At 61.6% G+C, this 56,693-nt stretch carries 55 protein-coding genes (1 of these 55 running past the window's edge); 29 read left to right on the top strand and 26 right to left on the bottom strand.

The genetic code is table 11. The features are described from left to right. The 5 genes from A3722_RS17925 to A3722_RS17905 form a co-directional block, all read left to right on the top strand. Positions 1-189, top strand: the end of a protein-coding gene (locus A3722_RS17925; protein WP_067628761.1) for a sulfite exporter TauE/SafE family protein. The gene continues 654 nt to the left of window position 1, outside the view; the window shows 189 of its 843 coding nt (coding positions 655-843); the start codon falls outside the window, past its left edge; the stop codon is at positions 187-189. Then, complete coding sequence (locus A3722_RS17920; protein ID WP_067628760.1) at positions 186-899, top strand: FadR/GntR family transcriptional regulator; 714 nt, start codon at positions 186-188, stop codon at positions 897-899. Before A3722_RS17925 ends, A3722_RS17920 begins: the two co-directional genes overlap by 4 nt. A gap of 191 nt (positions 900-1,090) precedes the next feature. After that, entirely contained in the window at positions 1,091-2,074 is a 984-nt protein-coding gene (locus A3722_RS17915; RefSeq protein ID WP_067628759.1) for a TRAP transporter substrate-binding protein, read from the top strand. A gap of 67 nt (positions 2,075-2,141) precedes the next feature. Next, positions 2,142-2,660, top strand: coding sequence for a TRAP transporter small permease (locus A3722_RS17910; RefSeq protein WP_067628757.1), 519 nt, complete (start codon positions 2,142-2,144; stop codon positions 2,658-2,660). Then, entirely contained in the window at positions 2,653-3,936 is a 1,284-nt protein-coding gene (locus tag A3722_RS17905) for a TRAP transporter large permease (protein WP_067628756.1), read from the top strand. Before A3722_RS17910 ends, A3722_RS17905 begins: the two co-directional genes overlap by 8 nt. A gap of 49 nt (positions 3,937-3,985) precedes the next feature. On the opposite strand, the gene A3722_RS17900 is transcribed toward A3722_RS17905, so the two are convergent. Next, the gene (locus A3722_RS17900; RefSeq protein WP_067628754.1) at positions 3,986-5,482 is read right to left on the bottom strand and encodes an aldehyde dehydrogenase family protein; all 1,497 of its coding nucleotides are present in this window, start codon (positions 5,480-5,482) and stop codon (positions 3,986-3,988) included. Positions 5,483-5,662: 180 nt separating this feature from the next. Here A3722_RS17900 and A3722_RS17895 point away from each other — a divergent pair, with 180 nt between their 5' ends. Further along, positions 5,663-6,535, top strand: coding sequence for an NAD(P)-dependent oxidoreductase (locus A3722_RS17895; RefSeq protein WP_067628750.1), 873 nt, complete (start codon positions 5,663-5,665; stop codon positions 6,533-6,535). Positions 6,536-6,544: 9 nt separating this feature from the next. On the opposite strand, the gene A3722_RS17890 is transcribed toward A3722_RS17895, so the two are convergent. The 8 genes from A3722_RS17890 to A3722_RS17855 are packed head-to-tail and all read right to left on the bottom strand — an operon-like array spanning position 6,545 to position 14,850. Next, positions 6,545-7,270 (bottom strand): SDR family NAD(P)-dependent oxidoreductase, encoded by a 726-nt coding sequence (locus A3722_RS17890; protein WP_067628747.1) that lies wholly within the window; start codon positions 7,268-7,270, stop codon positions 6,545-6,547. Then, the gene (locus A3722_RS17885) at positions 7,267-8,049 is read right to left on the bottom strand and encodes a cyclase family protein (protein ID WP_067628744.1); all 783 of its coding nucleotides are present in this window, start codon (positions 8,047-8,049) and stop codon (positions 7,267-7,269) included. Before A3722_RS17885 ends, A3722_RS17890 begins: the two co-directional genes overlap by 4 nt. Continuing rightward, positions 8,046-9,293 (bottom strand): SDR family NAD(P)-dependent oxidoreductase, encoded by a 1,248-nt coding sequence (locus A3722_RS17880; protein ID WP_067628741.1) that lies wholly within the window; start codon positions 9,291-9,293, stop codon positions 8,046-8,048. The genes A3722_RS17885 and A3722_RS17880 overlap by 4 nt, the downstream gene beginning before the upstream one ends. Beyond that, positions 9,290-10,459, bottom strand: a complete 1,170-nt coding sequence (locus tag A3722_RS17875; protein WP_067628739.1) for a thiolase family protein — start codon at positions 10,457-10,459, stop codon at positions 9,290-9,292. The genes A3722_RS17880 and A3722_RS17875 overlap by 4 nt, the downstream gene beginning before the upstream one ends. After that, positions 10,456-12,081: an AMP-binding protein gene (locus A3722_RS17870; RefSeq protein WP_067628737.1), complete on the bottom strand. Its 1,626-nt coding sequence runs from the start codon at positions 12,079-12,081 to the stop codon at positions 10,456-10,458. Before A3722_RS17870 ends, A3722_RS17875 begins: the two co-directional genes overlap by 4 nt. Beyond that, positions 12,078-12,557: an aromatic-ring-hydroxylating dioxygenase subunit beta gene (locus tag A3722_RS17865; protein ID WP_067628734.1), complete on the bottom strand. Its 480-nt coding sequence runs from the start codon at positions 12,555-12,557 to the stop codon at positions 12,078-12,080. The genes A3722_RS17870 and A3722_RS17865 overlap by 4 nt, the downstream gene beginning before the upstream one ends. Continuing rightward, positions 12,554-13,888 (bottom strand): aromatic ring-hydroxylating dioxygenase subunit alpha, encoded by a 1,335-nt coding sequence (locus A3722_RS17860; protein ID WP_067628732.1) that lies wholly within the window; start codon positions 13,886-13,888, stop codon positions 12,554-12,556. The genes A3722_RS17865 and A3722_RS17860 overlap by 4 nt, the downstream gene beginning before the upstream one ends. A gap of 11 nt (positions 13,889-13,899) precedes the next feature. After that, positions 13,900-14,850, bottom strand: a complete 951-nt coding sequence (locus A3722_RS17855) for a PDR/VanB family oxidoreductase (protein WP_067628731.1) — start codon at positions 14,848-14,850, stop codon at positions 13,900-13,902. A gap of 137 nt (positions 14,851-14,987) precedes the next feature. Between A3722_RS17855 and A3722_RS17850 the strand changes: the two genes are divergently transcribed. The 5 genes from A3722_RS17850 to A3722_RS17830 all read left to right on the top strand — a co-directional run bounded on the left by A3722_RS17850 (position 14,988) and on the right by A3722_RS17830 (position 19,642). Next, positions 14,988-15,482: a MarR family winged helix-turn-helix transcriptional regulator gene (locus A3722_RS17850; protein WP_067628730.1), complete on the top strand. Its 495-nt coding sequence runs from the start codon at positions 14,988-14,990 to the stop codon at positions 15,480-15,482. 138 nt (positions 15,483-15,620) lie between these two features. Next, positions 15,621-16,640, top strand: coding sequence for a TRAP transporter substrate-binding protein (locus A3722_RS17845; protein WP_067628729.1), 1,020 nt, complete (start codon positions 15,621-15,623; stop codon positions 16,638-16,640). 58 nt (positions 16,641-16,698) lie between these two features. Further along, positions 16,699-17,202 (top strand): TRAP transporter small permease, encoded by a 504-nt coding sequence (locus tag A3722_RS17840; protein ID WP_067628726.1) that lies wholly within the window; start codon positions 16,699-16,701, stop codon positions 17,200-17,202. Then, positions 17,199-18,494 (top strand): TRAP transporter large permease, encoded by a 1,296-nt coding sequence (locus A3722_RS17835; protein WP_067628723.1) that lies wholly within the window; start codon positions 17,199-17,201, stop codon positions 18,492-18,494. Before A3722_RS17840 ends, A3722_RS17835 begins: the two co-directional genes overlap by 4 nt. Before the next feature lie 95 nt (positions 18,495-18,589). Beyond that, the gene (locus tag A3722_RS17830) at positions 18,590-19,642 is read left to right on the top strand and encodes a M42 family metallopeptidase (protein ID WP_067628721.1); all 1,053 of its coding nucleotides are present in this window, start codon (positions 18,590-18,592) and stop codon (positions 19,640-19,642) included. Between the two features lie 36 nt (positions 19,643-19,678). Here A3722_RS17830 and A3722_RS17825 read toward each other — a convergent pair whose 3' ends face one another. From A3722_RS17825 to repA, 4 genes are all read right to left on the bottom strand, one after another. Next, complete coding sequence (locus A3722_RS17825) at positions 19,679-21,646, bottom strand: sensor histidine kinase (protein ID WP_067628719.1); 1,968 nt, start codon at positions 21,644-21,646, stop codon at positions 19,679-19,681. A gap of 153 nt (positions 21,647-21,799) precedes the next feature. After that, positions 21,800-22,954: a plasmid replication protein RepC gene (gene repC / locus A3722_RS17820; RefSeq protein WP_067628717.1), complete on the bottom strand. Its 1,155-nt coding sequence runs from the start codon at positions 22,952-22,954 to the stop codon at positions 21,800-21,802. A 178-nt stretch (positions 22,955-23,132) separates the two neighbouring features. Then, entirely contained in the window at positions 23,133-24,128 is a 996-nt protein-coding gene (gene repB, locus A3722_RS17815) for a plasmid partitioning protein RepB (protein ID WP_067628828.1), read from the bottom strand. Continuing rightward, on the bottom strand, positions 24,128-25,303 hold the full coding sequence (gene repA, locus A3722_RS17810) for a plasmid partitioning protein RepA (RefSeq protein WP_067628715.1): 1,176 nt from the start codon (positions 25,301-25,303) through the stop codon (positions 24,128-24,130). Before repA ends, repB begins: the two co-directional genes overlap by 1 nt. Before the next feature lie 452 nt (positions 25,304-25,755). Between repA and A3722_RS17805 the strand changes: the two genes are divergently transcribed. Genes A3722_RS17805 through A3722_RS17795 form a run of 3 tightly spaced genes read left to right on the top strand, consistent with a single transcriptional unit; the run spans position 25,756 to position 27,979 of the window. Beyond that, a complete protein-coding gene (locus A3722_RS17805) occupies positions 25,756-26,460 on the top strand; it encodes an ABC transporter permease (RefSeq protein WP_067628713.1) in 705 nt (234 codons plus the stop codon). Beyond that, positions 26,460-27,170: an ATP-binding cassette domain-containing protein gene (locus A3722_RS17800; RefSeq protein ID WP_067628712.1), complete on the top strand. Its 711-nt coding sequence runs from the start codon at positions 26,460-26,462 to the stop codon at positions 27,168-27,170. The genes A3722_RS17805 and A3722_RS17800 overlap by 1 nt, the downstream gene beginning before the upstream one ends. Then, the gene (locus A3722_RS17795) at positions 27,167-27,979 is read left to right on the top strand and encodes a substrate-binding domain-containing protein (RefSeq protein WP_067628710.1); all 813 of its coding nucleotides are present in this window, start codon (positions 27,167-27,169) and stop codon (positions 27,977-27,979) included. The genes A3722_RS17800 and A3722_RS17795 overlap by 4 nt, the downstream gene beginning before the upstream one ends. 42 nt (positions 27,980-28,021) lie before the next feature. On the opposite strand, the gene A3722_RS17790 is transcribed toward A3722_RS17795, so the two are convergent. The 5 genes from A3722_RS17790 to A3722_RS17770 are packed head-to-tail and all read right to left on the bottom strand — an operon-like array spanning position 28,022 to position 32,486. Continuing rightward, on the bottom strand, positions 28,022-28,507 hold the full coding sequence (locus A3722_RS17790) for a DUF6505 family protein (protein WP_067628709.1): 486 nt from the start codon (positions 28,505-28,507) through the stop codon (positions 28,022-28,024). Further along, positions 28,504-29,220: a biotin/lipoate--protein ligase family protein gene (locus A3722_RS17785; RefSeq protein ID WP_067628707.1), complete on the bottom strand. Its 717-nt coding sequence runs from the start codon at positions 29,218-29,220 to the stop codon at positions 28,504-28,506. The genes A3722_RS17790 and A3722_RS17785 overlap by 4 nt, the downstream gene beginning before the upstream one ends. After that, positions 29,217-30,287 (bottom strand): Mrp/NBP35 family ATP-binding protein, encoded by a 1,071-nt coding sequence (locus tag A3722_RS17780; protein ID WP_067628705.1) that lies wholly within the window; start codon positions 30,285-30,287, stop codon positions 29,217-29,219. The genes A3722_RS17785 and A3722_RS17780 overlap by 4 nt, the downstream gene beginning before the upstream one ends. Positions 30,288-30,292: 5 nt before the next feature. Beyond that, on the bottom strand, positions 30,293-30,496 hold the full coding sequence (locus A3722_RS17775; RefSeq protein WP_067628701.1) for a DUF6494 family protein: 204 nt from the start codon (positions 30,494-30,496) through the stop codon (positions 30,293-30,295). 25 nt (positions 30,497-30,521) lie between these two features. Continuing rightward, a complete protein-coding gene (locus tag A3722_RS17770) occupies positions 30,522-32,486 on the bottom strand; it encodes a 4Fe-4S binding protein (protein ID WP_067628698.1) in 1,965 nt (654 codons plus the stop codon). Positions 32,487-32,867: 381 nt separating this feature from the next. On the opposite strand from A3722_RS17770, the gene A3722_RS17765 reads away from it, so the two are divergent. From A3722_RS17765 to parA, 13 genes are all read left to right on the top strand, one after another. Further along, a complete protein-coding gene (locus A3722_RS17765; RefSeq protein WP_067628826.1) occupies positions 32,868-33,407 on the top strand; it encodes a DUF3305 domain-containing protein in 540 nt (179 codons plus the stop codon). Then, positions 33,404-34,045, top strand: a complete 642-nt coding sequence (locus tag A3722_RS17760) for a DUF3306 domain-containing protein (protein WP_067628695.1) — start codon at positions 33,404-33,406, stop codon at positions 34,043-34,045. The genes A3722_RS17765 and A3722_RS17760 overlap by 4 nt, the downstream gene beginning before the upstream one ends. After that, a complete protein-coding gene (locus tag A3722_RS17755; protein ID WP_067628693.1) occupies positions 34,042-34,650 on the top strand; it encodes a TorD/DmsD family molecular chaperone in 609 nt (202 codons plus the stop codon). The genes A3722_RS17760 and A3722_RS17755 overlap by 4 nt, the downstream gene beginning before the upstream one ends. A gap of 65 nt (positions 34,651-34,715) precedes the next feature. After that, positions 34,716-34,928 (top strand): twin-arginine translocation signal domain-containing protein, encoded by a 213-nt coding sequence (locus tag A3722_RS17750; RefSeq protein ID WP_067628692.1) that lies wholly within the window; start codon positions 34,716-34,718, stop codon positions 34,926-34,928. 103 nt (positions 34,929-35,031) lie between these two features. After that, on the top strand, positions 35,032-38,019 hold the full coding sequence (locus A3722_RS17745; RefSeq protein ID WP_067628690.1) for a formate dehydrogenase subunit alpha: 2,988 nt from the start codon (positions 35,032-35,034) through the stop codon (positions 38,017-38,019). Between the two features lie 12 nt (positions 38,020-38,031). Continuing rightward, positions 38,032-38,625, top strand: coding sequence for a formate dehydrogenase FDH3 subunit beta (gene fdh3B, locus A3722_RS17740; RefSeq protein WP_067266580.1), 594 nt, complete (start codon positions 38,032-38,034; stop codon positions 38,623-38,625). A gap of 66 nt (positions 38,626-38,691) precedes the next feature. Then, complete coding sequence (locus A3722_RS17735; RefSeq protein ID WP_067916337.1) at positions 38,692-39,891, top strand: formate dehydrogenase subunit gamma; 1,200 nt, start codon at positions 38,692-38,694, stop codon at positions 39,889-39,891. A gap of 31 nt (positions 39,892-39,922) precedes the next feature. Beyond that, on the top strand, positions 39,923-40,048 hold the full coding sequence (locus tag A3722_RS25130; protein WP_259950196.1) for a hypothetical protein: 126 nt from the start codon (positions 39,923-39,925) through the stop codon (positions 40,046-40,048). Between the two features lie 17 nt (positions 40,049-40,065). Next, positions 40,066-41,421 (top strand): sigma-54-dependent transcriptional regulator, encoded by a 1,356-nt coding sequence (locus tag A3722_RS17730; protein ID WP_067627430.1) that lies wholly within the window; start codon positions 40,066-40,068, stop codon positions 41,419-41,421. 244 nt (positions 41,422-41,665) lie between these two features. Continuing rightward, entirely contained in the window at positions 41,666-42,424 is a 759-nt protein-coding gene (locus A3722_RS17725; protein ID WP_067627431.1) for an amino acid ABC transporter substrate-binding protein, read from the top strand. A 3-nt stretch (positions 42,425-42,427) separates the two neighbouring features. After that, on the top strand, positions 42,428-43,102 hold the full coding sequence (locus A3722_RS17720; RefSeq protein ID WP_067627432.1) for an amino acid ABC transporter permease: 675 nt from the start codon (positions 42,428-42,430) through the stop codon (positions 43,100-43,102). Further along, positions 43,099-43,833 (top strand): amino acid ABC transporter ATP-binding protein, encoded by a 735-nt coding sequence (locus A3722_RS17715; protein WP_067916335.1) that lies wholly within the window; start codon positions 43,099-43,101, stop codon positions 43,831-43,833. The genes A3722_RS17720 and A3722_RS17715 overlap by 4 nt, the downstream gene beginning before the upstream one ends. A gap of 93 nt (positions 43,834-43,926) precedes the next feature. After that, a complete protein-coding gene (parA, locus tag A3722_RS17710) occupies positions 43,927-44,565 on the top strand; it encodes a ParA family partition ATPase (protein ID WP_067625413.1) in 639 nt (212 codons plus the stop codon). A 106-nt stretch (positions 44,566-44,671) separates the two neighbouring features. Here parA and dctP read toward each other — a convergent pair whose 3' ends face one another. Genes dctP through A3722_RS17695 form a run of 3 tightly spaced genes read right to left on the bottom strand, consistent with a single transcriptional unit; the run spans position 44,672 to position 47,594 of the window. Next, positions 44,672-45,760 carry a TRAP transporter substrate-binding protein DctP gene (gene dctP / locus A3722_RS17705; protein WP_067916333.1) on the bottom strand — a complete coding sequence of 363 codons (1,089 nt, stop codon included), beginning with the start codon at positions 45,758-45,760 and terminating at the stop codon, positions 44,672-44,674. A gap of 21 nt (positions 45,761-45,781) precedes the next feature. Continuing rightward, the gene (locus A3722_RS17700) at positions 45,782-47,077 is read right to left on the bottom strand and encodes a TRAP transporter large permease (protein ID WP_067622593.1); all 1,296 of its coding nucleotides are present in this window, start codon (positions 47,075-47,077) and stop codon (positions 45,782-45,784) included. A gap of 16 nt (positions 47,078-47,093) precedes the next feature. Further along, positions 47,094-47,594 (bottom strand): TRAP transporter small permease subunit, encoded by a 501-nt coding sequence (locus A3722_RS17695; protein ID WP_067622595.1) that lies wholly within the window; start codon positions 47,592-47,594, stop codon positions 47,094-47,096. A 242-nt stretch (positions 47,595-47,836) separates the two neighbouring features. Between A3722_RS17695 and A3722_RS17690 the strand changes: the two genes are divergently transcribed. Then, positions 47,837-48,931 (top strand): TRAP transporter substrate-binding protein, encoded by a 1,095-nt coding sequence (locus tag A3722_RS17690; protein WP_067622572.1) that lies wholly within the window; start codon positions 47,837-47,839, stop codon positions 48,929-48,931. Between the two features lie 259 nt (positions 48,932-49,190). Here A3722_RS17690 and A3722_RS17685 read toward each other — a convergent pair whose 3' ends face one another. The 5 genes from A3722_RS17685 to A3722_RS17665 all read right to left on the bottom strand — a co-directional run bounded on the left by A3722_RS17685 (position 49,191) and on the right by A3722_RS17665 (position 55,917). Further along, positions 49,191-50,582, bottom strand: coding sequence for a TRAP transporter large permease (locus tag A3722_RS17685; protein WP_067622574.1), 1,392 nt, complete (start codon positions 50,580-50,582; stop codon positions 49,191-49,193). Continuing rightward, entirely contained in the window at positions 50,582-51,160 is a 579-nt protein-coding gene (locus A3722_RS17680; RefSeq protein WP_067622577.1) for a TRAP transporter small permease subunit, read from the bottom strand. The genes A3722_RS17685 and A3722_RS17680 overlap by 1 nt, the downstream gene beginning before the upstream one ends. A gap of 143 nt (positions 51,161-51,303) precedes the next feature. Continuing rightward, on the bottom strand, positions 51,304-52,224 hold the full coding sequence (locus A3722_RS17675) for an isoaspartyl peptidase/L-asparaginase family protein (protein ID WP_067622580.1): 921 nt from the start codon (positions 52,222-52,224) through the stop codon (positions 51,304-51,306). A 27-nt stretch (positions 52,225-52,251) separates the two neighbouring features. Continuing rightward, positions 52,252-54,636, bottom strand: coding sequence for a transketolase-like TK C-terminal-containing protein (locus A3722_RS17670; RefSeq protein ID WP_067622583.1), 2,385 nt, complete (start codon positions 54,634-54,636; stop codon positions 52,252-52,254). Between the two features lie 78 nt (positions 54,637-54,714). Further along, positions 54,715-55,917 carry a methionine gamma-lyase gene (locus A3722_RS17665; RefSeq protein WP_067622587.1) on the bottom strand — a complete coding sequence of 401 codons (1,203 nt, stop codon included), beginning with the start codon at positions 55,915-55,917 and terminating at the stop codon, positions 54,715-54,717. A gap of 97 nt (positions 55,918-56,014) precedes the next feature. Here A3722_RS17665 and A3722_RS17660 point away from each other — a divergent pair, with 97 nt between their 5' ends. Further along, on the top strand, positions 56,015-56,494 hold the full coding sequence (locus A3722_RS17660; protein WP_067622590.1) for an Lrp/AsnC family transcriptional regulator: 480 nt from the start codon (positions 56,015-56,017) through the stop codon (positions 56,492-56,494). The last annotated feature ends 199 nt before the right edge of the window (positions 56,495-56,693 follow it).

Genomic DNA, 56,693 nt, shown 5'->3' with positions numbered 1-56,693 from the left:
TCGCTTGGCTATGTGAACCTTGCCGCTGCGGCCATCATCATTCCGCTGACCAGCAGCTTTGCCCATGTGGGCGTGAAATTGGCCCATAGCATCCCCCGAAGGGCGCTTCGGTTTGCCTTTGGAATTTTCCTGATGGTAACGTCATTGCGTATGTTCATTGATTTATTTGAAGCGTTTTCTAACACATGACACAGCCCCCCCAGACCGCCCCAAGTGAAGATGAATTGGCCGAGCGGCTGCGCGGAGCGATCCGGCAGGGGGATATCCTGAACGATGGGCGGATGCCGCCCGAACGGGCATTGGCCGAGCATTTCGGCGTGAGCCGCGCGCGGCTGCGGCTGGCGCTTGGCCTGCTGCAAGAGGATGGCACGATCTACCGCCGCCACGGCCAAGGCACCTTTGCCACGCCGCCGCCCGCCACCAATGCCGACAGCCTGCGCCACCTCGCCCGGCAAGTGACACCAAGCGATGTCATGGAAGTCCGGCTTGAGGTCGAGCCCGCGCTGGCCGCCCTCGCCGCCGACCGCGCCCGCCCACAAGAGATCGAGCGGCTGGACCAGTTGATGCGCGCCACGCTGAACCTCAGTGATCCCGACGCCTATGAGGCAGCGGATGACATGTTCCACTACAAGATCGCCGAGATGGCCCGGAACCCGCTGTTCCTCACGGTCTACGAATCCATCCGCGCGGTGCGCCGCGAAGTGGCTTGGACCTCGCGCCGCCGCAGCTCTCACGCGCCAGAGACGTTACAAATACTTGGCGAACAACACATGACCCTGAACGACGCCATCGCCCGGCGCGATACGCTCGGTGCGGCCGCGGCGATGGAACAGCATTTGCTGACCGTATCCAAAACCCTGCTCCGTGACCGGGTGCGCAAGATCGAGCTCGATCTCTAGCCGGGTCAGTCCTGAGCACTGCTGAAGTGGTCAAGGGTTGTAGCATCGAGTCCGCTCATATCACGAAGGAAACCACCCTCAAAACGCTGTGGATTCATTGTCCACAAAGCGCCCTCACCCCATTGCCATTTTGAGCGTCCAGCGCTAGCAGATTTCATGACCTTATTAATAAGATCGCTGGAGGATACAAAATGTTCAAAATCACCAAGCCCACGGCAATTATCGCCACTTTGGCCGCGCTCACCGGAGGAGCACTGAGCGCCCAGACCGAAGTCAAGATCGGCTACGCCCTCGCCCCTGACAGCCACTACGGCGTCGCGGCGCAGAAGTGGCAGGAAGTCGTCGAAGCCGAGACCGACGGCAAGTTCAGCTTCCGCCATTTCCCCTCTTCCGGCTTGGGCGGTGAGCGTGAAGTGGTCGAAGGTCTGCAGCTTGGCACCGTCGAGGCGACCATCGTCTCCACCGGCACGCTGAGCAACTTCGTCCCCGCCACCGGTGTGACCGACATCCCCTTCCTGTTCCGCAGCCTTGACCACGCCCGCCGCGTGCTTGATGGTCCCATCGGCCAAGACATTCTGGCCGAGTTCGACGGCGCCGGCATGGTGGCGCTGGCATGGGGTGAGCAGGGTTTCCGCCACATCACCAACAACCGCAACGCGATCGAGACCCCAGAAGACATCGCGGGCATGAAACTGCGCACCATGGAAAACCCGGTGCACCTTGATGCCTTCAACGCTGCCGGTGCTGCCCCCACCCCGATGGCATGGCCCGAGGTCATCAGCTCGCTGCAGCAAGGCACCATCGACGGGCAGGAAAACCCGCTCTCGGTGATCGTGTCGGTGAAACTCGACGAAGTGCAAAAGTATCTCACGCTGTCGGGCCATGTGTATTCGCCCGCGATGTTGCTGGTCTCCAAACCCTTCTGGGAAGGTCTGTCTGACGAAGACAAAGCCGTCTTTGAGAAGGGCGCGACCGAGGCTGTCGCCGCCATGCGTGGTTTCGTTGATGATGTCGAACAGAGCGGCGTAGAGACGCTGAAAGAGCGCGGCATGGAAGTCAACGAGCTGACCGAAGAGCAAAAAGCCACTTTCCGCGCCTCGATCGAGAGCGCCTATGAAGGCTACTACGAGACCTATGGTAAAGAGCTGATCGATCAGATCGCCGCGACCGAGTAAGCGCGTCGACGCAAAGACAGACGGCCGGGAGCAGCGCTTCCGGCCGTTTTGCACGGGAGGGGAAACCATGCGCAGATTGGAACAGCTATTCGTCAAGGTGAACGCCGCGGTGGTGATCGCCTGCCTGACGGGGATGGTCTTGGTCGTGGGGGCCAATGTCGCTTTGCGGTTCAGCACCAATCACTCGCTGTCATGGTCCGATGAATCCGCCCGTTACCTGATGATTTGGATGGCCTTTCTGGGGGCTGGCCTTGCCCTGCGGCAGGGTGGCCATGTGGCCATCACCAATCTGCACGACGTGATGAACACCCGGATGCAGCGCATCCTGCGCGGGGTCATCGTATTGATCCTGTTGTTCTTTTTCGCTTTTATGGTCAAGGTCGGCTGGGACTATATGCAGCGCGCGCAGTACCAGATGACTCCGGCGATGCGGCTGTCGTTTCGCTATGTCTATGCCGCCATGCCCGTTGGGTTCTCGCTGTTGATCGTGCATTTGCTGCTGATCGCGCGGCCTTTCATCATGGCGGGCCACTACCATCAGTCCGATGGCCAAACCGAAAACATGCCGGGAGCCGCCAATGGCTGAGATCCTCTTTATCTCGCTTTTCGTGCTGATGGTGCTGGGCCTGCCCGTGGCCTTTGCCATGGCCATTTCGGTTTTTGCGGCAATTGGCTTGGGCAGCTCCTATCCGCAGATCGTCGTCGTCAAAGAGATGTTTTCCGGCCTCGACAGTTTCCCGCTTTTGGCTGTGCCCTTCTTCATCCTCGCCGCCGAGATCATGACCGGCGGCGCGATCACGCATACGTTGCTTCGCTTTGCCGCTCAGTTCGTCGGGCATCTGCGCGGGGGGCTGGGCTATGCTAATGTGATCTCCTCCACCATGTTCGCAGGCATTTCCGGCTCGGCCTTGGCCGATGCGGCGGGGCCGGGGGCGATGATGATCCGCATGATGGAGAAAGGCGGCTATGACCGCTCCTACGCGGGGGCGCTGACGATTTCCTCGGCGGTGGTGGGGCCGATCATTCCGCCGTCTATCGTGATGATCATCTATGCGCTGCAGGATCAGGAAGTCTCGGTCGGGTCGCTGTTTATGGCCGGTGTCATTCCGGGGCTTTTGCTGGCCTGTGGCAGTCTTGCCGCCAACGGGTGGGTCAGTTGGAAACGCGACTATCGCAGCGCGGATGCACGCCCCGAGCGGGCGCAGATGTGGCGCAATACATTCATGGCGCTGCCAGCACTTGGGCTGATTGTGCTGATCGTCGGCGGCATCCGGGGCGGTATTTTCACGCCCACCGAAGCGTCGGTCATCGCGGTGTTCTATGCCCTCTTCTGCGGTTTTTTCGTCTACCGCGCGCTGCGGCTGCGTGACCTGCCGGGGCTGATCCTGCGCGCCGCGCTGATTTCGTCCGCCGTTTTGTTGATCCTTGGCGCGGCGCGGGCCTTTGCATGGGTTCTGGTGATCGAAGGCGTGCCGCAGTTTCTGGCCGAGACGATCATCGCATGGGAGTTGTCGCCGATCCTGTTTCTCTTGGCGGTCAACGTGTTGCTGCTGCTCTTTGGCCTGTTCATGGACCCGCTGCCGGGCGTGATGATCTTGGTGCCGATCTTGGCGCCGATCAGCCATGCGCTTGGCATCGCGCCGGACCATTTTGCGATTGTGGTGATCGTGAACCTGACGCTCGGCCTGACGACGCCGCCGGTGGGGAGCCTGATTTTTGTGGTGTCATCGGCGGTGAACCTGCGCCCTGCGGCGCTGATCCGTGAGATGCCGCCGTTCTTTCTGGCGAATTTTGTCGTGTTGATGCTGCTGACCTTTGTGCCCGCAATTTCGACATGGCTGCCGAAGGTCAGCGGATTTTAACAGGTTACCGCCCGGCATCAGGCCGGGCGGTGCTGCCGGTCGCGTTTCCCTACTCGGTCTGAATCCAAACCGCCTTGGTATCCAAATACGCCTGCAGGTGCTCCACGCCGCCTTCCTTGCCATAGCCCGACATCTTGAGCCCGCCGAACGGCACCGCCGGGTCGATCGCGTGGTACATGTTCACCCAGACCGAGCCCGCTTTCAGCCGTTTCACCGTGCGGTGCGCCGTGCTTAGATCGCGGGTAAAGATGCCCGCCGCCAGCCCGTAGGGCGTGGCATTGGCGCGCGCGATCACCTCTTCCATCGTGTCGAAGGGCAGGACCGAGATCACAGGCCCGAAAATCTCCTCCCGCGCGATGGTCATGTCGTCGGTCACATCGGCAAAGATCACCGGCTCAAGGAAGTTACCGCCGTCATAGCTCTCCCCCTCGGGCCGTGCCCCGCCCGTGACCAGCCGGGCGCCTTCGGCCTTGCCCGCAGCGATATAACTCTCGACCTTTTCAGCCTGCACACGGTTGATCAGCGGGCCGAGGTCCGTGCCCTCATCCAAGCCATGCCCGATCTTCAGCCCCCGCGCGAAAGCGGCCAGTTTCTCGATGAACTCATCCTGAATTTCTCGCGCCACGAACAGCCGCGAGCCTGCGATGCAGATTTGCCCCGAATGCGCGTAGACCGCCATCGCCGCGACAGGCACCGCCTTGTCGATGTCAGCATCCTTGCAGATGATCAGCGGAGATTTCCCGCCTAACTCCAACGTGATCCGCTTGAGGTTCTCAACGCCAGCGCGGGCGATGGTCTTGCCTGTGGCAGTCGAACCGGTGAAGACCACTTTGTTGACGTCAGGATGCTCTGCCAGACGCGCGCCTGCTTCGCGGCCCGTGCCGGTCACCACGTTGACCACCCCATCGGGCACGCCTGCCTCTTGCATCAACTTCGCGATCATCAAGGGCGTCAGCGGCGCGTCTTCGGAGGGCTTCAACACCACGGTGCAGCCTGTCGCCAGTGCTGGCGCGATCTTCCAGATCGAGGCGGCGGTCGGGGCGTTCCAAGGGATAATTGCCCCCACCACGCCCACCGGCTCGCGCGTTGTAAAAGAGAACATCGACTGCGAGACTGAGTTCTCGATCACATCGCCATGCAACGCAACCGCCTGCCCCGCATAGAACCGCAGCATCCCGATCACCCGACGTTTGTTGCCCATGGTCCGCGCCAGCGGCAGGCCCATGTCGGCGGTGTCAGAGACGCAGAGTTTTTCCCAATCGCGCTCCATCACATCGGCAATGCGCAAAAGCACCTCTTGCCGGTCATAGGGCGTGAATTTCGACCACGCCCCCTCAAAGGCCCGGCGCGCGGCGGCGACGGCGGCATCGACATCTTCGGCCCCGGCACGCGGCACCGTCGCCAGCGCCCGGTTTGAGGCGGGATCGACCACATTCAGCACCTCACCGGACAGCGCGGGTACATCTTTGCCGTCGATGAACATCGGGCAGAACTGCCCGTGATAGAGGTCTTGGGCAATCTGGTGGGGGTCGATGGTCAAAGTCATATCAGCCTCATGCAATCAATGCGCCATACCTATCAAGCGCTGTGTCGGTTTCAAATATACAAAGCCCTGTTTGGCCGAGAAAATCCGCCCCGCCCGCGTTGCGCCGTGGCGGGCGGCGGGGTAGACCTTTACCCAAGGGAACCGCGCGCAGGAGCGGCGGTGGCAAGCGAGGGAAAGCCCATGAAAATCGGTATGATCGGTGTCGGCCTGATGGGCCACGGTATTGCGCGCAACGTGATGCGGCGCGGGGGTTTTTCGCTTGGCTATTTCGACCACCCCGGCAACCAGCCGACCGATGAGCTGGACGGGCTGGGGGCCACGGCCTATGACAGTCTCAGCGATCTGGCAGGCGCGTCGGATGTGATCATCCTCTGCGTCACCGGCTCTCCGCAGGTCGAAGGGATTCTGACCGGTGCGGGCGGCGTGATTGCCGGGTTAAAGCCCGGTGCGGTTGTGATCGATTGCTCTACCTCCCTGCCCGCCTCGACGGTAAAGATGGCCGAGGCGGTCAAAGCGGCGGGGGGCGAATTCGTTGACGCGCCAATGACCCGCACCGCGCAATTCGCCCATGAGGGGAAGTTGAACCTGCTGGTCGGGGGGGACGCGGCGGTTGTTGAAAAGGTCTCTTCCGTCCTCGCCTCCTTCACCGACGAGGTCAAACATGTGGGCGAGGTCAGCGCAGGCCACCGTTTGAAACTGCTGCACAACTATGTCTCGGTTGGATTCATGTCGCTGCTCGCCGAGGCCGCCGCGCAGTCGGCAGATGCAGGCATTGATCCGCAGAGCTTTGTCGATGTGCTTGCAAATGGCGGTGGTGCCAGCGTCGCGCTTGATCGGCTGTCGCCCTTCATCGTCAGCGGCGACCGCGAGGCGCTGCCCTTTGCGATCAGCAACGCGCTGAAGGATTTCGACTATTACCGCCAGATGTCCGCGCAAGCGGGCGCGCAGGTTGAGATTGCCGATGGGGTCTATGGTGCCTTGTCCAAGGTTGTCGAAAAGGGCGCGGGCGATGCCTATGTCCCTGAATTGGTGCAGCATTTCCGCAAGGGGTAAGCCCTAGGGTCAGAGCGTCAGCGTCCCGATGCTCGACCCGCCACAGACGAAAAGCGTCTGGCCGGTGACGAAACTATTGGCCGGGTCGCAAAAGAAGAGAAATGCGTTGGTCACGTCCTCGACTTGCCCCAAACGGCCCACCGGGATGCGTTTGGCAAGCTCTGCTTCGCGTTCGCTTTCTTTGGGGATGATGCCCCAGAAGTTGTCAGTCTGCACCGGGCCGGGGGCCACGACGTTGACGGTGATCCCATGCGGCGCAAGCTCTAGCGCCCAAGTGCGCGCCATGCCGATCATCCCGGCCTTGGACGCCGAATAAGCCGTGCGCGTCGGGGCGCCCAAGGCCGCGCGCGAGGCGTTGAACATCACCCGGCCAAAGCCGCGTTTTTTCATGTTGGGCAGGAAGGCTTGTAGAAGCGTCAGGGCCGAGCCGAGGTGCAGTTGCGCCAGACCGGAGATGTCTTCGGGCTTGGCCTCTTCGATCAGATTGGGCCAGATCAAACCGGCGTTATGCACCAGATGGGTCACGTCATAGCGCGCAGCGATATCGGCCGCCACGGCAGCGACGGAGGCGGAACCGAGCAGGTCGGCTTCGATATGCTCAACGCCTTCCCCGTCCCATTCCGGCTTGCCCCGCGCGATTGAGACGACGCGATAGCCGCGCTCCAGCAGCCGCTGCGCCAGATCGGCGCCGATGCCCTTGCTGCCCCCGGTGATGACGGCGGTGTAATTGCTCATGGTCTCGCTCCCGGTATCAGCGCCAGCACCCGCAAGGGGCTGCCGGTCCCGCCTTTGATCTTGAGCGGCGGTGCGATCAGCATGGCCCCGGTGGGCGGCAGTTGGTCGAGGTTGCACAGGCATTGCAGCCCGTATTTGCCGGCCCCATGCAGCAGGTAATGCGCCGGAAAGGGCGGGTCGTAATGCATCCCCTGCCCCGCATCGGTGCCGACGGTTTCGGTGCCAAAGCCACGAATGCCGCGCTCCAACAGAAGGGCAATCGCGGCGGGTGTGGGACCGGGCGAATGGGCGCCGTCCTCGCGCATGTTGAGGTAATCCGCGCCGCTGCGTTTCGACCAATCGGTGCGCATCAACACCCAAACGTCTGCCGGGATCGCGCCGTGTTTGGCTTCCCAATCGTGGATGATTTCGGGGGTCAGTTCAAAGTCATCGTCCTGCCCTGCCCCCTCGGAGCAGTCGATCACAACGACCGGGCCGATGAAGGCCTCTGCCGGGATTTCATCCACCGCGCCATTTGCCACGTCTCTGCCCGAGACCCAGTGAATCGGCGCGTCGAAATGGGTGCCAGTGTGCTCATTGAGGGTGAGGTTATGCCACTTCCACGCCGGGCCGCGATGATCATAGGCCGAGACCTCCTCCATCCGGAACCGCGCGCATTGGCCGAACTCGGGTGGCAGCACGATGACCGGGAAATCGGGATCAAGCCGGTGTGTCAGATCGACGACCCGCGCCGCGCCGCTTGCCAGCGCATCGGCCAGTGCTGTGATTGCATCGCTCATGCACCGCTCCCCCGCATCTCACGTTCCATCAGTGCCGGATCATCCAGCCAACGGGCCAGAGCATCCTTGGCCACATCCCCGCAGGCGAGCTCTTCGAGGCCATCAATCAGGCCAGTCACCACCGTCCGCGCCAGCGCGCGGGGGGTGACTTTGGGCGGTGGCAGGGGTTGGTGCCATTCATCGTCTACCGGGCCGGAGTAGACATTCATCACCCGCAGACCGGACCCGGAAAATTCCGCGCGAAGAGTCTGGCTGAGCGACCGCGCCGCTGCCTGCGAGACATCGAAGCCGCCAAACCCTGCCTCGGGCGCCAAGGCCCCCGCCGACAGGATGTTCACCCACGCCACTGCCGAATTCACACCATCCGCCGTGCGCGACGCCATCGCCGGGCCAAAGCCCTGCGCCAGTCGCATCAGGCCCAGCACATTGGTCTCCATCCCCTCGCGGGCAAAGATCGTATCATTGCCCAACACCCCGCCGGGGCGGATGAACTGTGCCGTGTTGATGAGGATATCGACCTTGCCGCCGATCTCTGCCGCAAGGCGCGAGACCGAGGCGGTATCGGTCACGTCGAGCGGCATGAGGCTGACGTTCTCCATCCCCTCGAACCCCGCGCGCCCTTCCCACCGCCGCCAATGTTCCGGCTCGCCCAGAAAGACCTGCGCCGCACCAGCTTTCAAAACCGCTTGGGCCAGCGGCAGAGCCAAGGGGGAGCGGACATCGGTGATCAGCACCCGCCGGTGTTTCGGGTCGCTCGACATTGCGCGCAGCATTGGATCGTCTTGCATAAATTCGCTTTCCTCTCGCGGCAGGGCCACCATGACCCCCTGCCCTGCCCGGTCCAATTTGAGCGCCAGACGGACGTGATCGCCGCGCCCGACATCGCCGTGCAGATGGCACACCGCAACCGGTCCGGCGGCGAGTTGGACCGTGCCAATGCGCCATGGCAGACGTTCGCGGAAGTAAGGGTCGGGCGAGACCCGGATCGTCGTTTCGGCCAGCACCTCGCCCGCCGGTTCAGTCTCGCGCCACTCAAGCGCCACCGACAGGCATTTGCAGCAGGCATCACGCGGTGGATATTGCACCGCGCCGCAATCCGCGCAGTGCTGCAGGGCGAACTGCCCGCGCCCTGCTGCAATCGCCAGCCCAAGCGCCGCGCGCGAGCGTTGGGCAGGCGGCAGGGTCGGCACCGTGCTGCGCTTTTGCGGGTTCTTCGTTTGCGGCGGCATCAATGGCTCGGTCATGCCCCGCCCCCTTCGATGATCGCCGCCGCCGAACAGACGCCCCGGTCATAATTGATCATGCCAAAGCCCGAGACCAGCGCCCGCCGGGCGTTCGCCACCTGCGTGCCTTCGGCCTGCCCCGTCACCTGCCGGATCGCCTCAACCAGTCCCAGATAGCCGCCCGCGGCCCCGGCTTGCCCGACCGACAACTGCCCGCCCGAGGTGTTATGCGGGAAGTCGCCGTTGATCGTGAGATCACGCTGTCGGGCAAAGGCGGCCCCCTCCCCCTTGGCGCAAAATCCGAGGTCTTCGAACTGCATCATCGAGATCACCGGGTAGTCGTCATAGGTCTGCAACAGGTCGACACCCTCCGGCCCATGACCCGCCATCTCGTAGAGCTCCCCAATATCCATGCCCCAGCCGCCGCGCAGTTGCATCGGGTCTTCGGGATAGGCGTTGTGTCGTTCGATCGCGCCGCTGATCTGGGCGAAGGGCAGGTCGCGGCGCAGGGCCTCGTCCTCGCGCATGACCAAAAATGCCTCGGCCCCGGCGCAGGGCATGACGCAGTCGAAGAGCGCGATGGGGTCTGAGATCATCCGGGCGTCGATATACTGCGCCAAGGTTAGCGGAGTCTTCATTAAAGCCGCAGGATAGTTCAGCGCATTTGCGCGTTGCGACACCGCAATATGGCCAAAATCCTCGCGCGTGGCGCTGAATTCTTGCATGTAGCGGTCCATCAGCAGCGCGAAACTGGCGTTGGGGCCGCCGAACCCATAGGGAAAGGTCGCATCCATCGAAAAGCGCGAAAAGCCGCTGAGCAGGGTGCGAAAACTGTCGATCCGGTTTGCGTCCCCCGCCACGCAGGCGACCACATCCACGTCGCCCGCTTGCACCGCCCGTGCCGCACGGCGCAGCGCGATCACCCCGCTTGCCCCGCCTGTGGGCACGGTATCGAGCCAGCGCGGGGAAAGCCCAAGATGTTGGGTCAACCCGACCGGCGTGTCGGGGGCAAGCGAGAAGCTAGAAACCGAAAATCCGTCCAACTCTCCCGGAGCGATCCCCGCTTCGCCCAACATCTCGCGCAGGGCGCGGGCGATCCACCAGTGCGCGGTCTCGGTGCTGTAGCGCGCGTAGGGAACCGAGGTGGGTGCCGCGAGCACCACACCGTCATAGCCCTGACGCCTCATGCCGCTGTCCGTTTCTTCATCCCGCGCAGGTCTTGCGTGGCAGGGTCGGCGAGCAGGTCGGCGGCCAGCGTTTTCAGCACCCCTCGTTGGAGTTTCTGCGTCGCGGTCAGGGGCAGCGCCTTGACAAAGGCAATGAAGCCGGGGGCTTTGTAATAGGCAAGCTGGGTGAGGCACCATTCGGTGATTTCACGGGCCAAGACGGCAGGGTCAGCGCCTGCGTCCTTCGGTACAATACAGGCGAAAACCTCATCCCCCCGCACCGCGTCAGGCACGGCGGCCACGGCGGCACTGGCCACGGCGGGGTGGCGCATAAGGGTCGATTCCACCTCGACCGCCGCGATGTTTTCGCCCGAGCGGCGGATCACGTTTTTTTTGCGGTCGACGAAATACATCGCACCATCGGGGGCGCGGCGCACGATGTCGCCGGTGTGAAACCAACCATCTGTCCAAGCCTCATCCGTAGCTTCGGCATTCTTGAAGTAGCCCGCAAAGAACCCGCGCCGCGGGTCGGCACCGGCGCGGCGCACCAGAAGCTCGCCTTGATCGGCCACTTGCCCGGCATCGTCGAGCAGCCGGACCTCCAGCCCCCCTTCGGGCGCGCCGAGGCAGCTTTCACCCACGCGCCGCGGTTCGCGGTTGGCGCAGATCACGGCACCCGCGCCGGTTTCGGTCATGGCCCAAGCCTCGACCAGCGGAAAGCCAAAACGCGCCTCGAAGGCGGCATGCAATTTGGGGTCCACCCCTGCGCCAAAGCCGAAGCGCAGGGCGTGATCGCGGTCTGCTTCGTCTTCGTCGGCCCCCATCAGCATCGACGGCATCACGCCAAGGTAGTGCAGACAGGTCGCCTTCGCCGCGCGGACAGAGGCCCACCAGCTGCGGGGATGGAAGCGGTCGAGCGCAGTCAGGCAGCCACCCACGGCGATCATCGCCATGAAGGAATAGGCCATCGCGTTCATGTGGAAGATCGGCAGGGGCGTGATCATGTGCTCGCCGTCTTGCGACAGGGCGCAGAGGCCACCCGTGTCGGCGTACCACCGCCCGGCGTCAAGGAAATAGGTATTGGTGAGGATGCAGCCTTTGGGCTGGCCCGTGGTGCCGGAGGTGTAGAGGAGTGCCGCCTCGGCCTCCTCCGCCCCGCCCTGCCGTGCCGCGATGGTTTGGGTCGTGACGGGTGCGGGCAGGGGAACCTCCGGTGCAATCACCGGCATGTCGCGCCCCGCTTGCTGCGCCGCCGCGCGCAGGTCAGCACTACGTGAAGGGATCGCCACGGCCAAAACAGGCTCGGCGTGGTCGATCATATAGCTCAGTTCCGCCGCGCGCAGATCGGGGTTCACCGGCACCACCGACAGACCCAAACCGTTCAGCGCCAGCCACCAAAGGAAAAACGCCGGGCGGTTCTCCATCAGCAGCATGACCCGCTGGCCGGGAAGGTAGCCCGCCGCCGCCATGTTTTCACGCAAAGCCGCAACCTCGCGCGCGGCTGCGGCATAGCTCACCTCTCCCGCCGCGATGCCGTAGATTTCCGCCGTTTCTGGCAGCACATTGAGAAAGGCGCGGTTGGGATGCCGCGCGGCGGCGTCCTCAAACGCCGCGCAAACCGTTTCGATCTCTGGCGCGATCATGGCAGCAACTGAATGTTGCGAAAGGCCGCGTCGCAATTGACGATATCGACCCGTTTGTTGGCGATGCGCAGACGCCCCTCGACCAGCGCCAACTCATGCCGCGCGGTGACGGCGAGCAACTGCTGCTCATCAAGCCGCGTCTCGACGTAGTGCATGAAGGTGGTCGTGACGAAACGCCCCGCCTCCGTGTCCATCTCATCCACGAAGGGACGCTGGATCACATGATGGCAGCGGCTTTTGGGTTTTTGGCTGAAGGTCCGCGCGCCGTTAAGCCGTTCGACGCGCAGTTTGAGCATGAACATATCTTCATACATCAGCGACGTTTCGTTAATCGGGTCTTTCTGCTGATAGTCCAACGGCATCCAATAGTGCCCATCCGGCAACCATAGGTCGAGCCATTCGGTATAGCGCCCCTCGTCCAACATGCGCACTTCGTCATAAATGAAGTCGATCAGGGTTTCGCGCGTCACGCTCATTCCGCAGCCTCCGCTGTTTGGCCCATGGTCATGAACTTGACCCAGGCATGAAACTGGTTGCGCATCTGGCGTTCGGTGGTGCCGTTTTCGACCGCTTCCACTTCAAAATCTTCGTCGTCTTCGATCAGGCGCTGGATGTTCACCCATTCCAAACCGTCGACCATCAGACCCTCTTGAGCGCGCTCGTACATTTCCAAATCGTCATGTCCGACGATCGAGGTCGGCGCGTTGATCATGCGGTTGTACATCGCGGTGCGGGCGGTCAGCTCATCCGGCGCGTCGACGAGGCGGTAGATGTAGCTTTCCACCACCGTGCGGTCCGCCGCGAGGGGGATGAATACGCGCAGCTGCTGGATCGGCCCCTTGATCATGATGTTGGGGAAATAGACCGTGTTGTGGCGGTTTTCGTCCAAGATCGCCTTGGCTTTTTCCTCGCCATAGCTGTCGCAAAGCGCCTTGAAATAGCCGGGGATGGCGGCGTAATCCGAGTGGATTGAATGGTTTACGCCCGTATGCCCGTGGCCATTGGGCCAAGTGCGGATGCCCATGCCTTCGAAAAATTCGTAGGGCGACATGAAGGGGGCGATGATCTCCATCGCTGGCGGTTTGGGGGCGCCTTCGGGGAGGCCCAGTTCTTCGTAGAGCTTCACCGCCGTCCCGGCTGAGCTTTCGTGAGCCACCATCGGGTGGCAGGTGTCGGTCTGGTTTTCGACCAGCATCTTCCAGTTGCAATGGTGCATGTAGCGCAGCGGCGGGCCGACCACTTCGAGCCGTCCGGCGGGGGAACGGTCCACCATATTGTCGAGTGACGACAGGCTTTCGCCGAAGAACTCTTCGAAGCTGATGCCCTCTTCCGCGAGCCGGGCAAAGATGAAGCCGCGGTAGTTCATCACATCGCCAACGCTGCGCATGCCCTTGCCGCTGTCGGTCTCTTCCAGCCCGGTATCTTGGTAGCCCTTCTTGAGCGGGATCGCCAAAAGGCAGCCGTCGGTCTTGAAGCTCCATGCATGATAGGGACAGCGGAAGAATTTGCCGGTGTTGCCCTGCCGGTCGATCACGATCTTGGTGCCCTTGTGGGGGCAGCGGTTCAGCAGCACATGGATCTCGCCCGTGGAATGACGCACCTGAATGACCGGTTGGGTGCCGATATGGGTGCTGAAATAATCGCCCTTGTTCGGGGTCTGGCTTTCGTGGCCGACAAAGACCCAAGCATTGGCGAAGAGATGCTTCATCTCTTGCTGGAACACCTCCGGGTCGGTGTAGATATCGCGGTGCACCTGATGTGGCTGCACGAGAGCGGCCAGTGCCGCCGGGCTGTCGTAACGTCCCATGAGTTCCTCCCTCAGATGTCGAGTACAAGGCGCGGTGATTTGGCGCGGCTGACGCAGATTTGCATGACATTGCCTGCCGCGCGTTCCGCCTCGGACAGAACCACGTCGCGGTGATCGGGGGTGCCACTGAGCACATCGCATTGGCAGATGCCGCAGTCGCCGCGCTGGCAGTCATACATGACGTCGACGCCGCCCGCTTCCAACACGTCGATGATGGATTGGCCGGGCGGGATGGTGAAGACCTCCCCGCTTGAGGCTACTTCGACCTCGAAGGCGCTGTCGCCCTGCTGCTCTTGGGGTGCGTCGAAGAGTTCGAAGTGGATGTGGTCAGGCGCGATACCAGCGGCTTCGGCCTTCGCCTTGGTCGCGTCGATCAGCCCCTTGGGGCCACAGACATAGAGATGCGCGTCGCCCCCCGCAGAGGCAATCACCGCATCAAGGTTCAGCGCGCTGTCGTCATCGTCACAATGCAGATGCAAGGCATCGCCAAAGGTCGCGCGCAGGGTATCGCGATAGGCCATCAGGGATGCGCTGCGGCCTGAGTAGTGAAATGCAAACGCCTGACCAGCGGCCTTGAGCGTCGCCGCCATTGAGATCATCGGCGTGATGCCAATCCCCCCCGCCAGCAGCACCGCAGGCGCGTCTTGGGTCAGGGGGAAGTCGTTCTTCGGCGCGGCGCAGGTGATTTCTGCCCCCGGTTTCAGCCCGTGCATATGGGTTGATCCGCCCTTGCCCTCAGGTTCGCGTTGGACGGCGATGCGGTAGCTATCGGGGGCCTCGGAAATCGGGCCGAAGGAAATCAGGGAATAGGCGCGGGTGTCGCCGTCGGGCAGATCGAAAAGCACATGGGCCCCCGCCTCCCACCGCGGCAGCGCGCTGCCATCTGCGGCTGCGATCTGGAACTCACTGATGCGATCGGTCAGCGCTGTGACCTCGCGCACAATAGCGTTGATCTTCGACATGTGATGTCCTCCCGTGGTAAACAATATGATTTTTCATATAGTTTTGGTCAAGGGTTTTCTTGCCAAGCGCGATTTTGCCCGCCATTTAGGGGTGCCGAGGCGCAAGGAGCCCTCTTTTCATCAAAGGCTTAACAGGTGTGACGCAGCAAAAGACCGACGCAACCTCTGACAAAGACACGGGTCAGGAGGGGGGATTCGTCTCCGATTACCTGCTCTATTTGTTGGCGGCGGCCAGCGATGTGGCGAGCGCACAGTTCCACGCGCAGGTGCGCAAGGCGGGGCTGCGCGTGCCGGAATGGCGCGTGCTGGCCTGTCTGTCGGACACCGATGGCGCGATGATCACGCAACTGGCCCGGCAGGCGCTGGCCGAGCAATCACGACTCACCCGGATCATCGCCCAAATGGAGGAACGCGGCCTGCTGATCCGCCGCAGTGACCCCGCCGATGGCCGCCGGGTGCGTGTCTATCTGACCGATGCGGGCCGGGCGCTGGCCGCCGAACTGGTGCCGCAAGCGCGCCGTCATGAGGCCGCTTTGATGGAAATGCTAAAGGGCAATGAGGGCGCGCAATTGAAACCGGCGCTGAAATCCTTGCTGGCCGCCTTGGACGACACTGCGGATCAACGCGGCTGATCGCAGCCCTTGCCCTGCGCGCAAAAAATGGTTCCAATCGTGCTGTAAATGTGAATACATGAAAAAGCATATACTTGGCGACACGGGTTTGGGAGAACCCCGCCAAGGCATATCGAACGGTATGGGGAGGAGCCCAAAATGACCAAATTCACCAAGTTTCTCACGACGAGTGCGCTTGCGCTCTGCACCGCGACCGGCGCGTTTGCCGCCGAGACGCTGACCATTTCCACTTGGCTGCCGCCAAGCCACCCGGTCAACACTGGCATGTTCACGCAACTGACCGACATGATGTCGGAAGCCAGCGATGGGCTGATCGAGACCGAGTTGAAAAACGGCCTTGCCCCGCCGCCCGCGCAGATGGACCTGCTGCTGGACGGTGCCGCCGATATTGCGATCCTGTTCCATGGCTACACGCCCGGTCGTTTCGTCGGCACCAAGCTGGTGGAGATCCCCGGATACGAGGGCAATGCCGAAGCCGCATCGGTTGCCCATTGGCGCGTCCATGAGGCGATGCTGGCCGAGCTGGACGAGCACCGCGGCGTGAAAGTGATCGCGCTGACGACCCACGGTCCGGGGCAGATTCACTCCAACAAAGAAGTCGCCTCGCTGGAAGACCTCCAAGGGCTTAAAACCCGTCTCGGTGGCGGTGTTTCGGCGGATGTGGGGGCGGAGCTTGGCCTCGTCGGCATTCAGGTGCCCGCGCCCAAGGTTTACGAAACCCTCGATTCCGGTGCCGCTGACGCGGTGGCGATGAACATGGGCGAGCGGATCAGCTTTAAACTGAACGAAGTCGCCAAGAACGTCTATGAAATGCCCGGCGGTTTTTACCGTGGCTCCTTCTCGGTTATCATGAGCCAAGAGACCTTTGACAGCCTGCCCGAAGACGTTCAGCAAAAGCTCGACAGCGAAGTTTTTGGCGAGACGGCGAGCCGCATGATGGGCGCTGTCTGGGATCAAAGTGACGTTGACGCGCGTGAGGCCACCGAGGCCGCAGGCGACAACAAGATCGTCACCGCCTCCGAAGAGGATCAGGCCCGCTTTGCTGAGATGGCTGCAAAGGTGCGCGACAAGGTGATCGCCGAGTTGGACGAGGCCGGTGTCGATGGGCAGGCCGCCTATGAGATGATGCGTGAGGAAATGGCAAACGCCAGCCAGTAACCCCCACCGCCAAAGGGGCCGGTCGCAGCAGCGGTCGGCCCCCAGCCAGGGAACCGCCATGCGCTCTTTGATCCGCCTCACCACCGCCCTCTCGGCCCTGCCGATGACGATGGCCTCTGTCGCGCTTTTCGCGCTGATGGTGCTGACCTTTGCCGATGTCATCATGCGCTCGGTGTTCAACGCGCCCATTGAGGCCGCGACGGAACTGATCCGCATCGGCATCGCCTTGATCGTTTTCTCTGCCCTGCCCGTTCTGTCGGGCCGCGAGGGGCATATCGCTGCTGACCTGCTGGACCGCCCCTTTGAAAATTGGGGGCTGCAACGCTGGCGCGACGGGCTGGTGACGCTGGGGTGCGGGGTGATGCTGTGGTTTCCAGCCGGGCGAGTGGTGGACCTAGCCTACCGCGCGCTGAGCTATGGCGACGTGACCGAATACCTTGAAATTCCGACCTTTTACATCGGCATGTTCATCGCGGTGATGACCTATCTCACCGCCGTTGTGCTGATCCTGCGCGGGCTTTTGCGCCTCTTTGCGCCGCAACTTCTGGACCCTGCCACATGATCGCATCTGCCATCGGCTTTGCCGCCGTTTTCGTCCTCGTCTTGCTGCGCCTGCCGATTGCCTTTGCCATGGGCCTCGTTGGGATGATCGGGCTGGTCTATGAGACCAGCTACCGCGCGTCGATCTCTATGGTGTCGCGGCTGATTATCGACACCAGCCAAGACTACGGGCTGTCGGTGATTCCGCTTTTCATCCTCATGGGGCTCTTCGTCAACAAAGGCGGCATCAGCCGTGAGCTTTACCAAGTCTCCAACGCCTTTTTGGGCCACTTCCGGGGCGGCTTGGCGATGGCCACCATCGTGGCTTGCGGGGGCTTTGCGGCGATCTGTGGCTCATCCTTGGCCACGGCGGCGACCATGTCCAAAGTCGCCATGCCAGAGATGCGCAAATACGGCTATGCTGACAGTCTTTCGACCGCGTCCATTGCCGCTGGCGGCACGCTCGGCATCCTGATCCCGCCGTCGGTGATCCTTGTGATCTATGGGCTGCTGACCGAGACCTCTATCGGCGCGTTGTTCATCGCGGGCATCGTGCCCGGGGCGCTTGGCATCCTGCTCTACCTCTGCGCGGTCCGCTTTTCCGTCGCCATGAACCCCGAGGCAGGCCCCGCTGGCCCCCGCGCCACATGGGGTGAGCGGCTGCGCGCGCTTAACCACGTCTGGTCGGTGCTGGCGCTCTTCGCGCTGGTGATCGGCGGGCTCTACGGTGTGCTTGATTTCTGGCCCATTCACCTCGCCTTCTCCCCGACCGAAGCGGCGGGCATGGGCGCTGCAGGTGCTTTCCTGATCGCTTGGGCGCGTGGCGGGCTCAGCTGGGCTGGACTGCGTGAGGTGCTGGAGGAAACCACGCTTACCTCCGCCTCGCTTTTCTCGGTGCTGATCGGCGCGTGGATTTTCTCAAACTTCGTGAACCTCGCGGGCCTGCCCGAAGGGCTGCTGGCGACGGTCACGGCGCTGGACCTTGGCCCATGGCTTTTGATCTACATCGCGCTTGGTTGCATTTTCGAGAGCATGTCGATGCTGCTGCTGACGGTGCCGATCTTCTTTCCACTGGTCACCAGCCTTGGGTTTGATCCGGTGTGGTTCGGCATCATCGTCGTTGTGGTGACAGAGATCAGCCTGATTACCCCACCCGTGGGTCTGAACGTCTTCGTGCTCAAGGGTGTGGTTGGCGATGTCTCGACCGGGACGATCTTTCGCGGCGTCACGCCCTTCTGGCTGGTCGATATCCTGCGCCTGATCCTGCTGCTGATCTTCCCCGCGCTGGTGCTTTTCCTACCCGGGCAGATGTAGGCCCCCTGCCCTTTCAGCCTCATCGCGCCGCGTCTGTTTGCACTTCGACCAGCGCGGCGCGATAGTGCGGCCAAATCACCAAGGATGAGGCCAGCATGAACATCGACCTACTCAAAGACCTTTGCGAAACCCCCGGCGTTCCGGGGCGCGAGCACCGCGTGCGTGACCTGATCACCCAGCAGATCGAGGGCCTGTTCGACCATGTGGAGACCGACGCCATGGGATCCCTCCTCTGCCGCCGGGATGCGACAGCGAGCGATGGCAAAGCGCCCAAGATCATGCTGTTGTGCCATATGGATGAGATCGGGTTTCTGGTCAGCCATATCTCGAAAGATGGGTTTTTGTACCTTCAACCCGTAGGCGGCTTTGATCCTCGCAACCTCTTCTCGCGCCGAGTGTTGGTCTGCACCGATCAGGGCGATCTGAAAGGCGTGATGAACCCCGGCGGCAAACCCATTCACATCTCCTCCCCCGAGGACCGCAAGAAGATTCCCGAGGTTTCGGAATTCTTCGTTGATCTCGGGCTGGGTGAGAAAGCCAAGGACCTCGTCAAGGTCGGTGACTTCGTGGTGATGGACGAACCCTTCCTAGAAATGGGCGATCAGTTTGTGTCCAAGGCGCTCGACAACCGCGTCGCCTGCTGGCTGGGGATCGAAGCGATCCGCAAACTGGCCGACAAGGGACGCGGGGCGGAAATTCACGTTGCCTTCACCTGTCAGGAGGAAGTCGGCCTGCGCGGCGCGCGCACGGCAGCCTATAAGGTACAGCCCGACATCGGTCTTGGCATCGACACGACGCTGGCCTGCGACACGCCCGGCGTGCCCGAGCATCTGTCCACCACACGCCTCGGCAAGGGCTTTGGCCTGCACGTGCGTGACAGCAGCTTCATCGCCGATGTGGATCTGGTGCGCGACATCGAAAAGCTGGCCGAGGCCCGCAAAATCCCCTTCCAGCGCACTATGCTTGCTGCCGGCGGCCAAGACGGTGCAGCGGCGCAGCAGGCCGCCGCTGGCGCGCGGGCCGTGGGGATCGTGGTTGGCACCCGCTACATCCACACGGTGACCGAGATGGTCTCCAAGAGTGACCTACAGGCGGCGCTGGATATCCTCGTGGCCTATCTGGAAGGCTTCGACGGCAAGGCCGCCTAGAGCCCCCTGCCCCCCCCCTAAACGCGCCGCGCGCGTTCAGGGGGGGCCTGCATCATCGGGCGCTTGCGGCAGCCAGACGGTAAAGGCCGCGCCTCCCTCGTCCCGGTTGCGCACCGTGATGATCCCGCCAGCGCGCTGGATTAGCGTCTGAGAGATCGACAGGCCCAGCCCCGTCCCCTCTCCGGGTTTCGTGGTAAAGAAGGGATCGAACAGCGAGCCGAGCAAAGCCTCTGGCACCCCCGGCCCGCTGTCATGGACAGAAAGCGCGACACCGGGCACAGCGTCGCGCTCCTCAGACCTTAGATACAGATCCAACCGCCCTGCCCCCCGCATGGCCTGCACGGCATTGACCACAAGGTTCACCACGACTTGCTGAATCTCGCCCGAGTCCGCGCGCACGGGCGGAACCTCTTCAAAGTCGCAATCCACCTCAATCCCGCCCCGGCTGATCAGATGATCAACGAGCACGAGGCAATCCTGCACCAAGGGCCGCAGCGCGATATTATGTTCACAGTCAGAAAACTCAGACGGTGCGGCAAACTTCAGCAATTTTCCGACGATCACCTCGATCCGCGACAGTTGTCTGTCGATCAGCCCCAGTTCCGTGGCCACGGGCGCGGCATCCTTGCCTAGAGTCTCACGGATGACATCGACATTGCCCATGATGACCGCGACCGGGTTGTTGATCTCATGGGCGACCCCGGCGGTGATTTCCCCGATGGAGGCGAGTTTTTCGCTCATCACCAACTGGCGGAAGGTCTGCTCCAACTTCTCATTCGCCTCGCGCAATTCACCGGTACGCTGATCCACGCGCTGGTTCAGCTCATCATTCCAACTGCGCAACTGTCGGTCGCGTTCTTGAACCTGCTCCAGCAACCAATCTAGGTGATGCGCCACGGCGCCGATCTCATCCCGCGCGGGCACCGGCCCGATCCGCGCCGAAAGCTCTCCCTTGCCGACGCGATGCATGACCTTTGTCATCCGTTCAAGCGGCGAAAAGATGCCCCGCGCCAGCCACAGGAACACCGGCGCCGAGAGGGCCAGCACGGCAAAGAATGCCGCCAGCATCCACCAGAACGCCTCGCGCTTCGCCTGCGCAAAGGGCGCCTCGAGAAAGCCCACATAGAGCATCCCTACCCGCTCCCCGAAACTGTCGGTGATGGGCTGGTAGCCAGAGATATACCAATCGTTCACCACAAAAGCCCGGTCGAGCCAGGTGCGCCCTTCGATCAACACGGCCTCCCGCACTTCGGACGAGACGCGCGTGCCAAGGGCGCGCACATCCTCGAACAGGCGCACATTGGTCGAGATCCGCAGATCATCGAGGAACAGCGTCGCGGTCCCCTGCCGGTCGCCGCCGGTTACCGCGTTCAAATAGACCAGATCGTTGATCGTATCGATGAAGTCGAGGTTTCGGTTCAAAAGCATTCCGCCAACCAAAACGCCCTGCCTGCCGTTCAGCGCCACCGGGCTTGCCGCATGGACCACCATCCCGCGGTCTTCGACTTTCCGGTTGGTGGGCACGGCGGCGGGCGTGTCGATCACCGGCACCTGCGCGCGTACCGCGAGCGCGTCGTTCAAAGTTGTCAGCCGTGCATTGCTAAACACGTCGATTTCCGCCCCGCTGGCCCCCCGCGCCGCGCGGGCGATCACCGGCCAATCCTCGCCTTCATCGACCGCTGTTTCGAGGGGGAGGAAGCGCAGAAAATCCAAGCCCAGCCGATCCTGTATCTTGGCAAAGAAGGCCGCGCGATCTGCTGGCGACATCTCAAACACGCGGGCAAATTCGACAGAGCCTGCGACGGCATCCAGTTCATTGCCGGTCTGCGCCAACAACCGCGCGAGATACTGGTTGGCGATCCTCAACTCGCTCTCGACATTCGCGATGAGCACTTCGTCATAGTCCGCCGTCCAACGTGACATGCCCAAGACCAGCAGAAGCGGCATCAACACGATAAGCGGTGTTAGCGCGAGGATCAGCAGGCGTAGGCGAACGGAGGTCATGGGCTTTCCCGGAAAACTGAGGCCAATTTAGCCGCTGCGCCTTCAAGGGTGAAGTGTGGGGGCGTATTTTGCCCGACAAATCCCACCGATTCAGTTTTCTGGTCTAAATTGCCAGCCGTACATACACCTAACCCACTGTAAAAACAAAGTTTTTCAAATTGTCAGCTGACAATTGCGCTGATTTACCAGTGCCGCCACCATGGGATTAAGGGAAAATGCGCCATCACGGGCCATTTGTGTCAAACGGCGAAGATATGCGCCCGGGCTTCGGATGGTCGCGGCTTTCTCTAACAGACAAAGGACTGTCACCGCTGCGCTCTCCGCACCCATGTCCCGTTTTGCCTCATTTAAGACCGGCGGGTCAATCCCTAGCATTGGGGCGATCTGATCTCCGATCCGTACAATATCGCTCCAATTGCGCATCGCTTCTGGGAAGAAACTTTGAACTTCTTTGCAAGCCCCGAACACCTCAGCCAAAGTGACCCCTTTCTTCGGCTCGTTGTCTTCACTGTCGATGTTGTCAGCCGAGTGAGGGAGGGCGACTTTCGGACCGGTCTGCTGTTCAGAGTCAAAATAGGATTTAATTGAATCCTGTATGTGCCGCTCATTTTCGCCGTCACTGGCGCTCATTTGGTCTGTAGATGGGGCAGGGGAAACCGGTTCTGTTTCGGCTTCATCAACGATGCTGGCCGTGCTCTCAAGCGCTTCACGTAACGCAGTCTCGAGCAGGGTCAATGCCGCTTCATCCGGCTTATGTCGAAGAACACGCCCCGCCTCATCTGCCACCCCTTCAGCGCCACCCTGACGGATCAGCGCGTGCCTCAGAACAAGCACCCGGTCCCTCAGCGCTTGCAGCCGTTCACGTAGCACTTCGGCTGCCTCAGCGGCGGTCTCAATCAGGTCTGACTGAACGACAAGGGGGGAGAGGTCAAAGCCAAAGGCCAGCGCAATCGCGCCGCCCCGGTTTCGTGCAAAGCGTTTGCGATTGGGGCTATCGTGCCGGGCAATAAGCCCAGCACGCACAAGCTGGGCAAGATGCCGTCGAAGCGTGCTTTCTGGCATCCCGTGCAACCGCTCAGACAGCCGAGCATTCGAGGCAAATACAATACCTGCAGCGCCATCTGGAATATGACGGCTCGGCAAAAAACTCAGCAATGCCTTTAATACGGTGAGGGTGCGGTGCGACAGTTCAAAGTAGTCAGCCGCAGTTGTCAGCCGGTCGAGCAAAGCCCATTTGTCCGGCCCCTCGCACGACACTTGGGTAGCCGATTTCGGCCGCCCGAACGCAGTTCGGAACGTGTTTTCCATCTTAAATCACGAAAGACAACAAAATACCGGCCCTATCCCATCGGGTAGAGTTGACATCGATAAATCTTTGGGGCTATCTCGAAGGTGCAAAGTTTGAGAAGGGCCTTCCGGGATTTATCCTGGGGGGCTTTTCTTTTGTGGTCTTGGATGTGCCTCCTGTTGCTACTTCCTCAATGTCTCACGCGCGGGTCTTTTGCCAGCGGTCGTGAATCTCTTGCAAAAGCTCTTCTGCATGCGCATCGAGCCATGTATCAAACCCCTCGGCAGAGCGGGCAGGGACGGTCACCGTGACACCACGCTTGCCGCTGCGAATGTCCGCCAAAGCCTTGCCATCACGGCTCCGAAGGGTGCGGGGCTTGGACGATGGGGCAGGGGAGGTGGCAGCTTTCTCGGGCTGAGCTGAAGCCTCAGCAAAGATCGCCTCGAACCGTTCATCTGAATTGAACCCTTCCCAGTCGGCCTGCGACATCCGTTTGTCCGCCCGCGCTTTTGCTGCGGGTTGCTCAAAGAGTTTGACCAAAGCCATCCAGCGATCCCGCCCGATGGACGGGGCAGAACCGATCTGGCGCAAGAAAGGTAGCTCGAACGCATGACCAACTTTGAGCATGCGACTGACCATAGGCAGATCGATCGACAGCGCGTCTGCGATTGTCTGCCGATCATGTCCGCCCACGTCTAACTGAGCAGCAAAGCTCGCCTTTTCGATAAACGACAGATCCTGTCGCGCGGTATTCTCCTGCCCCTGCGCCATCACCAAAGCATGGTCGTCCAACTGGCGGACCATCGCCTTGACGGGCATCGCAAGCGCTTTCAGTGCCTGAAGCCGCCGCCGCCCGTAGACAATCTCAAACCGTCCGGGGGTTTTGGGGTGGGGTCGAACGAGCACAGGAACCTGCTGCCCGTAGGTTCTGAGGCTGTCTTGCAGCTGCTTTTGAGCCTGCGTATCAGTGCCTAAACGGTCTTCGACGCCAGCCATGTCGATCAGATTGCCGTCCAATTCCTGAACCGCGTTTTCTTGCATCCGGTTCAACGAAGACTGAAGCGCCCCCACCGCGCCGCGCGGCATTAAACTGGCCTTACCCCGGCTCTTATTAGGCTCTATCGCGGGGGATTTAGGCTTTTCTGGCTTCTCAACATTCGCCGGTGCAGAAGATAAAATGCCTTTACGTGCCATTACCGCCCCCATGCTTTCTGGATCATGCTTTCGATCTCATCATTCACAAGATTGAGTGAATCCACCGCCCGGTCATAGGTCGATCGGTGAAACTGGGACCGGTCGACCTCATAAATCGTCTGATGGGTCAGCCCGGCATCCGAAATCGCGGTGGACTTCAGCATCGGTGCGACCATGACTTCTTCGTCAAAGAGCTGGCGCAGGAAGGATAGAACCTGCTGTTGTGGCCCATCATTCGGCTCGTACCGATTGATCAGGAAACGCAGGAAATCAAATTCCATGCTCGCCCCTGCATTAGAGACTACGTCAAGCAGGTCCGCGCTCATCTGCAGGAACTGCGACATTGATGCGACGTCGAGCATGTTCGGGACCACTGTGATCAACACGCCCGTCGATGCGCAAAGCGCCGACATCGTGAGGTACCCCAGTTGCGGCGGGCAATCGAAGATAACGACGTCGTAATTCTGCTCTACGTCCTGCAAAGAGGTCGCCAACCGAGCGAAAAATGCTGGCTGGGTGTTGTTCAGCAGAGCCTGGGGTGTCTCATGCTCAAACTCCTGAAGCATCAACCCTCCGGGAGCAAGATCAATGCCAGTAAAGAATGTTTTCTGAATGACATCGGCCAAAGGGACCGGATCGTCATATTGGATGGCATCGTAAATGGTCCCCGAGTTCAGGAAATCATACTCTGGCCGATAGCCAAAAAGCGTTGTTAGAGACGCTTGCGGGTCAATATCGACGCAGAGCACACGGTAGCCCTTCAAGGCCAATCGTTGCGCGGCATGGATTGCGCTCGTCGTCTTCCCGCTGCCGCCTTTGAAGTTCAAAAAGGACAATACTTGCAGTTTGTCCCCATCACGCCGCCCACGCTGGTAGGCACCGCGTGATTTGGCAGTGGACTCAAGCGTGCGCCGGATCGAGAGCAGATCTTCAGCACTGTAATGCCGCCGCCCGCCCGGGCTTGTCTGAACATCGACGACCTTATTGTCGAAATGGAGCTTGCGAAGGAAGCTGGTTGAAATTCCAAGCAATTCAGCGGCTTCCCCGGCTGAAAAGCGGCGTAACTCCTTGCGCGCGTCGGGCGCAAAGACCTTCAACATGTGACTTTCCAACGCCTCGGAAAGCGTTTCCGCATTACGGCGGATCCGTGTATTGATGTGTACAGTGTCCGTCACATCTGCCCTCGCTCTCAGTAACGCTATTATTCGGTAGCGCTTTTGTTTCCGTTACTTAATGCCATTAAAGCGATGCGTGCAATAGATTCTTGCGCGAGGAGAGGGAAAGACGGCATCGATAGTCGGAGCTACGATCAAAGATAGTCCGGGCTTTTACGTCTAAGGGTCTGTAATTATTTGTTAAAACTATCCTTGGAAATGAGAATGAGCTCATCATGAGCTGGATGGCCAGCATTTCGCGGTTTTGCCGTAGTTAGAGCCACATACCCGATTTGCGAGAATCATGGGACGGGTCATCCTGACCTTGCGCGCCCGAGATCACGGTGAGTTTCAAGCCAGTCTGTCTCTTCCGGCAATTTCGGTCCCGGTGGCTCTGGCGTCCACAGGCTAGTCCTGACACTGTGCGGGGAAAGTGGGGCTTTGGGTCCCAAGTCGGAGGAGGCCACTGCGGGATGGTCGATATTTGGAGCGGACTGACGCAGGCCTTTTGGCTTGTCTTCACGCTTGATCCCGAACTGGTGGAGATCGCCGGCCGGTCATTGCAGGTCACAGTTTCCGCCTTGGTCGTCGCCTGCCTGATTGCCCTCCCCCTCGCGGCATTGGTCGCCGTAAAACGGTTTCGCGCACGGCGCTTGGTGATCGCGGTTCTAAATGCGCTCATGGGACTGCCGCCAGTCGTGGTGGGGCTTATCGTTTATGTGGTCCTTTCCCGCTCCGGACCCCTCGGGGTGTTGGGGCTGCTTTTTACCCCCACGGCGATGATCATAGCGCAGGTGATCATTATCGTGCCGCTCATTGCCTCGATCGCGCATCAATCGATCCGCGAACTTTGGCAGGAATATCATGATCTGCTGATTTCTATGAATGTCACGCAAGGCCAAAAGATACGGACCCTGCTTTGGGATTCCCGCCGTGCGCTCCTCACCGCCGCGCTCGCAGGTTTTGGCCGCGCGATTGGGGAGGTGGGGGCGATCATGATCGTCGGGGGCAATATCGACCATGCGACGCGGGTGTTGACCACTGCGATCGCGCTTGAGACCGGAAAGGGTGAGTTTGCCTTGGCGCTCGCCCTCGGTTTCGTACTGATCGGGCTGGCCGTGGCGGTGAATCTCGCGATCCATTGGCTGGGCCGCACCGAACGGGAGGGTCGGTGGTAATGCAGCTTTTCCCGATGCAGGCCATTTCGATCGAAAGCCGCAGACGCGGGCAACGGCTGGTGGGACCGATTGATCTGACGCTGGAAGGGCAGGGTGCCACGGTCATTATCGGCCCGAACGGCGCGGGTAAGACCACGCTGTTGCAATTGCTGCATGGCACCGCGCGGCTCTCTGCGGGGCGGATCGATTGGGCCTGTACGACCGAAGAGGCGCGGCATCATCAGGCCTTCGTTTTTCAGCGGCCCGTTATGCTGCGGCGCACGGTTTTGGAAAACCTCATCTATCCACTGCGCCTGCGTGGTGTCGCAAAGGCTCAGGCCCGACTGGCGGCGGAGGAATGGGCCGCGCGCGTCGGGTTAGAGCCGCTTTTGGGGCGCGCAGCTCCTGTGCTTTCGGGTGGCGAGCAGCAGAAACTGGCCCTCGCCCGCGCCCTGATCTGCAAGCCCAAGCTGCTGTTTCTGGATGAGCCCTGTGCCGCATTGGATGGCCGTGCGACCCGAGAGATCGAGGCGATCCTGCAATCGGCGAAATCTGCCGGCACGCGGCTGATCCTCTCCACACATGACCACGGTCAAGCCCGCCGTTTGGCCGACAATGTCTTGTTCCTTCTGGGGGGCCGTCTGCATGAGGCCGGCCCCGCGACTATGTTTTTCAACCGACCTGAGACCCCTGAGGCGCAGGCATTTTTAAGAGGAGATATCGTAGAATGAAACATTGGATTGTAGGCGCAATTTCCGCGCTGGCGATGAGCGGTGCGGCGCAGGCCGCGGACGTGATGAAAATGGCGGTGACGACATCGTTCAATAACTCCGGTCTCGCGGATGTTCTCTTGCCTCAGATCGCAGCGGATCTTGATCTCGATGTGCAATTGTTGGTCGTCGGGACCGGCCAGGCGATCAAGCTAGGCGAATCCGGGGACGTGGACGCGATCCTGGTCCATTCGCGCAAAGCCGAGGAGGCTTTCGTCGACGCGGGGTTCGGCAGCCACCGAACGGAAATCATGTACAACGATTTCGTCTTCATCGGTCCAACAAGCGATCCGGCGGGCATCGCATCCTCGGGTGCGGCCACCGAAGCATTGAGCGCAATCGCCGACAAAGAGTCTGATTTCGTGAGCCGAGGGGACGACAGCGGCACGCATAAGAAGGAACTGTCTCTCTGGGGCGAAGCAGGTCTTAATCCGGCAGAGTTCGGGGATTGGTACAACGCCGTCGGGGCAGGCATGGGGGCGGCGCTCAACACCGCCTCGGGGATGCCCGCCTATGTGATGTCGGACCGGGCAAGCTGGTTGAACTTCGGCAATAAGGGGGATCTGGCGTTGCTCTATGCGGGCGATCCGGTTCTGTTTAACCAATATGCCTATCTGCCGGTGAACCCCGAGCGTCACGGCCATGTCAAAAATGATCTGGCTCTGAAGCTTGAAGACTGGCTGACATCGGACCGGGCGAAAGCGCTGATCAACGACTATAAGATCAATGGTGAGACACTATTCGTGTTCAACGCGGAAGGTGCCGAATAACCTGAGTTAGAGACCATCCGCGCCCAAACCTGCGCGGATGGTTCACTCGGGCAAGTCGCCGTGGATCGCGAATTGCTCTAGTCCTGCATCCTGCGGCTGGATCATGCGAAAGCTTTCACGGACGCCCGCGTCGGTCAACTCGCGCGCCACGGTGAGCAGACAGTTGGGCGCGTGATCGGCGCAGAGGTCGATCATCTGCGCCAACTCCTCTTTCGCCACGGGACGCGCGGCATCGACCGAAGGTGCACCGTAGTAGGTGACGAAATGCTGCGCCAGCAGCGCGGCGAGGGTCTCTACCTCGGCTTCCTCAATCTGGGTCACGGCGACAAAGGTCACGCGGCCAAAGGTTTCGAGCCCAAGCCAGCCGTTGGCGAAGGCTTGGCGGGCTTTGCCAGTCAGGTCGCCCTCGGTCCAATCGGAAAACTCGAATCCGCCAGAGATGCACCATTCCCCGGTGCGGGCGGGTGAGGCGAAGACGTTGCGGTCGCTCTCATCGAAATGGATCGCGCGGGCAAGTTTGAGGGTCATGGTGCGGGCTCCAATAGGGTGGTGAGCGGGATCAGGCGGGTCGTCTGTCCCGCGCGCAGTAACATGCCGAAGTCCTCGTCGACACCGATGAATGTACCGCTTGCGCCCTGCGCGGTCACCTCTTCGTCGATCCCATAGGCCAAGCCGCGCCATTCGCCATGCAGGCTGGCAGGGCCGAGGTCTTCCCAGCGGTTGATCCAATGCAGCGTGTGCCGCGCCCAGGATTCGACAAGGGCGGGGGGCTGCACCTCGGCGCAGCCTTCGGCATAGAGCGCGGTTTGATCCGGGTTCAGACCCGTTTGCGCCATGTCAGGGTCGTTCGCAGGGTAGAGCGGCAGGGTGAAACCGACGACGAGCCAATCGGGCACCGCCGCCGGATCGGTTGTCGAGGCCATCATCCGCAGCGCGCCGCAGGCCGCACCGTTCACGCGGATGCCGCCGTTCCATTCCAGTTGCACCGCGACTTCGGGCGGCGAGAGCGCGCCGAGGGCGTTTTGAAAGCCCACCCCGCAGAGCGGCAGCATCGCCACCGCGCGGGCCAGCGGCACCTCGGGGGCAAAGACCAAGGCCGCCTGCATCTCGGCCCCGTCGAGCCGGTAGGTGATCAGACCCGCATCGCAGCCCTCGGCCGCGCGGGCGCAGGCGGCGGCAAGCGCATCGCCCGCGACCGCCTCGCCCGACATCAGCGGGGGGAAGGACAGCACCTCGCTCATGCGGCGCCAGCGTCCACGAGTTGCTTGGCGATGGCGTGAAAGGCCGCGGCCTGTTTGCTGTCCGGCTGGCTGACGGTGATCGGCGCACCGCCGTCCGAGGCGAGACGGATCTGAAGATCAAGCGGCACTTCGGCGAGCAGGGGCACGCCCCATTTCTCGGCCTCGGAGGCGACACCGCCGTGGCCGAAAACATGCTCCTCGTGGCCGCAATTGGTGCAGATATGCGTCGACATGTTTTCGATCATGCCGAGGATCGGCACCTTCAGCTGGTTGAACATATCGATGCCCTTGCGCGCGTCGATCAGAGCCACATCCTGCGGTGTAGAGACGATCACCGCCCCATCCACATGGGCCTTTTGCGCCAGCGTCATCTGCACGTCACCAGTGCCCGGCGGCAAGTCGACGATCAGCACGTCAAGCGCACCCCATTGCACCTGCGTCATCATCTGTTGCAAGGCGCCCATCAGCATCGGCCCGCGCCAGACCACGGCTTGGTCTTCGTTGGTCATGAGGCCAATCGACATCATGGTGACGCCGTGATTGCGCATCGGCAGGATGGTCTTGCCATCGGGCGAGGCGGGGCGGCCAGAGACGCCGAGCATGCGTGGCTGGCTGGGGCCGTAGACGTCTGCATCCAAGAGCCCGACCCGGCGGCCTTGGGCAGCCAGCGCGCAGGCGAGGTTCGCGGAAACGGTGGATTTGCCGACGCCGCCCTTGCCCGAGGCGACGGCGATGATCCGGTCGACGCCGGGGATTTTTTGCGGGCCGGTTGGCTCCGCTTTGCGCTGCGGCTTGAGGTCAGGCGGCGGGGCTTTCTCGCTGTGGCCGGTCAGCACGATGGAGACTTTCGAGACCCCCTCGACCTGCGCCAGCGCCGCTTCGGCCAGCGCCTTGGCCTCCTCATAGGCTTTGGCTTGGGCGGGCGGGATTTCCATCACGAAACGCACCGCGCCCGCGTCATCCACATTCAGCGCGCGCATCACGCCGCTGGCCACGATGTCTGTCCCCGTGGCCGGATCGGTCACGGTCTTCAAGGCGGTCAGGACCGCGTCTCTGCTGGCTGTCACGTCGCTTATGCCTCGCCCTTGTCCGCGCCGGCGATGGTTCCGTCGATCTCATGCTCAAGGCCCAGTTCGGGGATGGTGATCACGGCCTTGACCGCAAACTCTTTGCCGCTGGTGTCATGGTCGCGCATGGCCTTTTCGATGGCCTGCTGCGAGGTCACGCCGACCTGTTTGAGAAACTTGCGCATCGACATGTTGAAGTCTTCGCTCATGGGTGGCTCCTGTGCTGTGGGCGGCCTAGTGGTCGCGCCGTTTGGAGAGGTAATCGTCGGTGGTCCGAGGGCGCGGGCGTTCGTTGCCGGTCATCGGGTTGTTGGTGCTGTGATACTGCGCATTGATCCGGCAGTCATCGCACATCTGGATCATCCGCAGTTTTGCCTCATCGGCAAACATCGAATGGCTGCGCAGCTTGTCGGTGATTTTCTCTACGGTGGATTTCACGCCAAAGAGGCTGCCGCATTCGACGCAGGCAAAAGGCTCTTCCTCGTTCAGCACGCGCTGGCTCAGCGCGGCTTCGGTCAGGTCGAGGCGCGGCGCGAGGGTGATGGCATCCTCGGGGCAGACATTGGCGCAGAGCCCGCATTGCAGGCAGGCGTCTTCCTGAAAGCGCAGTTGCGGCAAGTCCGGGTTGTCGCCAAGCGCGCCCGAAGGGCAGAGCGATACGCAGGAAAGACACAGCGTGCAGGCATCCTTGTCGACCAGAACGGCACCGTAGGGCGCACCCTTGGGCAGGTCCAACACCTCAGCCTCGGGGTTGAGCGCCCGCGCTGCCTGCCGGGCGATCTGGCGGCGGCTGCCCATGGGGCGCACCGGCTGGGCGACGGGGGCAGGGGCCTCGCTGTCATAGAGGATGTCGGTCAGCGCCTCGGGGTCGGGGGTGTCGATCAGCGACATCCGCGCTTCCCCCGCAATGGCGCGGGCCAGCGCGGTCTGCGCCTCAATCGCGTCGCGGTCGGCCTTGGGGCCAAGCAGAAGCGAGACATGGGCGAACCCGGCGGCGAGCGCGGCCAGCGCCTCAGCATGGCCAAAGGCGGCGAGCGCATCGAGTTCCATCGGCACCACATCGGCAGGCAGTCCGCGCCCGTGGCGTGCGGCAAGGCGGATCATCTCGGCGCCATGGGCGTCATGCACCATGAGGCGCGGCGCTTCGCCGCCCGCTTCGAGATAGGCGCGCGCCAGCGTCTGCACCCGGCGCATGGTGAAATCGACGGGCGGCGCGTCATAGCTGATCGCACCCGAGGGGCAGGCCGAGGAACAGGCACCGCAGCCCGCGCAGATCATTGGATCGAGCGCAACATGATCGCCGTCGGGCGTGATCGCGCCAGTGGGGCAAAGGTCCAGACAATTGGTGCAGCCGGTTTGCCCCGCGCGGGAATGGGCGCAGAGCAGCGGCTCGGTCCGCACATAGAGCGGCTGCTCAAATGTGCCGGTGAGATGCGAGGCAGCCAGCACGGCGGCGGCCACGGCAGGCGGGTGGCCGGGATCGGCGCGCAGGTAGCCTTCGCGTTTTTCATGCGCCGGGAACAGCGGCGTCTCGCCGCGCAGGTCGATGATGATGTCACATTGGCTGCGCGCGCCGTCGCGCGGCGCGGTCCAGTTGAGCGGTCCCCGGCCACGCGGGTCGACCTGCCGCAGCGCGTCGATCACCACTTCGAACTGTCCAAGCGCGCCCTTGGCACGGCGCAGCTTGCCGGAAATGAGGTCAAAATCGCGCACCTCGGGCAGATTGTCCTCGGCCTGTGTCACCGCGTCGTCCATCAACAGCGTGACACTCAGATGGTCTTTGAGCTGCGCCGCCGCCTCCAGCGCCGCCGGGCCGCGCCCCACGATCAGGCAAAGCCCTTCGGAGCCGACATCGATGGTTTTCTCTGCCGGGGCGTCCAAAAGCGCCTCGGCTGCGAGGGCGGACATTTTGGGTAGTTTGTCACGGGGGTCATCCGACCATCCGGCCCGGTCGCGCAGGTCCAAGAGGGGGGCAGGGGTCAGGCCCAAATCCTCGGCTAATTCGGTAAAGACCCGCTCTTCTTGGGTGCAGCATAAAATTGCGTCCCCGGCGGTCAGGGCCTTGGCAGCCCGGTCGATCTGGGTGGTGCAGAGGGCCGAACAGGGGGGCGCGACCGCCAAACCGCTGCGCTCGGCCAGTGCATCGGAATCGATACGCTGCGACCCTGCGCAATCGCATGTTATCAATGTCTTGGCCATGAATTTTCCCTTATCTCGCACGACATTCCGCAGCCCATCTGGGCAGGGCAGAGGCCCCAAGCTAGACGGGATTTGCCACCCCCTACAACCGAAATTCGCGGCGTGGCGGTGCTGCTCCTAAGCGGTGAAGCAGGCAGAAACAGCGGTCAGCGGGGGCAGTGATTCGAAATTTGCGATTCCCTCATTTTCCGAGCGAAACACTCAAGTTAGACAATTAGGCCGAGGCGCCATTGACGGGCCTAGCCGATGGGCCATCTTGTCTCGAAAGCCGGGTTTTTCGGGCTTTGGCGCGGATTAGCGCTTCCCCCGGACCGGCCTTTGCGGCGAAGGTCGTTGAAACGGAGGAGCAATTTGATTCACAACCCGACAATGTATCGGACGATGCCCTTGGGCATTGTACTGCGGCGCGCGCCGGGGGTGACCCGTTGGGCCAAGTGGAGCTGGAAAGCGACCGCCGTGCTGCCCGGTGCCGGGGAGGCAGATTGGCGCGAGCTGCGCCGCGATGGTGAGATCGTCGAATACCACGCCGCCACGCTCAAGCTGGACCTCCACGGAGCCGAGACCGAAGCCTATGTCCACGGCCTTGGCGCGGATGTGCCTTGTGTCTATGTTGTGATGCGCCCCATTCCCGGTGCAACCGACCGCCCCTTCAAACTCGCGCTGGTCACAGCATCGCCCTATGAGGCGCAGGATTATTGCGACAGCGCCGAAGAGGTGGTGGAAAAGGTCGCGATGACGCCGGGCCTGATGGCATGGGTGCAAGAATTCGTCGAAGAGTTCCACCAAGAGGAAGCCTTCGTCAAACGCCGCCGGGATCGTCTGCGCACTGATCTTAAACAAGACGGGATCGGGGATCCGCGCATTGAAAAGCCTGCGGACATCTATGCATCGCCCGCGCTGAAACGAAAGCGTCTGGCATGAGCGGTTTTTGGCAGAAACGCCGCGCCGCCGTCGCGGCTGAGGCAGAAGCCGAAGTGCGCGTTCACGCAGCGCAGGTGGCAGAGGCTGAAGAAGCCGCGCTGGCCGAGCGCAGCGATGATGACCTGCTGGCCGAGTTCGATCTGCCCGCGCCCGAGGATCTGGTGAGCGGCGAACAGTTGCGTGCCTTTCTCAAGGCGCAACTGCCCCAACGGCTCAAGACCCGCGCGCTGCGCAGCTTTTGGAAAACCAACCCGGTGCTGGCCTGCCTTGACGGGTTGAACGATTACGACGACGATTACACAGCGGCGGCGACAGCTGGGAAACCGGTTAACACGATCTACCAAGTGGGCCGCGGCATGGTCTCGAAGGTCGAAGAGGTGCTGACCGCTGAGGCCGACGCGCCCGAAGAGACGGTTGAGAGCGCCAACAATGACGCGCCCGTTCTGGCCTCGACCCATGATGTCGTCGTGCCCGGCCCCCGCCGGACCGAAACGGCGCTGGCCCCAGATGCGCCTCTTGAGGTGCATCATGCCGCCCCGGAAGAAGAATCCGAAGCGCAGCCCGCGCCGACCCACCGCCGCATGCGGTTTCACTTCGCCAGTGATCTGGCACAGGACATGGAAGGTAGCAGCGCATGACCCAATTGGCCGCGACGCCCCTGCCCGAAGAAGACCGCCTGCGCGCGGACCTTTACAACTTCATGGGCCTAATCCTTGCCGGACCGCCGGATCAGATGCTGCTGGATCAATGCGCGGGCCTGTCGGGGGATGACAGCGAGTTGGGGCAGGGATTCAAGACGCTGTCGAAACTTGCCGCCAAGACCAAACCCTCGGGTGCCGAGAGTGAGTTCAACCGGCTTTTCATCGGGCTGGGCCGGGGCGAGCTTTTGCCCTATGCGAGCTTTTACCTCACCGGTTTTCTCAACGAAAAACCGCTGGCCGCCCTGCGTCAGGATATGGTTGCACGCGGGCTTGAACGGGCGGCGAATGTGTTTGAGCCCGAAGACAACATCGCGTCGCTGATGGAAATGATGGGCGCGATGATCGCGGGCCGTTTTTCGGCACCGGCCACGCTGACGCAGCAGAAGACATTCTTTAACCGGCATATCGCCCCTTGGGCTGGGCACTTCTTTGCCGACCTCGAAGGGGCGAAAAACTCGGTCTTCTATGCCCCCGTGGGCAAAATTGGCCGTGCCTTCATGCAGATTGAAGCCGAAGCCTTCCGGCTCAGCAAAGACGACTAGACCCACCGCGATGAGACAGGCGGGGCCACGCGCCCCTGAACAAGAGACGTAACAGGAGAGAGAAGATGACACGCAAGCCAGAGGGTACCACCGACGCACCCGTTCGCAAGGACCGGCGCGACTTCCTGAAATTCGCGGGCTCCGCCGCGCCCTTGGCCGCCGTTGCCGTGGCCACCACAGGGAGCGAAGCCGAAGCGGCCCAAGCCCCCGACCTGTCGTCGGACCGTATCCAAGACACCGAACACACGCGCGCCTATTACGCCGCCGCGCGGTTCTAATCAGATAACCGGGGCGCGGCCCCGAAAACTTGGCAAGGCGATAACACCCGCCGTTCAATAGCCACCTCAGGCGGGGACCAGCCCGCGCATAGGGAGTGAAGATATGTTGAGGAAAAAGACCAATGGGGTCGCGCGGTCTGCGCAGCGGACAGGCATCATGTCCGATGTGGCGCGCAGCGGTATTGACCGGCGCGCGTTCCTGCGCGGCTCGGGCCTTGCCATCGGCGGGCTTGCGGCCATTGCAGGCACCGCGGGCAGCGTGCAACAGGCATCAGCCGCCACCGCAGCCGTCAGCGGAAAGATGGAAGTCAAGAAATCCGTCTGCACCCATTGCTCGGTCGGCTGTACCGTCATCGCCGAAGTGTCGGACGGTGTTTGGCTCGGTCAAGAACCCGGCTGGGACAGCCCCTTCAACCTCGGCGCGCATTGCGCCAAGGGTGCTTCGGTCCGTGAGCACGCCCATGGCGAGCGCCGCCTGAAGTATCCGATGAAGAAAGTCGGCGGCGAATGGCAGCGGATTTCTTGGGAGCAGGCGATCAACGAGATCGGCGATCAGATGCTGTCGATCCGCGACACCTCCGGTCCGGATTCGGTCTACTGGCTCGGCTCGGCGAAACACTCCAACGAACAGGCCTATCTGTTCCGCAAGTTCGCCGCCTATTGGGGCACCAACAACGTCGACCACCAGGCGCGGATCTGTCACTCCACCACCGTGGCGGGCGTGGCGAACACATGGGGCTACGGCGCCATGACCAACAGCTACAACGACATCCACAAGTCGCGCGCGATCTTCATCATCGGCGGCAACCCCGCCGAGGCGCACCCGGTGTCGCTGCAGCACGTGCTGAAAGCCAAAGAAGAGAACAACGCGCCGCTGATCGTCTGCGATCCGCGGTTCACCCGCACCGCGGCCCATGCCGACGAATATGTGCGGATGCGTCCCGGCTCTGACGTGGCGCTGGTCTGGGGTATCCTCTACCATATCTTCGAGAACGGTTGGGAGGATGAGGAATTCATCCGCACCCGCGTCTGGGGCATGGATGAAATCCGTCAGGAAGTCGCCAACTGGACCCCCGATGAGGTTGAGCGCGTCACCGGCGTGCCCGGCGAACAGCTTCAGCGCGTCGCGCGGACACTGGCCAACCACCGCCCCGGCACCGTGATCTGGTGCATGGGTGGCACGCAGCACACCAACGGCAACAACAACACCCGCGCCTACTGCATTCTGCAGCTGGCCTTGGGCAACATGGGCACCGCCGGTGGCGGCACCAACATCTTCCGCGGCCACGACAACGTGCAAGGCGCGACCGACCTTGGCGTTCTGGCCGATACGCTGCCGGGCTACTACGGCCTGTCCGATGGCTCTTGGGCGCATTGGGCGCGGGTCTGGGGTGAGGATCTGGAATGGATCCAGAGCCGCTTCGCCTCGTGGACCGATGGCGCGGGCGAAGAGCAAAAGATGATCAACCTCATCGGCATCCCGGTGTCGCGTTGGATCGATGGTGTGCTTGAGGACCGTGAGAACCTTGAGCAGCCCGACAACACCAAAGCCATGGTGCTCTGGGGCCACGCGCCGAACTCGCAGACCCGTCAGGGTGAGATGAAAACGGCGATGGAAAAGCTCGACCTGCTGGTTGTGGTCGACCCATACCCAACCGTCTCTGCCGTTCTCCACGATCGGACCGACAACACCTACCTGCTCCCGGCCTGTACGCAGTTCGAAACCTCCGGTTCCGTGACCGCATCGAACCGCTCGCTCCAGTGGCGCGAAAAGGTCGTCGAGCCGCTGTTTGAAAGCCTGCCGGACCACACGATCCTCTATAAGTTCGCCAAGAAGTTCGGCTTTGATGATCGCATGTTCCGCAACATCGAAGTGAACGGTGAAGAGCCGCTCATCGAAGACCTGACGCGCGAGTTCAACAAAGGCATGTGGACCATCGGCTATACCGGGCAGTCGCCCGAGCGGATGAAGATGCACATGCAGAACCAGCACACCTTCGACAAAACCACTCTGCGTGCCAACGGCGGCCCGGCGGATGGCGATTACTACGGCATGCCATGGCCCTGCTGGGGCACGCCCGAGATGAACCACCCCGGCACGGCGAACCTTTACGATCTGTCGCTGCCAGTGGCCGAAGGCGGCCTGACCTTCCGCGCCCGTTTCGGCGTTGAACGTGACGGTGAGAACCTGCTCGCCGAAGGTGTCTATTCCAAAGGCTCCGAGATCAAAGACGGCTATCCTGAATTCACCATGCAGATGCTGACGGATTTGGGCTGGGACGGCGATCTCACAGCGGAGGAACGCGCCATCATCGAAGCGGTCGCAGGTTACGAGAAGCCTGAAAATGCGGACGATGGCCAAGAAGAGGTCGGTGAAACCTCGCATCAAGGCGAGATGGAATCGGATTACGTGGCCCAAGTCGGTGGCATCAACTGGAAGACCGACCTTTCGGGCGGCATCCAGCGGGTCGCGATTGAACATGGCTGCGCCCCCTTCGGTAACGCCAAGGCCCGCTGTGTGGTCTGGACCTTCCCCGATCCGGTGCCAAAACACCGCGAGCCGCTTTATTCAAACCGGCGCGATCTGGTCGCGGATTACCCAACCTACGAAGACAAGACCTTCTGGCGGGTGCCGACGCTTTATGCCTCGATCCAAAAGAACGACTTCTCGCAGGAATTCCCGATCATCCTCACTTCTGGCCGCTTGGTCGAATATGAGGGCGGCGGGGACGAGACCCGGTCGAACCCATGGTTGGCCGAGTTGCAACAGAACATGTTCATCGAGATCAACACCCGTGACGCCAACAACCTTGGCGTGCGCGACGGGTCCGACGTTTGGGTCGAAGGGCCCGAGGGCGGCAAGATCAAAGTGATGGCCATGGTCACCGAACGGGTGGGCGAGGGCGTGGCCTTCATGCCCTTCCACTTCGGCGGGCACATGGAAGGTGTCAGCCTGCGGGACAAATACCCCGATGGGGCCGATCCGATCGTTCTGGGCGAAAGCACCAACACGGTTCAGACCTACGGCTACGATTCAGTGACGCAAATGCAGGAGACCAAAGCGACTCTCTGCAAGATTATGCCAGCGTAAGGAGATAAGAGAATGGCAAGAGCAAAGTTTCTCTGCGATGCCGAGCGCTGCATTGAATGCAACGCATGTGTCACGGCTTGTAAGAACGAACACGAAGTCCCTTGGGGCATCAACCGCCGCCGCGTGGTGACCATTCAAGACGGCCAACCGGGCGAACGCTCGATCTCGGTCGCTTGTATGCACTGCTCGGACGCGCCCTGTATGGCGGTCTGCCCGGTGGATTGTTTCTACCAGACCGACGATGGCATCGTCCTGCACTCAAAGGACCTCTGCATTGGTTGCGGTTACTGCTTCTACGCCTGCCCCTTCGGCGCGCCGCAGTATCCGCAGGCTGGCAACTTCGGCAGCCGCGGCAAGATGGACAAATGTACCTTCTGCGCCGGTGGCCCTGAGGAAAACCACTCTCAGGCGGAGTTCCAGAAGTACGGCCGCAACCGGATCGCGGAAGGCAAACTGCCAATCTGCGCCGAGATGTGTTCGACCAAGGCGCTTCTGGCCGGTGACGGTGACATGGTCTCCGACATCTACCGCGAGCGCGTCGTCGCGCGCGGCTTTGGCTCCGGCGCTTGGGGCTGGGGCACGGCTTACGAGCAAAAAGGCCAGTAACGGCTTTCGGGGCGGCCTGACCGGGTCGCCCCTTTACTCCATATCTGTCTAGCCGGGGGATTTCCCATGCTGCGCCACCTGATGGCTCTTTTCATTCTCGCCTTGGCCGCGCTGCCGGTCAGCGCCACGGCGCAGGACGTGCGCCTGCCCGAGAACGCGACCCCCTCGGCCATTGACCGCGCCAACACCGGCGGCGCGCAGAACCTGGCCGACATCGAACGCCGCCAAAACGGGGCCGAGATTGACGACGGGTTCCGGCGCAACAATCTGGGCGGCGACGCCGCAACGGTGCCGGGCCTTGGCCCGCTTGGCGGGCGCTCGGACCCGGACCTGTGGCGCGGCATCCGCTATAACGAATTGCCCGTGCGCGTCAGCACGATGAACAAGACCGGCCGCGTCTTGGTGCAAGACAACGGCATGTGGTGGCAGCAATTCCGCGAAGGGCCGCTGGCAACCTACGGCGCTTGGCTTCTTGCCGGAACGCTGGCCGTGCTCTTGCTGTTCTATCTCCTGCGGGGGCGGATCCGCATCGAAGGCGGCAAGGTCGGGCGCACCGTCATTCGCTTCAAAGCGATCGAACGGTTTGCCCATTGGATGCTGGCCGGGTCTTTCATCCTGCTTGCCCTGACAGGCTTGGCCACGCTCTTTGGCCGCAAGGTGGTCATTCCGCTCTTGGGGCGTGAGTTCAACTCGGTCCTGCTGACCGGGTCTAAGTTCATCCACAACAACGTCTCATGGGCCTTTATGATTGCGCTCGTCATGGTCTTTGTGATGTGGATTTGGCACAATATCCCGAACAAGACCGATTGGGTTTGGATCAAGCAAGGCGGCGGTTTCATCGGCGACAAACACCCGCCTGCGAAAAAGTTCAACTTCGGGCAAAAGATCGTCTTTTGGGCCGTGATCCTGCTGGGCTTCTCGGTCTCGCTCTCGGGGCTGTCGCTGCTGTTTCCCTTCGAGATCCAGCTTTTCGGGCATACCTTCAACCTTATCAATGACATCGGCATGGCCGAGGCCGCAGGCTTTGGTCCCTTGCAGGACGATCTGACGCCCCATGCCGAAATGCAATATGCCCAACTGTGGCACGCGATCATCGGCTTTCTGATGATGGCGGTGATCTTGGGCCACATCTATATCGGGACACTCGGTATGGAAGGCGCCTTTGACGCCATGGGCAACGGCGAGGTTGATGAACGTTGGGCCGAGCAGCACCATTCGCTCTGGCTTGATGAGGTCAAAGATGACAAGCGGACCCCCGCAGAATGATGGGCGGCGTTCAGGTAAAAGGATACGCGCAATGAAAGCCATGCTGGCAGGGTTTCTGGGCGTCGCGGTGATCGGCGTTGTGGCCTATTTCGGACTGCATGAGATAGGCTTTTCCTCGGCTGAGGTCTATTCAGGTGAAAACGTCCGGCTGGACTGACACCGAAGAGGCATATCATGGCGGCAGGCGATGAATACGGCGGCACGCTCGAAGGCGCGTCGATCCTTGTGATCGACGACGAACCGGGAATGCGCCATTTCCTGACCAAGATTTTGGAGCCGCGTGTCAAGCGCGTGGCACAGGCCGCGTCGCCTGCAGAGGCCACCAAACTCTTGGACGAGGCGCATTTCGATGTGGTCGTTCTGGACAATGTCATGCCCGGCAAAACCGGGCTGGAATGGGTGGTCGAGCAGCGCCGCAAAGGGTTCTACGCCGACACGGTTCTGATCACCGCCTATGCCGATCTGGAAACCGCCATCGCCGCGCTGCGCGCGGGCGTCAGTGATTTCGTGCTGAAACCCTTCCGGGCGAACCAAATCCTCGGCGCCGTTTCCCGCACGCTCGACCGCAAGAACCTCCGCCGCGACAACACACTGCTGCGGCGTGAATTGCAGGGCGGGGCAGCGGTGCAGATGCTTGGCAAGTCCGAGGCCCTGTCGAAGGTGCGCGGGATGCTGAACCGGCTTGCCCCGGTCCCGACGCCGGTGCTTTTCACTGGGGCCAGCGGCACCGGCAAGGAGTTGGCCGCGCGGCAACTGCACCAGATGTCTGACCGCGCCGACCATCCTTTCGTTGCGGTCAACTGCGCCGCCATTACGCCGGATCGGATCGTGCCGGAACTCTTCGGTGCGGTGGAGGGGAACGAAACCCTACAGCCGGGGCTGTTCCTTTTGGCCGATGGCGGCACGCTGTTCCTTGATGAAGTGGCGCAGATGCCGGAGCAGTTGCAGGCGGCCTTGTTGCGGGTATTGGAAGATCAACGCATCCGGCCCGAAGGGGCCGAGCGGGAAATTCCGCTGAACCTGCGGTTCCTTTTCGCCACAAATGCCGATCTGCCCAAAGCGGTGGAGGAGGGGCGTTTCCGCGCAGACCTTTATCACCGCATGAATGTTGTCGAAGTCGCGATGCCGCCGCTCAAGGACCGCTCGGATGATATCGTCGAGCTGGCGGCGATGTTCATGCAGCAATTCTCGACCGCGCTTGGCATGCCCGCGCTGCGGTTGGATGCCGAGACATTGCTCAAGCTGCGGCGCTACGATTGGCCGGGCAATGTGCGAGAATTGCGAAATCTGATCGAACGGTCGGTCATCCTCGGCAGCCTGCCCGAAGCCTTTGCGGGCCATGGCACTGTCGATGGGCCAAGGGCAATCGAGGATCTCGAACTGGTCACGCAGCGCCACATGCTGCACATTCTTGATCTTTCGGGCGGCAACCGGGCCGAGGCCGCGCGGCGCTTGGGTGTCTCTCGTAAAACCGTTGACCGCAAGCTTGCCGCTTGGGCCGCTGAGGGGCTGGATATCGACGCCCTTTGAGGGGAGCAAAGCTATGTGATTTGCGCATATCCGTTCCGCGGGCGCGGAATCCATCGTTCCTTTCGGGAATTCTGTTCTGTCTCTGGGCCCACAGTAGGAAATTCGACCCGCGCACACCCGATGGCCATAGCTCCCATTCCTTCTGAACCGATCCCGCCCGTCAAACGTTCCTGTTTCAGCAATGGTGTTGAAGCGGGCGGCGCCCGGTGACATCTGATGCTCAAGCGTTACAGGAGTAAATTCAATGCTGAAACAGATCGTTACCGCCACCGCGCTTGCCGCGGTTTCTGGCACCGCAGCCTTCGCCCAAGATAATGAAACGCTCCGCGTGGGCATGTCGGGCGGCTATTTCCCCTTCACCTTCGTTAAGCAGGACGTGCTTCAGGGGTTCGAAGTCGACGTGATGAATGCTGTCGGCGAAGAGGCGGGCTTTGAGGTTGAGTTCGAAACCATGGCCTTTTCCGGTCTGATCGGCGCGCTGGACGCAGGCCGCATCGACACGATCGCCAACCAGATCACCATCACGCCAGAGCGTGAAGAAAAGTTCGCCTTTACCGCGCCTTACGTATTTGATGGCGCGCAGGTCGTGACCAAAGAGGGCAACGAAGAGATCGGTGGCGTCGAAGACCTGCGCGGTAAAACCGTTGCGGTCAACCTCGGCTCGAACTTCGAGCAGCTTTTGAACGAACTCGACTTTGCAGATGAGATCGAGATCAAGACCTATGAGTCCAACATCGCCCAAGACACCGCGCTTGGCCGGGTGGATGCATTCGTGATGGACCGGGTTTCCTCTGCCCAGCTGATTCAGGAAAGCCCCCTGCCGCTGCAACTGGCAGGCAAGCCGTTCTCCGAAATCCGCAACGCGCTGCCGTTCCAAGACAATGACGAAGGCCGCGCCCTGCGGGACCGTGTCGACACCGCGCTGGAGTCCCTGCGCGAAGACGGTACACTGACCGAAATCTCGGACAAATGGTTCGGCACTGACATCACCAAAGCGGAGTAACCCATGCGGGCGCTAGACCTTGACTACATGCTGGGGCTGGTGCCCGTCATATTGGGCTATGTACCGTTAACTTTGTTCATGGCGGTGGCGGGGATGGTGTTCGCACTGATCCTCGCCTCGCTTTTGGCTGTCGAACGGGTGGCCAAAGTGCCTGTTCTCGACTGGTTCGTGATCGTCTTCATCAGCTTTTTCCGCGGCACGCCGCTGCTGGTGCAGTTGTTTCTGTTCTACTTTGGCCTGCCGCAGGTGCTGTCATTCCTGTCGGATATCAACGGTGTGACCGCCGCCATCATGGGGCTGACCTTGCATTTCTCGGCCTATATGGCCGAGAGCATCCGCGCCGCGATCATGGGGGTCGACCGCAGCCAATGGGAGGCCGCGCAATCCATCGGCATGACCCAAGGCCAGATGATGCGGCGTATCATCCTGCCACAGGCCGCCCGGATCGCCGCGCCCACATTGGTCAACTATTTCATCGACATGATCAAAGGCACCTCGCTGGCCTTTACTCTTGGCGTGACCGAAATGATGGGCGCAGCCCAGAAAGAGGCGGCGGGCAGCTTCCTTTACTTCGAGGCCTATCTCGTTGTGGCGATGATCTATTGGGTCATTGTCGAAGCGCTTAGCCAGATGCAAAAGCGGCTTGAAACCTATCTAAACAAGGCGTTCGTCCGATGATCGATATCACTGGCCTGACCAAACATTTCGGCGGCGCGCCGGTCCTCAATGGCATTGATTTGCAGATTGCGGAAGGCGAGCGCGTGGTTGTCATCGGCCCCTCCGGCACGGGCAAATCGACCCTGCTGCGCTGTCTCAACTTCCTCGACGTGCCGCAGGCGGGGACCATCCGCATCGGCGATGTGACGGTTGACGCTGCGAAGGCGCGCAAGGCGGACATTCTGGCGCTGCGCCGTCGGACCGCGATGGTGTTTCAGAACTACGCCTTGTTCGCCAACAAGACGGCGAAAGAGAACATCATGGAGGCGCTTGTTACCGTGCAAAAGCGCCCCAAAGGCGAGGCCGAGCAGCGCGCGCTTTCGGTCTTGGCCGAGACCGGATTGGCCGACAAGGCCGACAGTTTCCCCGCAGCACTGTCCGGCGGGCAACAGCAACGTGTCGGCATCGGCCGGGCGATGGCGCTTGGGGCCGAGTTGATGCTGTTTGATGAGCCGACATCCGCGCTTGATCCTGCATGGGTCGGTGAGGTGCTGGACCTGATGCGCGCGGTGGCAGAGCGCAAGCAAACCATGCTGATCGTGACCCATGAGATGCAGTTCGCCCGTGAGATCGCGGATCGGGTGATCTTTATGGACGGCGGCAAGATTGTTGAGAGCGGCCCGCCATCCAAGATTTTCAGCGTGGCCAAGGATGCGCGATTGCAAAAGTTTCTCAAGCGCGTCGAGGGCTAGGCGGGTGCCGCGCGCCTGTCGCGAGGTATTTGTCGCTTTTACCGGCTTGGCCCGCTATGCTGCGGTGCAGAGAACCTATTGAAGGCTTGGCAAATGAGCGCCCGGATTATCTGTGTAGCCCAACAAAAGGGTGGGGCAGGCAAGACCACCCTCGTTTCGAACTTGGCGATTGCCTATTTAGCAGCGGGCAAAAGCGTTGGCCTGTTGGATACGGACCCTCAAGGCAGCCTCGGCAAGTGGCTCGACATTCGCGAAGAGATGCTTGGACTAAACCCAAAACTGAAGTTCGCAACGGCGACCCCCTATGGGATATCCCGCGCCATCCGGACGGTCGGCAACGAGGCTGATGTCATTCTCATCGATACGCCCCCCAAAGCGGATAGCGATGTGCGTTGGGTCCTGCGCGACTCGGATCTGGTGTTGGTGCCGGTATCGGCCAGTCAGGCCGACGTCTGGGCAACCCATGACGTATTGGATTTGGCCGAGCGTGCGCAGAAACCGACGCATATCGTGATGAACCGCACCCGCGCCGGCACGCGGGTCGGCGATGACGTGGCCAAGTCGGTGGCCGAGCTTGGGGCCGGGCGGCTTGACGCGTCGCTGGCCAACAGAGTGATCTACGCCGATGCCCTTGGCCGGGGTCTGGGTGTGGTTGAGGCAAAAAAGTCCGGCCCTGCCGCGGATGAAGTCCGCGCGCTAGCGCAAGAGGTCGCAGGCATTCTTGAACTGTAGTCCCGGCTGAGCGGGTTTAATTCTGTCTCGGTACAGACTAAGCCCCCGAAAACGTAAAAAGGCCCGCCATTTGGCGGGCCTTTCCGTTAGAACCGATAGGCTCAGATCACTCCGCGCAGGCGCGGATTTTTTCGATGTCCGGCCCGTTGGGCGTGCGGCCCAAGTTGAAGGGGGCCGATGCATCACGCCATTTGGCGTAGTCGTTCAGATACTCCAACTGGCTCAGGTAAACCTTTGCGGAATCGGGGTTCTCACAGGCGGTTTCTTCGATGGTTTCGTTGGCCATTTCCTGAACGGTGGCCAGCGTTTCATCGTCGTAGCGGTTGATCTCGATGCCCGCATCGAGGAACTGCTGATAGGCTTCGGTCGCGCGCTTCTCGGTGAAGGAGAGCGACCAGACGAGGTTGGCCTGTGCCGCGATTTCAAGCGCTTCGCGGGTTTCGTCCGACAGCGCGTCCCACGCGCCTTTGTTGATCATCACACCGAAGATCGACGCCGACTGGTGCCAGCCCGGTGTCGCCCAGTATTTGGTGACCTGCTGGAAACCGCCCGAGAAGTCGACGTTGGGGGTCGAGAATTCCGCGCCATCAATCACGCCGCGCTCAAGCGACTGGTAGATTTCGCCACCAGCCATGGAGACCTGAGAGCCGCCCAGTTTTTCCAACAGACGGCCCTGCTCCAGACCCGACAGACGCAGACGCTTGCCCTTGAGGTCTTCCAGCGTGACGATCTGCTCGTTGGTGCGGAAACCGGATTCGTTGTTGGTCACGCCGTAGGGCAGGTAGACCATGCCGAACTTGCCGTAGATCTCGTTGTAGAGCTCTTTGCCGCCCCACTGCTCGATCCAGTTGACGTAATCAACCGCGTTGAACAGGCTCGCCGTGGTCGCCAGCGGCGAGAAGGCAGAGTTGCGGCCAGCCCAGTAACCGGGCCAGTCGGCGCCAGCCTGCACGGTGTTCGATTCAACGGCGCCGAAAACTTCGCCCGCGGGCACGAGGGAGCCGCCTTCGAAGAATTCAATGGTCAGGTCTTCGCCGGTCAGCTTGTTGGCCAGATCAACGAAGTGTTTGTCGATCTCGATCAGTTCCAGCGAAGTGGGCCATGTGGTGGTCATGGTCCAGTTGTCTTGGGCCGCGGCCTGCGTGCTAAAGCCAGCGCAGAGTGCCAGACCGGCAAGTGTTGATTTCAATTTCATAATATTCTCTCCTCCGTTGATTTATTTTGTATAGAGCGTTTCCGGCAGCCAAGTGACAAGCTGCGGGAACAGGGCGATGGCCACGCACATCATCAGGATCAGCCCGATGAACGGCAGCACACCGATGATGATATGCGACGTCTTGACCTCCCGCGGGGCGATGGCGCGCAGGTAGAACAGCGCATATCCAAAGGGCGGGGTGAGGAAGGACGTCTGCAAGACCACCGACATTAGGACGACGAACCACAACAGGCTCACGTCCATCTCCTGCACGATGGGCAGGAAGATCGGGAAGGACAGCAGCACGATGCCGGTCCAATCGAGGAAAGCACCAAGAATGAAGACGATGAACATCATCATCGCGATCAGCATCCATGGGGCCATATCGAGGTTGCGGATGATCTCTTGCGTGGCGCGCAGACCCCCGGTGATGTTGAACACCCCGGTAAAGGCCGTCGCACCAATGACGATAAAGAGAATCATCGCAGAGGTCCGGCCCGTCTCCAACATCGCACCATAGAAGCTCGCCCATGTGAACTTGCGGCGCATGATCACGATAAGCAGAGCCAGCGCAGCACCGATGGCCGAGGCCTCGGTTGCGGTGGCAATCCCCGCAAGCAGGGAGCCAAGGATACCGAGGATCAGCACCAGCGGCGGCACGGCTTCGATCAGCAGCATCCGCACCAGCGCGGGTTTGGAGATCTTCTCATCCGGCTCAACCGCGGGGGCCATATCCGGGCGTACCACGGCCACGATAAAGACCCACACCGCATAGAGCAGCCCCAGCACCACGCCGGGCACCATCGCACCGGCGAAAAGCTCGCCCACCGACAGGGGCGAATAGGAGGCCATGAGGATCAACATGATCGACGGCGGAATCAGGATACCCAGACAGCCCGAAGCCGCGATGACGCCGGTGGTCAGTGTCGGGCTGTAGCCATATTGCAGCATCGGGCGCAGGGCCATCACGCCCATCACGGTGATCGACGCGCCGATGATGCCGGTGGTGGCGGCCAGCAGGATCGAGATGAAGACCACCGCCAGCGCAAGGCCGCCGCGGATGTTCGACATCAAAAGCCGAAGCGATTCGAACATCTTATCCGTCACGCCCGAATCGGACAGGAACCGCGCCATCAAGATGAACAGCGGAATCGCGATCAGCGTGAAGTTGTCGAGCACATCGCCGAAAATCCGGTTGATGACGATGCCCAGCACCATGGGCTTGCCAGCGATGACAGCGCCCAAAACGGCGGTGCCGCCCAGAACGAAGGCCAGCGGGTGGCCCATGAAAAGGCCCAGCAACAGCAGGCCAAACATGGTGAGTGCAATGAGTTCAGGCGTCACGGGGCAGTTCCTGACGGTTAAGTACGAGTTTCAAAAATTCCGCCACGCCTTGCAGCAACAAAAGACCGGCGGCGAGCGCCATGGCCATTTTCAGCGGATAGACCGGCAGCTGCACGGAGCCATATGTCGTCTCACCTTGGGCATAGGAGCGCATGGCGAATTCATAGGAGCGGGTGGTGAAGATCCACGCAAAGGGGAAGAAAAAGATCACATAGCCCGCCGCTTCGACCCAGCGTCGCAGGGTGGGGGCAAGGGTTTCGGTGATCAGGTCAACCCGCACATGGGCCTGATGGCGCAGCGCATAGCCGCCCAACATCACGAAATAGAAGCCATATAACTGTTTCGTAACGTCGAAAGCCCAGCGAGTCGGGTCATTCAGCGCATAGCGCATGAAAACGTCATAGATGATGATTGCGGCGAAAATGACGGCGACGACCGACACGATACGCCCGACGAATTCGTTCATCCGGTCGATGAATTTTATCAAGATCTGAGCCCTCCCTGGCAGCTCGCACATTATTGGCCTTTCTGCCAAAAACAAGGCAAAAGACCAATAATAATGCTGCTTTAAGTAGCACTACGTATGCGGCGTGGGGAGAGTTTGTCCAGATGGAGAGGTTTCAATTTGCCTAAGCCATGGACATTTTCGAAAAGCGACGATTATCTGCTGCGCAGAGCCCTCCGCATCGACGTCGGGGGAGGCTTAGCAAATATCCGTTTGGGAGGAAAAACATGGATCGTCGTTCATTTATCCGCAAAGCTGGTGTGATGGGGGCAGGTGCCGCCGCCACGACACTTGCCGCGCCCGCTATTGCGCAGGGCAACATCACGTGGCGCATGGTCACCACTTGGCCCAAAAACTTCCCCGGTCTGGGTGTCGGCGCGCAGCGTTTGGCCGACCGGATCACCGCCGCCTCGGGTGGCGAGCTGACCATTCAGGTCTTCTCGGCCGGTGAGATGGTGCCGCCGCTGCAATCGCTCGACGCCGTGATCGACGGCACCGCCGAGATGAGCCACGGTGCCGCCTACTACTGGCAGAACAAATCGCCTGCGCTGTCCTTCTTTACCGGCGTTCCTTACGGCATGACCACGCCCGAGCTTACCGCTTGGATGCGCTACATGGGCGGTCAGGAAATCTGGGACGAGATCTATGACCAGTTCGGCGTTCAGGGCTTCCTGTCCGGCAACACCGGTACCCAGACGGGTGGTTGGTTCCGCGATGAGCTGAAAAGCCTCGATGATGTCAAAGGCGTGCGTTTCCGGACGCCGGGCCTTGGTGGCCGCGTGTGGGAGAAGCTGGGCGCAACCGTGACCAACATGGCCGCGGGCGAGATCTTCCAAGCGCTGCAGTCGGGCACACTCGATGCCGCAGAATTTGTCGGCCCCTATAACGATCTGGCGCTCGGCTTCCATCAGGTGGCCAAGAACTACTACATGCCGTCCTTCGTGGAATCGGGTCTGGCGACCGAGCTTGTCGTCGACAAGAAGAAGTATCAGGAACTGCCCGAGAACCTGCAGGCGATCATTCGCGATGTAAGCCAAGCGGAATACGACCAAGTCGCCGCCGACTTCTACGCAAATGATCCCCGTGCGCTGAAGACGCTGCAGGAAGAGCATGGCGTGACCGTGCGCAACTTCCCCGACGACATCATGGAAGCCGGTGCCAAAGCCTCGGTCGAAGTGGTCGAAGAGCTGCGCAACAGCGACGATCCGCTGGTCAAGAAGACCGCCGACAGCTTTGTCGAAGCGCTGAACCTCGTCCGCACCCGGACCGAGAACATCGACAGCCCCTACGTTCAGGCGCGTCAAAAGTTCTTGAAGTACTAAGCTTCGCGTTGAGTGATGAGGAAAGGCCCGGTGGAGACACCGGGCCTTTTTTATTGGGGTAGGGGCCTAGTCTCTCTCCCGCCCGGTGGCATACGGGGCGATTTTGCAACCTCTCGCCAGCCGGATGGGTAAAGAGTGTCGCGTCGCACCGGCCACTTTCGCAGGTTCCGATCGCCCCCAAGAGAGGGCGATGCCCTTCGCGTACAAACGCAAAAGGCCCAGCGTTTCCACCGGGCCCTTGCTCTGGATAAACGCCGTCTTACCCGGCGATCAGCTTCGGCAACCATGTCACGATCTGCGGGAAGGCGAAAAGGATCGCAATCGCCACCACCTGCAACATCACAAACGGCAGGATGCCTTTGTAAATCGCACTGGTCGGCAGATCCGCCGGAGCCACCCCGCGCAGATAGAACAGCGCAAAGCCGAAGGGTGGCGTCAGGAAGGAGGTCTGCAAGTTCACCCCCACCAGCACGCCCAGCCAGATCGGATCAATGTCCAGCATCAAAAGCACGGGCGCGGTGATCGGGATCACGATGAAGATGATCTCAAAGGTATCAAGGATGAACCCGAGGAAGAACATGATGATCATCACCACCGCCACCGCCGCCAAGGGGCCGCCGGGCAGGTTGCTCAGGAACTCATGCACCAGATTGTCGCCGCCCATCATGCGGAACACGATGGAAAAGACCGAGGCGCCCAGCAGAATGATGAAGACCATACTGGTGATCGTGGCCGTGGCGATCATCGTCTCCCGCAGAATGCGGAAGGACAGGCGCCAACGCAGGGCCGCCAGCACCATCGCCCCCACCGCCCCGACAGAGGCCGCCTCGGTCGGGGTGGCAATGCCCCCGAGAATCGAGCCCAGCACGGCGAGGATCAGCAAAAGCGGCGGCACGAGGGCCACAAAGAAATCCCGCACCAACTGGCTTTTCTCATCCGCAGGAACCGGCGTCGCGGGGCAAGAGGCCGGCGCGGTCGCGGCCTTGAACAAGACATAGCTGAGGTAAAGCGAGACCAGCAAAATGCCCGGCAGCAGGGCCCCGGCAAAAAGGTCCCCCACCGAGACCGGCGTCGGGGCAAAGTTGCCCTTGGCCATCTGCACCTGAGAGTTAATGCCCGACAGCATGTCGCCCATAAAGATCAGCACGGTGGACGGCGGAATGATCTGGCCCAATGTCCCACTGGCACAGATCACCCCGGTCGCAAGCTTGGGATCATAGCCCGCCCGCAGCATCGCGGGCAGAGAGATCAGCCCCATGGTGACCACCGTGGCCCCCACAACCCCGGTAGAGGCCGCAAGCATCGCGCCCACCAGCACCACGGAAATCCCAAGACCACCGCGCATATTGCCAAAGAGTTTGCCCATGGTGAGCAGCAGTTGCTCGGCGATCTGGCTGCGTTCCAGCATCACCCCCATGAAGATGAAAAGTGGCACCGCGACCAGCACTTCGTTGGTCATAAAGCCGATGTAGCGGTTCGGCAGCGAGCCGAAGTTCGATGGGTCAAAAACGCCGAAGCCAATGCCCACGGCCCCGAAAAGCAATGATACGCCAGCGAGGGTAAAGGCGACCGGGAAGCCCAATAGCAAAAAGCCGATCACGCCAAAGAACATAAGCGCGGCGAGCATCTCGCCAATCAAAATCGGATCCATCAAACGGCTCCCTGCGGATGGTCTGCGGGGATTTGGTCCCGGCTGTATTGCATGGATTTGGGCACCAGCTCAGCATTGCCGCTGAGCACGAGGATGGAGCGGATGATCCATGCAATCCCTTGAATTGCGAGTAGAAATGCAAAGCCGATGATAAAGGCCTTGAGAATATAAAGCCCCGGCATGCCGCCCACATTGGCGGACCCTTCTTGATAACCCCATGCGCGTGTCACGAAGGGCATCGAATAGGTATAAACGATCCAGCAGAAGGGCAGCAAAAAAACGACCACGCCGATCAGGTCGATCAGCGCGCGGCGTGCCATCGTGGCGGGGCGGTAAAAGATATCGACCCGCACATGGTCGTCGCGCAGCAGGGCAAAGCCCGCAACGGCGGTGAACATCGCGCCGTTTAGCCAAATATAAAGATCTTGCATCCAAACGAAGCTGATCGCGAAAAGATAGCGCTGCACGACCACGGTGAAACAGACCAACACGATGCCGAGTGCGAGCCATGAGAAGAGATTGCCGATGAATAAGTTCACCGCGCAGATAACTCTGGCAATTGCTGCTAAGAAACGCACCTTGTCCCCTCTCCCGTCAAGTTCGTTTGACCGTCAATCAAAGGGAGGGGGCTAAATGTCAAGATTTAGATGGCGGGTGGCCCTCAACGGGCCGCATTTGTCCCGCCCGCAGTTGCAGGAGGGCAACCGAAGGGCGGGGCCGCTCAGTAGATGTTGGTTTCGGGGGCGCTGCCTTGCCGCACCGAGCCGCGGTACATCCCTTGGGAATTGAACGGCATGGCGATATTGCCCGCGCCGTCCAGGGCGATGACCCCGCCCGACCCGTCGTTGGGGGCCAGATCCTGCAGCACCACATGATCGGCGGCGGTGGCAAGGTCTTCGCCCGCGTGGCGCATGCGTGCGGCGATCTCTCCGGCGGCATTCCAGCGGATAAAGACCTCTCCATGTCCGGTGGCCGAGACCGCGCAGGTCGCGTTATCGGCGAATGTGCCTGCCCCGATCATCGGCGTGTCGCCCACGCGGCCCGGGGCCTTGGCGGTCATGCCCCCCGTTGAGGTGGCGGCGGCGATATTGCCGGCCGTGTCGCGGGCCACGGCGCCCACGGTGCCATGCCGCACCGCCGGATCGTCCGAGACCTCGCCGCGCGCCCGTATCGCAAGCATCTCTTGCAGCGCGTCCCAGCGGGACTGGGTGAAAAAGTAGTCGCGGTCGCCGAATTCAAGCCCGGCCTGCCGCGCGATCTCGAGCGCGTTGGGGCCAATGAGCGTGACATGCTCGGTCCGCTCCATCACCGCGCGGGCCAGTTTCACCGGGTTCTTCGGGCCAAAGACACCGGCGACCGATCCCGCCCTGCGGTCGCGCCCATCCATCACGGCGGCGTCCATCTCTTGCGTGCCTTCCGAGGTATAGACCGCGCCGCGCCCTGCGTTGAACAGGGGCTCATTCTCCAGCGCGCAGACCGCCGCTTCGACCGCGTCCATCGCGCTGCCGCCTTCGCGCAGGATGGCTTCGCCGGCTTCCAGCGCGCGGGCAAGGGCGTCGTGATAGGCGGCCTCCTTCTCGGGCGTCATGTTTTCCTTCAGGAGGGTTCCGGCACCGCCGTGAATCGCAAGGGAATAGGTCATGTCGGTCCTTTCGATCCGGGGGGGCGTCTAGCCCGCAACCCGGTGCAGCATCTGGCGGCCCGGGGTCAGCCCCTGCACCTTTTCCACGATCGACCGCGCGTCGATCCCGAAGTGGCGATAAAGGTCGGCAATGGTGCCGGTTTGGCCGAAGTGCTCAACCCCAAGCGGCACGGTCTGGTGCCCCACCACCGAGCCCAACCACGAAAGCGTCGCCGGATGCCCGTCGATCACCGTGACCAGTTTGCAGTCGCGCGGGAGCTGCCCCAACAGCGTCTCGATATGGCTCTGTGCCGCGTGGTTGCCCCGCGCCCGGGCGCGTTGCGCCGCCGTCCATCCGGCGTTGAGACGATCCGCAGAGGTCACTGCCAGCACGCCCACGTCGCGGCGGCCTTCGGCGATGTTGCCCGCCGCTTTGATCGCTTCGGGCGCCACCGCACCTTGATAGGCGATCACCACGTCGCAGTTCGGCCCCGGCTTGCGCAGCCAATAGGCCCCGTCGATGGCGCCTTGGCGGAAGTCCTCGTCCACGCGCTTGCCGGGCTGTTCGATGGGATTGGTGGTGAGCCGCAGATAGACCGAGCCGCCGGTCTCATCGCGCAGCCACGTGCGCTCGTCCGGGTCGCCTTCGCCATCCTTTTGCAGATAATCGAAAGCCCACTGCATGATCACCGCAAGCTCATCGGCAAAGGCAGGCTCGAAGCTCGCCAGCCCGTCTTGGCTCATCCCGATCAGCGGCGTACCGATGGATTGATGCGCGCCGCCCTCGGGGGCGAGCGTCACGCCCGATGGCGTGCCGACAATCATAAAGCGCGCATCTTGATAGCAGGCATAGTTCAGCGCATCCAAGCCGCGGGCGACGAAGGGGTCGTAGACCGTGCCGATGGGAATGACCCGCTTGCCAAAGAGCGAATGCGACAGACCCGCCGCACCCAAGAGCAGAAAGAGGTTCATCTCGGCGATGCCAAGCTCGATATGCTGGCCCTCGGGGGTGAACTCCCATTTCGCGGTGGAGGGGATTTTCTCGTTGATGAAGGTGTCGGCCTGTTCGCTGCGCGCAAACAGCTTGCGCCGGTTCACCCAAGGGCCGAGGTTCGTGGTGCCGGTCACGTCGGGGGACATGGTGACGATGCGCGCGGCCAGATCGCTGTCGCCCTTCGACAGATCGTCGAGGATCTTGCCAAAGGCCATCTGCGTGGAAATCTCGCGGTCGCTGGAAAGTTCGATCTGCGGCACCGGCAGGGTCGCGTCACTGTAGCGACGGCGGCCCTTGGCGAAAAACGGCACGCGGTCGAGCGCGGCTTGCAGGGAATCGGGGTCGTCGACGGTGGCGAATTTCTCCCATTCCGCGCCCTCATTCACGCCCATGTGTTTCTGCCAAGCGGCCATCTGACTTTTGGTCATCAGCCCGCCGTGGTTGTCCTTGTGCCCCGCGATCGGCGTGCCCCAGCCCTTGATCGTGTAGGCCAGAAAACAGACCGGGCGGTCGTGGTCGATGGCGGCAAAGGTCTCGGCCATGGTTTCCACGCAGTTGCCGCCGAGGTTCTCCATCAGCTCGGCCAGTTCGTCATCACTGCGCGCCTCGATCAGCGCGGTCACATCGCCCTGATCGCCAAGCGCCTCCATCAGCCGCTCGCGCCAGACCGCGCCGCCCTGATAGGTCAGCGCCGAGTAAAGTTGGTTCGGGCAATTGTCGATCCAGTCGCGCAGCTTGTCGCCGCCCGGCTCGTCAAAAGCCGCACGTTGCAGGGCGCCGTATTTCACCTTGACCACATCCCAGCCGAAGGCGTCGAAAATCTGCTCGATCCGTTTGAACAGCCCCTCGCGCACCACCCCGTCGAGCGATTGGCGGTTGTAGTCGATGATCCACCATGTGTTGCGCAGATCGTTCTTCCAACCCTCTTGCAGGGCCTCATAGATATTGCCCTCGTCGAGTTCCGCATCGCCCACCAGCGCCACCATGCGGCCCAGATCGACATCCGCGCCCCAAGCCTTCGCGGTGATGTAATCCTGCACCAATGAGGCGAAGGAAGTCACCGCCACGCCAAGGCCGACCGAGCCGGTGGAGAAGTCCACATCGTCGATGTCCTTGGTCCGGCTGGGGTAGCTCTGCACGCCCTGAAATCCGCGGAAGTTTTCCATCTTCTCGCGGGTCTGATTGCCCATCAGATATTGCATCGCGTGGAAGATCGGCGAAGCATGGGGTTTGACCGCAACCCGGTCCTCGGGCCGCAGGGCGCTGAAATAAAGCGCCGTCATGATCGACACCATGGAGGCCGAAGACGCCTGATGCCCGCCCACCTTGATCCCGTCCACCTTGGGCCGGATGTGGTTGGCGTTGTGGATCATCCAATGCGACAGCCACAGCAGACGTTGTTCGATGGTCTTGAGCTGGGCAGGGGCGAGAGCGGTCATGGCAGGTCTTTCATCTTGAGGATCCCTCGGGCGGTGCCCTCCTCGACACCGCCCGCGACTGGTCCGATCTTTGCCGGATCAGGCCGCTTGCATGTTATGCGCGCCAAGCGCGGCGTAAAGGTCATCAATGATGTCTTCCGCAGATTCCAGCCCGACCGAGAGCCGCACCAGCCCTTCGGCGATGCCATGCTCGGCGCGTTCCTCGGGGGAATAGGTGGAATGGGTCATGCTCGCCGGATGCTGGATCAGGCTTTCCGCATCGCCAAGGCTCACCGCGCGCTGAATGAGGTGTAGACGGTTCATAAAGGCGATACCGCCCGGTTTGCCGCCCTTGACCTCAAAGGGGATCATGCCGCCGAAATTGCCCATCTGCCCCCGCGCCAGTTCGGCCTGCGGAAAGCTCTCCAGCCCCGGATAGGCGACATGCAGCACCGCCGGATGCGCTTCGAGTGCCTCGGCCACCTTGGCGGCCGTGGCGCAGTGCCGTTCCATCCGCAGTTCCAGCGTTTTGATCCCGCGCAAGAGCAGCATGGCGGTCAGGGGCGACATCACGGCACCAGTCATGTCTTTGAGCCCGACAAGCCGCACCTGCGTCATGTCTTCGGCGCTGCCGACCACGAGGCCAGCCACCACATCGCCGTGTCCGGAGAGAAACTTCGTCGCCGAATGCAGCACGATATCCGCGCCATGTTCGATGGGCCGGGTGATCACCGGCGTGGCATAGGTGTTGTCGACCACCACTTTGGCCCCCGCGCGATGTGCGATCTTCGAGATCGCGGCGATGTCCACCAGACGGTTGTTCGGGTTCGCAGGGGTTTCGAAATAGACGATCTTGGTCTGGGCGCTGATTACCTCGGAGAGGTTTTCAGGCTCGGTCATGTCGACCAGCGTCACCTTGACGCCAAAGCGCGGCAGACCGTGGGTCATAAATGCAAAGGTGCAACCATAGAGCGTCTTGTCGATGGTGATCTCATCGCCCGCCTGCAGGAACGTCAAGAGCGTGGAGGTGATCGCCCCCATGCCCGAGGCGGTGGCGAGGCCTGCTTCGGCCCCCTCAAGATTGGCGATACGTTTTTCCAGATGGTCCAGCGTCGGATTGGAAATGCGGGTATAGAAATGCCCCGCGCGTTCGCCCGCGAACATGTCGCCACCGGCCTCGGCGGTCTCGAAGGTGAAGGTCGAGCTCATGTAGATCGGCGGGTTCAGCGCGCCCTGTTCGCTTTGCGCGTCATATCCGTGGTGGATGGCGCGGGTGGAAAAGGATTTCTGGTTCTCGGTCATGGCTGGCCCCCCTGATTGATTTTGAGGGCATGATCCGATGGCATAAGAGGCATTTGGTTGCTAATATATGCGCAGATTGCAGAGGATTTGGCATATCATGCCCCAAACACCCCGATTGGACGCGACTGACCGCCGCATCATCCGCGCGCTACAGCGCAATGGCCGGATGACGAACCTTGATCTGGCCGAGGAAGTTGGCCTGTCGCCTTCCCCCTGTCTCCGCCGCCTGCGCGCGCTTGAGAAAAACGGCGCGATCCGTGGCTATAGTGTGGAGGTCGACGCCAAGGCCTACGGCCTGCCGGTTACGGTCATGGTGCGGGTGACGCTCGATGGCCATGACGAGGGCACGGTGAAACGTTTTGAAAACCAGATTCGCGCGATCCCGGAGGTGCTGGAGTGTTTTGTGATGAGCGGATTGTCAGACTACCTGCTGCGCGTGGTGGTGGGTGATCTGGAAGACTACGAGCGTTTCGTGCGCGCCCGGCTGCACCCCATCGGCGGCATCGGGTCAATCGACACCAGTTTTGTCTACGGGGTGGTCAAACGCTCTCAGGTCTATCCTGATATCGGGGGCTGAGCGGGCGCGATTGAGGACGCCGAAACCATTTAACCGGTTTACAATTCCGCCCCCCTTGGGAAAGGTTCGCCCCAAGCCCCGAGGAGTCCCCATGACATTCGCCGCCACCCCCGCCCTGCAAGCCGTCGTCGACCACGCGCTGGCGCATGAGACTGACTGGCCCCGCTCGATGTATCACCCCGATGGGGCCTATGTTGGC

Origin of the sequence: Sulfitobacter sp. HI0027 (assembly GCF_001634775.1) — a bacterium.
Lineage (GTDB): Bacteria > Pseudomonadota > Alphaproteobacteria > Rhodobacterales > Rhodobacteraceae > Sulfitobacter.
Note: the sequence above shows the minus strand (reverse complement) of the source record. Positions and strands in the feature narration are given on the sequence as shown.

Coding starts and splice junctions, on each gene's coding strand:
- parA (WP_067625413.1), top strand. CDS start 43,927: ATGAGCGCCCGGATTATCTGTGTAGCCCAACAAAAGGGTGGGGCAGGC.
- dctP (WP_067916333.1), bottom strand. CDS start 45,760: ATGAAATTGAAATCAACACTTGCCGGTCTGGCACTCTGCGCTGGCTTT.
- A3722_RS17730 (WP_067627430.1), top strand. CDS start 40,066: ATGGCGGCAGGCGATGAATACGGCGGCACGCTCGAAGGCGCGTCGATC.
- A3722_RS17890 (WP_067628747.1), bottom strand. CDS start 7,270: ATGAGCAATTACACCGCCGTCATCACCGGGGGCAGCAAGGGCATCGGC.
- A3722_RS17675 (WP_067622580.1), bottom strand. CDS start 52,224: ATGACCTATTCCCTTGCGATTCACGGCGGTGCCGGAACCCTCCTGAAG.
- A3722_RS17910 (WP_067628757.1), top strand. CDS start 2,142: ATGCGCAGATTGGAACAGCTATTCGTCAAGGTGAACGCCGCGGTGGTG.
- A3722_RS17835 (WP_067628723.1), top strand. CDS start 17,199: ATGATCGCATCTGCCATCGGCTTTGCCGCCGTTTTCGTCCTCGTCTTG.
- A3722_RS17855 (WP_067628731.1), bottom strand. CDS start 14,850: ATGTCGAAGATCAACGCTATTGTGCGCGAGGTCACAGCGCTGACCGAT.
- A3722_RS17795 (WP_067628710.1), top strand. CDS start 27,167: ATGAAACATTGGATTGTAGGCGCAATTTCCGCGCTGGCGATGAGCGGT.
- A3722_RS17825 (WP_067628719.1), bottom strand. CDS start 21,646: ATGACCTCCGTTCGCCTACGCCTGCTGATCCTCGCGCTAACACCGCTT.
- A3722_RS17735 (WP_067916337.1), top strand. CDS start 38,692: ATGCTGCGCCACCTGATGGCTCTTTTCATTCTCGCCTTGGCCGCGCTG.
- A3722_RS25130 (WP_259950196.1), top strand. CDS start 39,923: ATGAAAGCCATGCTGGCAGGGTTTCTGGGCGTCGCGGTGATCGGCGTT.
- A3722_RS17715 (WP_067916335.1), top strand. CDS start 43,099: ATGATCGATATCACTGGCCTGACCAAACATTTCGGCGGCGCGCCGGTC.
- A3722_RS17860 (WP_067628732.1), bottom strand. CDS start 13,888: ATGGGACGTTACGACAGCCCGGCGGCACTGGCCGCTCTCGTGCAGCCA.
- A3722_RS17865 (WP_067628734.1), bottom strand. CDS start 12,557: ATGAGCGTGACGCGCGAAACCCTGATCGACTTCATTTATGACGAAGTG.
- A3722_RS17665 (WP_067622587.1), bottom strand. CDS start 55,917: ATGACCGAGAACCAGAAATCCTTTTCCACCCGCGCCATCCACCACGGA.
- A3722_RS17920 (WP_067628760.1), top strand. CDS start 186: ATGACACAGCCCCCCCAGACCGCCCCAAGTGAAGATGAATTGGCCGAG.
- repC (WP_067628717.1), bottom strand. CDS start 22,954: ATGGAAAACACGTTCCGAACTGCGTTCGGGCGGCCGAAATCGGCTACC.
- A3722_RS17875 (WP_067628739.1), bottom strand. CDS start 10,459: ATGAGGCGTCAGGGCTATGACGGTGTGGTGCTCGCGGCACCCACCTCG.
- A3722_RS17700 (WP_067622593.1), bottom strand. CDS start 47,077: ATGTTTGGCCTGCTGTTGCTGGGCCTTTTCATGGGCCACCCGCTGGCC.
- A3722_RS17670 (WP_067622583.1), bottom strand. CDS start 54,636: ATGACCGCTCTCGCCCCTGCCCAGCTCAAGACCATCGAACAACGTCTG.
- A3722_RS17745 (WP_067628690.1), top strand. CDS start 35,032: ATGTTGAGGAAAAAGACCAATGGGGTCGCGCGGTCTGCGCAGCGGACA.
- A3722_RS17760 (WP_067628695.1), top strand. CDS start 33,404: ATGAGCGGTTTTTGGCAGAAACGCCGCGCCGCCGTCGCGGCTGAGGCA.
- A3722_RS17870 (WP_067628737.1), bottom strand. CDS start 12,081: ATGATCGCGCCAGAGATCGAAACGGTTTGCGCGGCGTTTGAGGACGCC.
- A3722_RS17790 (WP_067628709.1), bottom strand. CDS start 28,507: ATGACCCTCAAACTTGCCCGCGCGATCCATTTCGATGAGAGCGACCGC.
- A3722_RS17750 (WP_067628692.1), top strand. CDS start 34,716: ATGACACGCAAGCCAGAGGGTACCACCGACGCACCCGTTCGCAAGGAC.
- A3722_RS17915 (WP_067628759.1), top strand. CDS start 1,091: ATGTTCAAAATCACCAAGCCCACGGCAATTATCGCCACTTTGGCCGCG.
- A3722_RS17775 (WP_067628701.1), bottom strand. CDS start 30,496: ATGAGCGAAGACTTCAACATGTCGATGCGCAAGTTTCTCAAACAGGTC.
- A3722_RS17800 (WP_067628712.1), top strand. CDS start 26,460: ATGCAGCTTTTCCCGATGCAGGCCATTTCGATCGAAAGCCGCAGACGC.
- A3722_RS17725 (WP_067627431.1), top strand. CDS start 41,666: ATGCTGAAACAGATCGTTACCGCCACCGCGCTTGCCGCGGTTTCTGGC.
- A3722_RS17765 (WP_067628826.1), top strand. CDS start 32,868: ATGCCCTTGGGCATTGTACTGCGGCGCGCGCCGGGGGTGACCCGTTGG.
- A3722_RS17720 (WP_067627432.1), top strand. CDS start 42,428: ATGCGGGCGCTAGACCTTGACTACATGCTGGGGCTGGTGCCCGTCATA.
- A3722_RS17880 (WP_067628741.1), bottom strand. CDS start 9,293: ATGACCGAGCCATTGATGCCGCCGCAAACGAAGAACCCGCAAAAGCGC.
- A3722_RS17805 (WP_067628713.1), top strand. CDS start 25,756: ATGGTCGATATTTGGAGCGGACTGACGCAGGCCTTTTGGCTTGTCTTC.
- A3722_RS17845 (WP_067628729.1), top strand. CDS start 15,621: ATGACCAAATTCACCAAGTTTCTCACGACGAGTGCGCTTGCGCTCTGC.
- A3722_RS17830 (WP_067628721.1), top strand. CDS start 18,590: ATGAACATCGACCTACTCAAAGACCTTTGCGAAACCCCCGGCGTTCCG.
- A3722_RS17895 (WP_067628750.1), top strand. CDS start 5,663: ATGAAAATCGGTATGATCGGTGTCGGCCTGATGGGCCACGGTATTGCG.
- A3722_RS17755 (WP_067628693.1), top strand. CDS start 34,042: ATGACCCAATTGGCCGCGACGCCCCTGCCCGAAGAAGACCGCCTGCGC.
- repB (WP_067628828.1), bottom strand. CDS start 24,128: ATGGCACGTAAAGGCATTTTATCTTCTGCACCGGCGAATGTTGAGAAG.
- A3722_RS17785 (WP_067628707.1), bottom strand. CDS start 29,220: ATGAGCGAGGTGCTGTCCTTCCCCCCGCTGATGTCGGGCGAGGCGGTC.
- A3722_RS17900 (WP_067628754.1), bottom strand. CDS start 5,482: ATGACTTTGACCATCGACCCCCACCAGATTGCCCAAGACCTCTATCAC.
- A3722_RS17660 (WP_067622590.1), top strand. CDS start 56,015: ATGCCCCAAACACCCCGATTGGACGCGACTGACCGCCGCATCATCCGC.
- A3722_RS17905 (WP_067628756.1), top strand. CDS start 2,653: ATGGCTGAGATCCTCTTTATCTCGCTTTTCGTGCTGATGGTGCTGGGC.
- A3722_RS17885 (WP_067628744.1), bottom strand. CDS start 8,049: ATGAGCGATGCAATCACAGCACTGGCCGATGCGCTGGCAAGCGGCGCG.
- A3722_RS17685 (WP_067622574.1), bottom strand. CDS start 50,582: ATGGATCCGATTTTGATTGGCGAGATGCTCGCCGCGCTTATGTTCTTT.
- A3722_RS17770 (WP_067628698.1), bottom strand. CDS start 32,486: ATGGCCAAGACATTGATAACATGCGATTGCGCAGGGTCGCAGCGTATC.
- fdh3B (WP_067266580.1), top strand. CDS start 38,032: ATGGCAAGAGCAAAGTTTCTCTGCGATGCCGAGCGCTGCATTGAATGC.
- A3722_RS17840 (WP_067628726.1), top strand. CDS start 16,699: ATGCGCTCTTTGATCCGCCTCACCACCGCCCTCTCGGCCCTGCCGATG.
- A3722_RS17690 (WP_067622572.1), top strand. CDS start 47,837: ATGGATCGTCGTTCATTTATCCGCAAAGCTGGTGTGATGGGGGCAGGT.